This is a genomic window from Butyrivibrio hungatei, from assembly GCF_900101605.1.
GTDB classification, from domain to species: domain Bacteria; phylum Bacillota; class Clostridia; order Lachnospirales; family Lachnospiraceae; genus Butyrivibrio; species Butyrivibrio hungatei_B.
Genome location: NZ_FMUR01000011.1, coordinates 1 through 57,671, shown reverse-complemented (window position 1 = coordinate 57,671; position 57,671 = coordinate 1). Strand labels below are relative to the sequence as shown.

Genomic DNA, 57,671 nt, shown 5'->3' with positions numbered 1-57,671 from the left:
TCTTGTTCCCGGCGGAGCTATCAGCGGCGGTGCGTTTAAAAATAACAGTAATCTCCTCGGAAGACGTCGTGAGATGGATGAGATGGAGCTTAATGTCAATAAATACAAAGAGCAGATAGACAGACTTCAGTCTGAGATTGCCGAGGACAAGGAAAAGAGAAATGAACTACGGACTCTTTCCGAAGAACTCAGAACAGAGCTTCAGGGTAAGTTTATTGCTCAGAATACTGCAAGACTCAATGTTGAAAATGAGGAAGCAAGACAGGCAGAGCAAAAAGGAAATTACAGCGACCTTAAGGCTGAAAATGACGAGATAGAGGCAAAGGTTGTCGAGATAGAGGCAGAGAAAGAGGAAGCTCTTTCTGCACTTACGGAGTCTGAGAATACAGAGAAGACCTGCACCGAACAGGTCGAGAAGTTTAAGGCTGCGCTAGAAGAATTGCATGCTGTCGAAGAGCGTGAGAATGATGCCGTCTCAGTAAAAGAGATCGAATATGAGAAGAGTCATCAGAAGCAGGAATTCTATCAGCAGAATGTCGATCGTGTAAATGAAGATATCGAGACAGAAGAAAAAGCTCTTGCAGAGATCATTGAATCCATGAATGAGAATGCAAGACTTCTCGAGCAGAATAAGAAAGATATTGAAGAGATCAGACTGACAATCGAGGCATCGCTTGATGTTCAGTCGGATGCAACCAAGGAACTTGAGGAGAAGAAAGAGATCAAGAACAACCTCTCCGAAGCTCAGAAAGAGTTCTTTGGAAAGACGGAAGATCTGAATAAACAGATGTCCGATCTTGATAAAGAGGTTATAAGACTTACTTCCAAGAAGGAAAAGTGCGAAGAAGCGATTGAGGCACAGATAAATTACATGTGGAACGAGTATGAGATCACATTGACCGATGCGGCAGAGCTTCGCGATGAGGAAATGAATGATGTTCCTTCGATGAGAAGAGAGATACATTCACTTAAGGATGCAATTAGAAAACTTGGAGATGTCAATGTAAATGCAATTGAGGACTACAAGAACCTCATGGAGAGATATACATTTATGAAGACTCAGCACGATGACCTTATCGAGGCTGAGAGACAGCTCAAAGAGATCATCAATGACCTTGATGAGTCAATGAGAAAACAATTCATGGAGCAGTTTAAGCTCATAAATACCGAGTTTGATCAGGTATTCAAGGAAATGTTCGGCGGAGGAAAAGGAACGCTTGAACTTGCCGAGGATGAGGATATACTTGAAGCGGGAATCAAGATCAACGCTCAGCCGCCGGGAAAGAAACTTGTGAACATGATGCAGATGTCCGGTGGAGAGAAAGCGCTCACTGCGATTGCACTTCTTTTTGCAATCCAGAATCTCAAACCCTCGCCGTTTTGTCTTCTTGATGAGATCGAGGCGGCACTTGATGAAAACAACGTTGTACGTTTTGCAAAATATTTACATAAGCTTTCAAGTACACAGTTCATTGTAATTACGCACCGTCGTGGTACAATGGAAAGTGCCGACAGACTTTACGGTATTACGATGCAGGAAAAAGGCGTATCAACACTTGTAAGCGTAAATCTTATCGATAAGGAGCTCAGTAACTGATGGCTAAAGGTTTTTTTGCAAAATTACAGCAAGGCTTGTCCAAAACAAGAGAGAATATCGCTAAGGGTATAGACAATGTCTTTAGCGGATTTTCAAATATTGACGAAGAATTCTACGAGGAACTCGAAGAGACCCTTATCATGGGCGATATCGGTATCGATGCTACAAGCAAGATAATCGACAGGCTTCGTAAGCAGGTCAAAGAAAAGCATATCTCAGACCCTGCGGAGTGCAAGAAACTTCTTGTGGAAAATATCAGGGAACAGATGAATACCGCTGACGATGCGTATGATTTTGAAGATAAAAAGACGGTTATCTTTGTTATAGGCGTAAACGGTGTCGGAAAGACTACATCTGTCGGAAAGCTTGCGGCTATTTATAAGAATAAGGGCAAAAAAGTCCTTATAGCTGCCGCCGATACATACAGAGCGGCCGCAACGGAGCAATTAAAGGAGTGGGCTGACAGAGCCGGAACTCCGATCATTTGCGGAAAAGAAGGCGGAGATCCCGGAAGCGTCATTTATGATGCAGCATTCGCATTTAAGTCAAGGGACTGCGACATTCTGATAGTAGACACGGCGGGCAGACTTCATAACAAGAAGAATCTTATGGATGAGTTGTCCAAGATGAACAGGATCCTCGATAAGGAACTTGGTGATGTCTGCAGGGAGAATTTTATTGTTCTTGACGGAACAACGGGACAGAACGCTATAATGCAGGCAAGAGAATTCGGTGAGGCCGCAGATCTTACCGGTATTATACTTACCAAGCTTGATGGCACTGCAAAGGGAGGAATTGCTGTTGCTATAGTTTCAGAGCTCAATATTCCGGTTAAGTATATCGGTGTCGGTGAAGCTATAGACGACTTGGAAAGATTTGACTCCGATCAGTTTGTAGATGCATTATTTTCATAAATATTAAGTTGGGAGATAGAAGAAATGGCTGAAGAATCAAAAATGACACTTGAAAAATTTGAAGAAGCTTATGATGCTGTAAAGAAAGTTACACTTGAAACAAAGCTTATTTACAGCGATTACTGGAGCAACTGCACGGGTAACAAGGTTTATTTAAAGCCCGAGAACCTGCAGAGAACCGGAGCATATAAGGTTAGAGGCGCTTATTATAAGATTACGACTCTTTCCGATGAAGAGAGAAAGAAGGGGCTTATAACAGCTTCTGCCGGAAATCATGCGCAGGGAGTTGCATATGCTGCAAAATGCTATGGTGTAAAAGCTACCATCGTTATGCCAACTTCGACTCCACTTATCAAAGTTAACAGAACTAAGGCACTCGGTGCTGAAGTTGTACTTCATGGAAATGTTTATGACGAAGCTTATGAGCATGCTTGTAAGCTCGCGGAAGAGAACGGATATACAATGGTACATCCTTTTGACGATCTTGATGTTGCAACAGGTCAGGGAACCATTGCAATGGAGATAATCAAAGAGCTTCCGACCGTTGATTATATTCTTGTTCCGATCGGTGGAGGCGGACTTGCGACAGGTGTTTCAACACTTGCAAAGCTCCTTAATCCCAAGATTAAAGTAATCGGTGTTGAGCCTGCGGGAGCAAATTGTATGCAGGAATCAATAAAGGCAGGACACGTTGTTACACTTCCCGGTGTAAACACGATCGCCGACGGTACAGCTGTTAAGACACCGGGTGAAAAGATATTCCCGTATCTTACAAAGAATATTGATGATATAATCGCTGTTCCCGATGAAGATCTTGTTGTCTCTTTCCTTGATATGGTTGAGAATCACAAGATGGTTGTTGAGAATTCGGGACTTTTGTCAGTTGCCGCACTTAAGCAGCTTGATTGCAAGGATAAGAAGGTTGCCTGCGTTCTTTCGGGCGGAAACATGGACATCATCACAATGTCTTCAGTTGTACAGCAGGGACTTATCATGAGAGACAGAATCTTTACCGTTTCTGTACTTCTTCCCGATAAGCCGGGCGAACTCTCAAGAGTTTCAGGCATTATCGCCGAAGTTAACGGTAACGTTATCAAACTTGAGCACAACCAGTTTGTTTCAATCAACAGAAATGCTGCGGTTGAGCTTCGTATTACACTTGAAGCATTCGGAAGTGAGCACAAGGAGCAGATCCTTAACGCGCTCACAGAAAAAGGTTTCAAACCGAAAATTGTAAGGACAAATATTTAAAAAATGAGTAAAACAATTAGTGCAAAAAGAAGGTGCATTGAGTATCTGATAATAACCTTTGCGGCTTTGCTTTATGGATTGGGAACAAGTATGCTTATCGACCCAAACGATATAGCACCGGGAGGTCTTACGGGACTCGCCATTGTTCTTAACAGAGTAGTGGGAATCGGAACAGGTCTTTGGTTCTGGCTTATGAACATTCCGATTCTTATTCTCGCTATTTGGAAATTTGGGATGAGATTTACGATCTCAACTATCTATGCAATTTCGATGATTTCATTTTTTACCGATTTTTGCACGAAGTTTTTTTCGGATTATGTTATCCGTGATAAAATTCTTGGTATTACATTCGGAAGTGCTTTGACTGCCGTTGCTATAGGTCTTATCTTTAAATGTCATGCAACAAGCGGAGGCACGGATGTAATCATAAAGATTCTCAGACTTAAGTATCCGCATGTCAAGACGGGCGTTTTGTATATACTTACGGATATCGGAGTGCTCTTTGTGGCAGCTATAGTATTTAATGATGTTGCCGCTGCAATGTATTCTTTTCTTTCTGTAATGATCACATCCTTTATTCTGGATATTGTGCTTTACGGAAGAGACGGAGCGAAGCTTATCTATATCATTTCCGATAACCCGGATACCATAACGGCAAGACTTCTGGAAGAACTTGATATTGGTGCGACTCATGTTTTCGGACAGGGAGCGTATAGCGGAGAAAAGAAAAAAGTTATTATGTGTGCAGTTAAAAAAAGGCTTTCACCTATGGCGGAAGATATCGTCAGAGATGAAGATCCAAATGCATTCATGATCGTGACGAGTGCGAGCGAGATTTTCGGAGAAGGCTACAAGAGCTATTTTGATGAGAGAATGTAGAGAATATGAGTAATAACCTTCCGGATTCAAGAGAAAAAAAGGGAGCAAGCGGCGCCCGCAATACATTGTCTATTATTTTTATGAGTCTTGTCGCTATCATGACGCTTACTTTCAGTATCGTTCTTCTTATAAAGAACGCATCTCTTCAGAGAGAAACGGATGCTGTTAAAAGCGAACTTGATACCATGGACAAGGAGCATTTTTTTACAGAAGGCGAGATGGGAAGCCGTATCGAAGAAGCAAGGATTGAGGCTGCGGAGAATGCTGACAGAGCTCTTCGAGAGGATATCAAGAAAAGGCTCGAAGAAGGAGAAGGACCGAATTCTATTTTTAAGTCTCTTTTCCCCGATCAGCTTGTTGTCGCAAGAAACAACAGATATTATTTCTTTCCTATAAGCGATAAGATCGCGCGTCACGGTTTTAAATCAGATGACTTTGAGTTTGATGAAAAAGGTTTTCTCCGGTACAAGGGAGAAAATAAAGATTTCAAGTACAAGCAAGGTATTGACGTATCGAGGTTCCAGGGCAAGATTGACTGGGCCAAAGTAAAAAATGCCGGTATTGAATTTGCCATTATAAGGGCATGCTACAGAGGAATAACCGAAGGTCTTATAATTGACGATGAGACTTTTGAAGATAATATCAAGGGTGCAACCGAGAACGGAATCGACGTCGGAGTATATGTTTATTCGCAGGCGATCAATAAAGAAGAGGCGCTTGAAGAGGCCAATCATGTTATTGAGATGATCCAGCCTTATAAGATAACTTATCCGGTTGTCATAGATATCGAATCGGCAGATTCGGACAATGCCAGAACGCTTAATCTTTCGGCAAAAGAATATGAAGAGGTTGCGAATGTGTTCTGCAACAGGGTTGAAGAAGCGGGATATAAGTCAATGGTCTACGGCAATCTGTTGTCGTTTACTGTTCTTATGAACGCTGAGAATGTTGATAACAGAGATATATGGTTCGCGCAGTACAACTCATCGCTCTATTATCCGTACCACTTTAACATCTGGCAGTATACGGCATCGGGAAAAGTACCGGGAATTGAGAAGAACGTTGACCTTAACATTTGTATTACCGAGTATTGATGATGAAAAAGACAGACAGTATAACGGAATATGAGCAGAGAGGATACTTAGATAGCGATTTTAAGTATTTTCATATTTCCGATAAGGTAACTTCAGATATTGACTTTCACTATCATGATTTCTACAAGATCATCCTGATCCTGAAAGGCAATGTGAGATATTTGATCGAGGGACGAGAGTATGAACTCTTGCCCTTCGATTTTGTGCTTGTAAACAGGTTTGACATCCATAAGCCGGTCGTTGAGAGCAAGGACGACTATGACAGGATTATCTTATATCTTAAGCCGGAATTCCTTGAAAAGCTGGGCCTTCTTGATGCTTTTGTCAAGGCAAAAGAGCTTGAGAGTTATGTCGTCCGCTTTAATTCCGGAACCAGCGCCCATATCTACGATATGCTTCTTAAGGCACAGGAAGACATCAGGATAAAAGATACCGAGTATGCGGGCGAGCTGACTGCAAAGATTGATATCATACAGACGCTTATTGAATTTAATAAGGCGTGTATTTCCGAGGATTTCGGTTTTAGGCCCGAGGCCAGATTTAACAGGAAAGTCATCGAGATAATCGAGTATATAAATGAGAATCTGCAAAAAGATCTCTCGATAGATTCAATCGCAGATAAGTTTTATCTGAGCAAATATCATATGATGAGAATATTTAAGAGCGAGACGGGATATTCTGTTCATCGCTATATTTCCGAAAAGAGAATCCTTCTTGCAAGGAATCTCATCATGTCCGGAATCCCCTCCACAACAGCTTGCCTCGAGTGCGGCTTTAAGGACTATTCGTCCTTCAGCAGAGCTTTCAAAAACCAGCTCGGAATCCTGCCTTCAGAAGTGAAGATATAAGAAAATAATGCTTTTTACGGGTGTCAAGAAAAAATACTTGACACCTATTTTTGTTTGATATAATATAACATTTGTGCAACTGGTAGAGAAGAGGAATTCTATGGAAAAAATCGTAGAGCAGGGCTTGTTGTATGATTTTTACGGCGAGCTTCTTACCGATCATCAGAAAAGTATATATGAAGCTGCGGTTTATGAAGATATGTCTCTTACAGAGATAGCCGATGAGCACGGAATCAGCAAGCAGGGTGTGCACGATCTGATAAAGAGATGCACCAAGACATTGCAGAGTTATGAGAACAGACTTCACATGATAAAGAGGTTTGAAGCGATCAAGCAGGATGCTGAATTTCTAAAGGAACTTTCGGACAGAGCCGATGAGATATCAAGTGATGAACTTAAGAAGAATCTCAGGATCTTATCGGGGAAAATAATAGAGGAGCTTACGTAATTAATGGCTTTTGAAAGTCTTACAGATAAATTACAAAACGTATTTAAGAATTTAAGAGGCAAGGGGCGTCTTTCAGAAGATGATGTAAAGGCTGCGCTCAAGGAAGTCAAGATGGCTTTGCTCGAGGCGGATGTAAACTTTAAGGTTGTCAAACAGTTTGTTTCTTCCGTACAGGAAAGAGCTGTTGGTGAGGATGTCCTTAACGGACTCAATCCCGGACAGATGGTCATCAAGATAGTTAATGAAGAGATGACCGCACTTATGGGATCTGAGACAACAGAGCTTAAGCTTCTTCCGATCAATGAGATCACTGTTATCATGATGTGTGGTCTTCAGGGTGCAGGTAAGACAACGACTGCCGCAAAGATTGCAGGAAAGCTCAAGATGAAGGGCAGAAAGCCGCTTCTTGCAGCTTGTGATATATACAGACCTGCGGCTATAGATCAGCTTAAGATAAATGCTGAGAAACAGCAGGTGGATTTCTTTTCCATGGGTACGGACGTAAGTCCCGTGGAGATTGCCAAGTCAGCTATCGATCAGGCTAAAAAGAACGGCAATAATGTTGTTATTGTCGATACAGCCGGTCGTTTGCAGATAGATGAAGCGATGATGAAGGAGCTTTGCGATATCAAGGAAGCTATTGAAGTTCATCAGTCACTTCTCGTAGTTGATGCCATGACCGGTCAGGATGCGGTCAATGTTGCATCACAGTTCAATGAAAAAGTCGGAATCGACGGAATTATCTTGTCCAAGATGGACGGCGATTCACGAGGCGGTGCGGCACTTTCAACAAAGTCCGTTACCGGAAAGCCTATTTTGTACGTAGGTATGGGAGAAAAGCTCTCAGATCTTGAGCAGTTCTATCCCGACAGAATGGCAAGCCGAATTCTCGGTATGGGCGATGTGCTCAGTCTTATTGACAAAGCGGTTGAGGCAAATGCCGAGCGCGATGCCGAAAAAGACAAAGAGATGGCAGCCAAGATGAAGAAGGGCAAGATTGATTTCGAGATGTATCTTGAAAGCATGAAGCAGATGCGCAATATGGGCGGTCTTTCTTCAATAATGGGAATGCTCCCCGGAATGGGCAAGATCAGTGATGATCAGCTTCCCGATGAAAAGAAGCTTGCAAAGATGGAAGCTATCGTTCTTTCCATGACACCTGAGGAAAGAAAAAATCCCAAGCTTATGAATCCTCAGAGAAAATTCAGGATCGCCAAGGGCTCGGGAAATGATATAGCCGATGTAAACAGATTTATCAAACAGTTCGATCAGATGCAGAAGATGATGAAGCAGATGCCGGGGCTCATGGGAGGCAAGAAAGGCGGCTTCGGTAAGTTTGGCGGCCTTGGTGGTTTCGGCGGATTCGGCAAGAATAAATTCTTTTGATATGTCATGCAGCGAGCAGCTGTTTTATACATATAAAAAACAATAAATTTCATTATTTTACGGAGGAAGTTTAAAAATGGCAGTAAAGATCAGATTAAAGAGAATTGGTAAGAAGAAGGTTCCTTTCTACAGAATTATCGTTTCTGATTCAAAGTTCCCTGTACAGGGTAAGTTCATCGAGGAGATCGGAACATATGACCCTAATACAGATCCCAGCACAGTAAAGGTTAACGAGGAGCTTGCAAAGAAGTGGATCGCTAACGGTGCACAGCCTACAGAGTCTGTTGCAAAGTTGTTTAGACAGGCAGGAATTAGCAAGTAATCACACTTTAAACATGTAATTACTTATGCCGGAGGATAAACAATGAAAGAGTTAGTCGAAGTAATCGCAAAAGCGCTTGTTGACAATCCGAGTGAAGTTGTAGTCTCCGAGAAAAAAGACGGGCGCAATATTATGATCGAGCTTCATGTTGCACCTTCAGACATGGGCAAGGTAATTGGCAAACAGGGCCGTATAGCAAAGGCTATACGTTCTGTAGTTAAGGCGGCTTCAACCAGAGAAAACCTTAAGGTTGACGTTGAGATCGTCTAAGGCTGCCGGAAATATTGAGCCGAATAGGTAAAGCTTATTCGGCTCATTTTTATATCATGGGAAAGTAATTTCCTATTATTTTTTGGGACGAGTATGAATTTTCACATAATGACATTGTTTCCCGAGATGGTAACAGACGGCCTTTCATCAAGCATCATAGGAAGAGCCAAGGAAAAAGGCCTTATAAGCCTTAATGCTGTTAATATCAGGGATTATTCAAATGATACCAAACATCATAAAGTTGATGATTATACATATGGAGGCGGCGCCGGTATGCTTATGCAGGCACAGCCTATATATGATTGCTATATAGATATAAAAAACAAGATTGAAAAAGAAAACGGTAAGGCTCCGAGAGTTATCTATGTAACTCCGCAGGGGAAGGTCTTTAATCAGGAGATCGTGACAGAGCTTGCAAAGGAAGAAAATCTTGTATTCTTATGCGGACACTATGAGGGTGTCGATGAGAGAGTGCTTGAAGAAATAGTTACGGATTATATCTCTATCGGCGACTATGTTCTTACAGGCGGTGAACTTCCCGCAATGGTAATGATCGATGCGATATCGAGATTTGTTCCGGGAGTTCTCAATAATGATGAGTCTGCGATGACGGACAGTTTTAACAATAATCTTTTGGAGTATCCTCAGTATTCAAGACCTGAGGAGTGGATGGGCAAAAAAGTTCCGCCGATTCTTCTTTCCGGTGATCATAAGAAAGTTGATGAATGGAGACTTGAGCAGTCTATACTAAGAACAAAGGAAAGACGCCCCGATCTCTATGAAAAGTGGCTTTCTGAGAATCCGCCCGTTGAAAAGAAAAAGAAAAGGCGCAAAAAGAGTTCGGAAGCTCAGGTTATAGACGAAACAGTCAAAGATTCCGAGAATAATGGAGACAATATATGACAGACAGATTCCAGGTGGGAGTTATAGCTTCAACACACGGTCTTAACGGGGAAGTTAATGTTTTTCCGACGACCGAAGATCCAAACAGATTTAAAAAACTTAAGAAAGTAACACTTCATACAAACAGAGGTGAACAGCTTGAACTTGATGTGCAGAGCGCAAGATTTTTCAAGAAATTTGTCATTGTGAAGTTTAAGCAGTTTGACAATATAAACGACGTTGAGAAGTTTCGCGGATGCGAACTGACCATATCCAGAAAAGATGCAATAAAACTTGCTCCGGGAGAGTATTATGTTGCCGATCTGGTAGGGCTTGATATAGTCGATGAAGAAGGAAACAAACTCGGAGTTCTTTCCGATGTCATTCAGACGGGCGCCAATGATGTTTATGAAATGGAACCTGTTGACGGTACGGATAAGGTATATATTCCGGCAATAAAAGACTGTGTCAGAGAAATCGATGTGAAAAACGGAAGGATTATAATTCACGTAATGGAAGGGTTATTTTAACTATTTTATAGTTGATGACTTTTTTCAAATTATGAACTATAATTATTTTGTGATTTAATTTTTTATCTGACACTATATATTGTGTGAGGAATTTTTATGGTTGATTATACTGAAGGTGCAGGTTATCAATATCATACGCACGTCAAAAAAGGTGATGTCGGCAGGTATGTGATACTTACCGGCGACCCCGGAAGATGTGAATCTATTTCTAAACTTTTTGACAATCCAAAATTTATAGCATATAACAGAGAATATAATACATATACAGGCACACTGTGCGGAGAGAAGGTCACGGTGATGTCTCACGGTATCGGAGGCGCTTCAACAGCTATCGCTATTGAGGAGCTTTATAAGTGCGGTGCTGATACCTTTATCAGAATGGGGACTTCCGGCGGTATGCAGGAGGATGTTATAGGCGGAGACATTGTTATCGCAAACGGAGCAATAAGGGCAGAGGGAACGTCCAAAGAATATGCTCCAATAGAATATCCCGCTGTTGCTGATTTTGATGTTGTTTCTGCTTTGGTAAGCGGAGCTAAGAAGGCAGGAGCAAAGTATCATGTCGGTGTTGCCCAGTGCAAAGATTCTTTCTTTGGTCAGCACGAACCCGAGACGAAACCTGTAGGCCCGGAACTTCTGTATAAATGGGACGCCTGGATCAAGTGCGGTGCGCTTTGCTCTGAGATGGAGTCTTCAACATTGTTTATTGTGGGTAGTTACTTAAGAGCCAGAACGGGGGCGGTTCTTCTTGTTGTGGCTAATCAGGAAAGGGCTAAAAAAGGTCTTTCCAATCCCCAGGCTCACGATATGGAAATTGTTTATAAAACAACAATTGAGGCAATCAAGAGTCTTATTACTATGGATAAAACCCAATAAGGTTTTATATAAATTTTTTTCATTATAAACAATGGAGGATAATTATGAAAAAAAGAGTTTTTGCGGTACTTATGGCTGCAACAATGGTATTTTCTTTTGTAGGATGCGGTTCTAAGGCACCTGATGCCAGTGCAACAACCGAGACTTCATCTGCTGATGCTAAGGCTGACAATGCTGACGCTTCAGATGCAGGTGAGCCGGAAAGCGACATTAAAGTTGCAATGGTAACAGACTACGGCGACATCACAGATCAGTCATTCAATCAGTCAACATATGAAGCTTGTCAGGCTTTTTGTGACGAAAACAAACTTGGTTTCACATATTACAAGCCTGAAGGCGATTCAACAGCTGAGAGAGTAGCTCAGATCGATAAGGCAGTGGCTGACGGATATAATGTAATCGTTATGCCCGGTTATGCTTTTGCTGAAGCTATCGTAGAAACAGCTGAAATGTATCCCGATGTAAAATTTGTAGCTCTTGACGTATCTGAGTTTGACCTTGAAGGTGAGAGCTCAGACTTCAACAGCGAGACATATCCCAATGTATTTTCTGCTGTATACCAGGAAGAGCTTCCCGGATACATGGCAGGATATGCTGCAGTAAAGATGGGATTCACAAAGCTTGGATTCCTTGGTGGAATGGCAGTTCCCGCTGTTATTCGTTACGGCTACGGATTCGTTCAGGGTGCTGACGCTGCCGCTAAAGAAACAGGCGCAAGTGTTGAGCTCAACTATGCTTACGGTAACCAGTTCTATGGTGATGCTGATATCACAGCTGCTATGGATACATGGTATCAGGGCGGAACTGAAGTTGTATTTGCTTGCGGCGGCGGTATCTTTACTTCTGCTGGTGAGGCAGCTGCTAAGGCAAACGGCAAGGTTATCGGTGTTGACGTTGACCAGGCCGCAACAATCGACGGAAAGTTTGGCAAGGGCATGACTGTTACTTCAGCTATGAAGGGACTTAAGGCAACAGTTAATACACTTCTTACAGCAATTGTTGGCGGTAAGTGGGATGAATATGCCGGAAAGATCTCAAATCTTGGTCTTGTATCCGGAGATGATACTTCTCTTAACTATGTAGGACTTCCTGAGGAAACAACTTTATGGAATGACACATTTAAGAAAGAGGATTATCTCAAGCTCGTTGCTGATATGGCAAACGGAACAATAAAAGTTTCCAATGATACAAATGCTGAGAAGCCTTCTGCTGAGAACATCAAGATCAACTATCAGGGTAACATCAAGTAATTTTACTTATTACAGCTTATAAGCTGACAGGGACCGGCAGATTCATAGTCTTCCGGTCCTTTTTACCAATTTATGGTTTTATTTTACGAAGATTTAAAATTTAATGGAGGAGACAAAAGTGGCAGAAAACAGCGAATATGCTATTGAAATGCTTGGTATAACAAAACGTTTCCCGGGTATTATCGCTAATGACAACGTTACCATTCAGCTGAAAAAAGGCGAGATACATGCTCTTTTGGGTGAAAACGGAGCCGGTAAATCTACTCTTATGAGTGTGCTTTTTGGCTTGTATCAGGCTGAAGAAGGCGTGATTAAAAAGGACGGAAAGGAAGTGCAGATAAACAATCCCAATGATGCCAACGACCTTGGTATAGGAATGGTTCATCAGCATTTTAAGCTTGTGCAGTGCTTTTCGGTTCTTGATAATATTATTCTCGGTGTAGAGACGGTTAAGAATGGTTTTTTACAAAAGGATGTGGCGAGAAAGAAGATATTGGAGCTTTCTGAGAAGTACGGCCTTAAAGTCGATCCCGATGCCAAGATTGAGGATATTACTGTCGGTATGCAGCAGAGAACCGAGATTCTTAAGATGCTTTACAGAGATAATGAGATTCTTATCTTTGATGAGCCTACGGCGGTCCTTACTCCCGCAGAAATTGATGAGCTTATGCAGATTATGAAGAATCTTGCCAAAGAGGGCAAGTCCATTCTCTTTATTTCTCATAAGCTTGCTGAGATTATGTCTGTTGCAGACAGATGCAGCGTTTTGAGAAGGGGTAAGTATATCGGTACAGTTAATATTTCTGAGACCAATCAGGAAGAGCTTTCAAAAATGATGATCGGCCGTGATGTACAGCTTGTCGCAACAAAGGAAGACAAGACTCCGGGCGAAGTTATTCTTCATGTCGAAAATATGACGGTTCCTTCAAAGCTTCATAAGAATAATGCTGTTAAGGATGTCTCTTTTGACGTAAGAGAAGGTGAGATCGTATGCATCGCCGGAATTGACGGAAATGGTCAGACTGAGCTTGTTTACGGCCTTTCGGGACTTGAAAATATTACTTCGGGCAAGATTACACTTTCGGGAAAAGATATAACGCATGCTTCCATAAGAGAGCGTTCCACTAGCGGAATGAGTCATATTCCCGAGGATAGACACAAACACGGACTTGTGCTTGATTATTCGCTTGCATACAATCTTGTTCTTCAGAGATATTTTGAGCCTGAATTTAGCTCGAAGTTTGGATTCCTTAAAAAGAATGACATCAATAAATATGCGGATAAACTCATTGAGCAGTATGATATCCGTTCAAGCCAGGGCGCCGAAACGGTAACAAGAAGTATGTCCGGCGGAAATCAGCAGAAGGCTATTATTGCAAGAGAAATTGATAAAGATCCAAATCTTCTTATTGCAGTTCAGCCTACGAGAGGACTTGACGTAGGTGCCATAGAATATATTCACAGACAGCTTATTGCACGAAGAGATGAAGGTCATGCGGTTCTTCTTGTTTCGCTTGAACTTGAAGAAGTTATGAGTATTTCGGACAGAATACTTGTTATGTATGAAGGCGAGATAGTAGGAGAGTTTGATCCCAAGAAGACAACTCCCGAAGAACTCGGACTTTACATGGCAGGAGCCAAAAGAAAGGAGGTAGGTGCATAATGTCAGCAGAGATTAAGAAAACGGCCGAAAAAGAGAGCTTTTTGGCAAAGCCCGCCGTTCAGTCAATAATTGCATCACTTCTTTGTATAATTGTAGGACTTCTTATCGGTTATGTAGCACTTCTTTTTATAAATGCACAGGGTGCTACAGATGCCATTATAACAATTATAAAGAACTATTTTACTTATCCCACAAAGGCCGCTGCGCTTAAGTATTGCGGTAATACACTTGTAAAGGCGGCTCCGCTTCTTATGTGCGCTCTTTCAATCCAGTTCTGTTATCAGGCAGGTCTTTTCAATATCGGAGCGGCAGGACAGTACGTAGTCGGAGCTGGCGCATCACTTTTTTGTGCACTTAAGCTCGGACTTCCCTGGCATGCATGCCTTTTGGCGGCGCTTGTTGCGGGCGGAGTATACGGAGTTTTCGTAGGAGTTCTCAAGGCATATCTTAATGTTAATGAAGTTATTTCGGGTATCATGCTCAACTGGATCGGTCTTTATTCGGTCAACATGATGCTTAATTGTGTAAAGGAGACTGCGAGCCCTTATACGGTCTCACTTGAGAAAACAAATGCATCGGCAGTTTTACCGTCGCTTGGACTTGAGAAGCTCTTTTCTAATAACAAATACGTTACAATAGCGATTCCTCTTGCTGTTATCATTGCAATCCTTCTTAAGGTTATTCTTTCGATGACGGTCTTTGGTTATGAGATAAAAGCTACGGGAATTGCTAAGGATGCTGCAAAGTACAGCGGAATGAAAGAGAAGAGAAATGTTATTCTGACACTCTTTATCGGTGGTGCGCTTGCGGGAATAGGAGCAGCTTTCCTTTTCCTTACAGGATACGAGCAGTGGTCCGTAACACAGTCATCCGTTCCGGGAATGGGCTTTAACGGTATTGCGGCTACGTTCCTCGGCGGACTTGATCCCATCGGAACAATATTTGCTTCATATTTTATACAGCATATTACAAGTGGAGGATCATATCTTGATAAGAATGCATATCCTTCACAGATTTCTGACTTTATATCGGCGATCATAATCTATCTCTGCGGTTTTGTACTTTTCTTTAAGTTCTTCTTAAACAGCAGGATTGTAAATAAAAAAAATAATGCAGAAGGAGGTAACAAATAATGGTATTACTTCTTCAATATACACTTTTGTTTGCCTCGGTTTTGATACTCGTAGCTCTTGGCGGATGCTTTTCGGAGCATTCGGGTGTTATCAATCTCGGACTTGAAGGAATAATGGTTATGGGAGCTCTCGGAGGAGCGCTTACACTTAAGTATATAGATCCTTCACTTCCTAAGATTATCATCGTATTGGCAGTACTTTTGATCTCGGTATTATGCGGCGCGGTTTACTCGATGCTTCTTGCTTTTGCCTGCATCAACTTTAAGGCCGATCAGACACTTGTAGGAACGGCACTTAATCTGCTTGCAGCTGCAGCTGCAACTGTTATTGCAAAGTCTATCAATATTATTGAAGATCCCAATAACGTATCTTCGACCGTACAGTACGTCGAAGCAAAGAAAGCTCTTGTTGTAAGTATCGGAAAGTTCCAGTTTAACTGGTTTATGCTTATAGCTTTCTTGGCACTTGTTTGTGCATATATGGTACTTTATAAGACCAGATTCGGATTAAGGCTTATGGCCTGCGGTGAGCATCCTCAGGCTGCTGACAGCGTAGGTATTAACGTATATACCATGCGCTGGGCAGGTGTTCTTATTTCCGGTATGCTTGCCGGTGTGGGCGGAATTGTTTATATTACGGCCGGCGTAAGTGAGTGGAAGTTTGAGAACGGTGTTGCGGGATTTGGTTTCCTTGCTCTTGCCGTTATGATCTTCGGTCAGTGGAAACCCGTAAATATCGGACTTGCAGCTTTGTTGTTCGGATTCTTCAGAGCCCTTTCGAATGTATATTCGGGATTTGATTTCCTTGCAGCACTTAATATACCGGGCTCTGTTTACAATATGATGCCTTATATTATCTCACTTATCGTTCTTGCATTTACATCGGCCAATTCACGCGCGCCTAAGGCTGAGGGTATTCCTTACGATAAGGGGTCCAGATAACGGGAGTGGCTGCTTATGGATGAAAGTATTATAAAAGAGCTTATAACTACTGCGGCCTCGATGAGGAAAATCTCTTATACGCCTTATTCGGGATTTAACGTGGGAGCGGCGCTTCTTGCAAAGAACGGAAGCATATATACGGGCTGCAATATAGAAAATGCTTCGTACACGCCGACAGTCTGTGCGGAGAGAACGGCTTTCTTCAAGGCTGTAAGCGAAGGCGTCAAAGAGTTTGAGGCTATTGCGATCATTGGCGGAGCAGCAGACTCGGATGAACTTGAATATTGCTTTCCGTGCGGAGTTTGCAGGCAGGTTATGAGCGAGTTTTGCGACGATGATTTCAAGGTAATAATCGCGAAGTCGCCGGATGAGTATAAAGTTTATACTTTACCTCAGATTTTGCCCGAAAGATTCGGCCCAAAGGACATTTTGGGTTGACTTTTCAGACGGTTTCGTGTTATTATATTACGCGTTATGAAAATCAGACGGTCCTCTGTTACTGAAGTAATAAGTATTAAGAACGTCCATTTGATAGGAGAAAAGATATGAGTACAATTATCGAAGAGCTCGAGAAAGAGCAGCTGAACGCCAATGCGCCTCAGTTCAACACAGGTGATACTGTAAGAGTACACGCTAAGATCAAGGAAGGAAACCGTGAGAGAATTCAGGTTTTCGAGGGAACTGTTAAGAAGATCCAGGGTGGAAGCAACCGTACAACATTTACAGTAAGAAAAGAGTCTTACGGTGTTGGTGTCGAGAAGACATGGCCCCTTCACTCACCTATCGTTGAGAAGGTAGAGGTTGTTAGAAGAGGTAAGGTTAGAAGAGCTAAGCTTAACTACCTTAAGGGTCTTACAGGTAAGAAGGCTAAGGTTAAGGAACTTGTTACCAGATAATTGGTTAGAAAAGGCAGTTACTTTTAGTAATTGCCTTTTTTCTATCATAGGAAATATTTTCCTGTGTATATAATAGGGGATCGTGTATGTTTAAGTTTCGAAGAAAGCGAACACTTTCTTTTTATCAGAAAAAAAGAGTTATTACTCCCAAACTGTTAAAAGAGATTCTTTCCTGGATCATCATAACCTGTGTTGCAATCTTACTTGCATTCATAATCGTTTATTTTTACGGTACACGAATCGGAAACGTCGGTGATTCGATGGAAGAAACGATTGCAAACGGACAGGGAATACTTGTAAACAGAACCGCATATAAGGTTTTTAGACCAAAGAAAAATGATGTAATAGTTTTTTTGCCCAACGGAAATGTAAATTCGCATTACTATGTTAAGCGCGTTGTGGCTACTTCCGGAGACAGAGTTCAGATAATTGACGGAGAACTTTATGTGAATGGCGAACCTCGGAAAGATAATTATGATAAAATGGAAAATGGAGGCATTGCCAATAATGAGATCACGCTGGGAAGCGGGGAATATTTCGTCCTTGGTGATAACAGAAACGGCAGTGAGGATTCCAGAAGTCCGAATATCGGAATTGTAAAAGACAATATGATCGTTGGTAAAGCGTGGTACAAGCTAAGATTCGGTAACAGATCGGGCGGTTTTATCAACTGATCAAAAACAGATAAGAAAATGGTGAATATATGAATTATCAGTGGTACCCGGGGCATATGACAAAGGCGATAAGGATGATGCAGGAAAATATCAAACTTATCGATATCATCATAGAGCTGACTGATGCAAGAATACCTGCAGCAGGAAGAAACCCCGATATAGATGAACTTGGAAAAAACAAGTATAGACTTGTTATATTGAATAAAGCAGATCTTGCCGATCCTTCTGTTACAAAGAAGTGGCAGGAAGCCTTCAGTGACGGTAAGACTTTGGTAATGGAGATGAATTCCAAGACAGGTAACGAAGCCGCCAAGGTCAAGGATCTTGTTCAAAAAGCCTGTGCCGAGAAGATAGAGAGAGATAAAAAGCGCGGAATAGTCGGAAGACCTATCAGAGCGATGGTTGCCGGAATTCCCAACGTTGGTAAGTCGACTTTTATCAATAAACTTGCGGGAAGAGCGTCAGCAAAGACCGGAAACAAGCCCGGCGTTACAAAGGGAAAGCAGTGGATCTCTCTTGGAAAGAATATGCAGCTTCTCGATACACCGGGAATTTTGTGGCCTAAGTTTGAGGATGAGACCGTCGGTCTTCACCTTGCGCTTATCGGATCCATGAACGATGAGAATCTTGATGTGTGCGAGCTTGCATGCGAACTTATAAAGATCCTTGAAGTTAATTACAAGAATGCGATTCCCGAGAAGTACGGCATTACGGATGAACAGGTCGAAGAACTTGAGAATAGGCAGTATGCTACTCATTACAGTGCGATACTGTCTGCCATAGCGGAGAACAGAAAATGTTTCAAGCAGGGGGCGGAACCTGATATCGAAAGAGCGGCGGCAATGCTTCTTGATGATTTCAGAAACGGCAAGCTTGGCAGAATATCACTTGAAAGACCGCAGTAAAAACTAATATAAGGAGTGGGACCGGTGAAATGAAAAATGTATGTAAAGAGATACTGAGCACAGTTTTGTATCTTGCAGTTGTATTTGTGCTGACTTTTTTATTTATAACTTTTGTTGCGCAGAGAACGCGCGTGGTAGGACATTCAATGGAGCCTACGCTTCAGGATGCCGACAGTCTTATCATCGAAAAGGTTTCTTACAGATTCAGCGCACCAAAGAGATTTGATATAATTGTTTTTCCTTATGAGCATGGGAATCAGGATAAGGAATTCTTTGTAAAGAGAATAATAGGACTTCCGGGCGAGACAGTAAGGATTGACGAAGAAGGAAATATTTTCGTAAACGGTGAGAAGCTTGAAGAAAACTACGGCAATGAGGTTATAGAAGATCCCGGAGTTGCGATAAATGACGTTGTTCTCGGCGACGATGAATATTTTGTTATGGGTGATAACAGAAACAGAAGTATGGACAGCCGATTTGAAAATGTCGGAAATATCAGCAAGGATAAATTCCTTGGAAGAGTTGTTTTCAGGATATTCCCCTTTAATAAGCTCGGGGGAGTAAAGTGATGCAGTCTCTTAATGAAATTAAAAGTATTCTAAGTGAATCTCATACCGTCGATGCGCTTAAGAGTTTTATCACGACTTATGAAAGTGATGAGAGAGCCGGTGTCCGTAAACTCACAGATACGGCCGGAAAGCGCATTGATTCTATAGAAAAAGAACTTGCCAGACTCAAAGAAATGAGGAAGTTTGAAAACGAGAACAGGCAGTTCGGTCTTCTTTGCGGAATTGACGAAGTAGGAAGGGGCCCTTTGGCGGGACCCGTATATGCTGCGGCAGTAATCCTTCCGGAGGATGTTGATATTTTATATATTAATGATTCCAAGAAATTATCCGAAAAAAAGAGAGAAGAGTTATACTCTGAAATAATGGAAAAAGCTGTAGCGGTGGGTATAGGACATGTATCCGAAAAAAGGATAGATGAGATAAATATTTTGCAGGCGACTTATGAAGCGATGACTATGGCGGTTTCTGAGCTTTCCGTTAAACCCGGAGCTCTTTTGATCGATGCGGTGCATATTCCCCAGCTTGATGCGTACAAGCAGATTTCCATAATAAAGGGAGATGCAAAGAGCGCGTCGATCGCGGCGGCAAGTATTATTGCCAAGGTTACGAGAGACAGAGTTATGAAACAGTATGCGGAAGAATATCCCGAGTACGGTTTTGATTCCAATAAAGGATACGGAAGTAAAGATCATATCGAAGCAATAAAGAAATACGGCCCTTGTCCCATTCATCGCAGGTCTTTTATAGGGAATTTTATATGAGCGGTATTTTAAATGTATCACAATCAAATACTACAATTACCGTTGAGGGTGTTCAGACCAAAGTACAGGCTGCCGGAGGCAAACCTATTGAGCTTAAGGCAGGCGACAGTATTCAGGGAACGGTTGTGTCCGTAGCCGAGGAAAACGGCGAAAGATATGCCGATATCAGTCTGGGCGATAATGTAATACGCGCCAAACTCTCTGAGGAAATGGGACTTAGGCAGGGGCAGACGATAAGCTTTGCCGTTAAAGCATTGTCTAAAAACGGAGTTTCTTTAACACCTCTTTTTGAAAATACGGCAGTTTCTTTAAGTACGGAGAAAGCATTAAATGCTGCGGGCATAGCGATCACGCGTGACAGCGTCGCTATGGTTGAAAGCATGATGAAATCGGGGCTTCCGATAAATAAGGATGCGCTCCGTGATATGAACAATGTGGTTTCTTCTTTTCAGAATGCTTCTATTTCAACGCTTGTTGAGATGAAGAGTCTTGATATTCCAATCACTGAAAATAATATTTCACAGTACCAAAATTACAAGAATTATGAGCATCAGGTGATAAACGAGATGCAGGAGTTTGCGGATGAGCTTCCACAGGCTTTTAACGCGCTTGCATCGGAAGGTAAGATCGATCAGGCTCTTTCTCTTTACAAAGGGATCATAGATGAATTTGCTTCATCGGAAAATTTATCTTCTTTGCAGGGGGAAGAAAGTGGTGTTAATGTTACACCGAACATTGAAACCGGCAAAGAGATGTCGGGAGAACAGACAAGTGTTACCGCTAATTCATCTGTGGATAATGTAGATAAGTTTGTTGATAAATATGATAGGAGTGTCATTTCTTTAGATGTGGCAAGGGCTGACGAGTTTACAAAAAATTCTGAAAAAATGACTTTTGGGGACATTTCTAACGAAGATTTTGTAGAAAAACTTAACAGACTAAATATTTCGCCCAAGATCATTGAGAAGTATCAGGCATCTCTCTTAAACGAAAATACGGATGTTAAGTTTGACGGTAAAGAGTTGTTAAAGGAACTGTCAGTCATGCTTTCGGATGCGGAGAATATGTCCGGTGAAACCAAGGTTCTTTTTAAGGATCTTTTTTCACATAAAGAGTTTGGAAAATTATTAAAGAATGCCATATCGGATGACTGGCTTATTAAGCCGTTTGATGTTGAGAAGAAGGACAATGTGACGGCTCTTTATCAAAGGCTCGGAAGTCAGTTAAAGAGCATGTCCGATACGATCTCTAACACGCTCGGCGCCGAATCAAAGCTTGGAAGCACTGTTACGAATATGCAGAATAATCTCGATTTTATGAATCAGCTTAATCAGATCTTTCAGTATGTTCAGCTTCCGCTTCAGATGAGCGGTCAGGAAGCGCACGGAGATCTCTACGTCTACAGGAATAAGAATAGAAAGGTCAGTGAGGATGGTTCGGTCAGTGCGGTCCTTCATCTTGATATGGACAATCTGGGGCCTGTCGATGTGTTTGTCAAGATGAAGGAAAATAAGGTTTCGACAAACTTCTATGTAATGGATGACAGCGTCCTCGATCTTATCAATGACAATATACACATCCTTAATGAGAGACTCGAAAAGCGTGGTTATACGATGCAGGTAAAGATGATGCTTCATGATGACAAAGACGAGGGCGATATGGCTGTGGATGAGATGTTTGATGTAAATAAAATGTCTGTGATATCAACAGCTTCGTTTGATGCGAGGGCGTAATTATGGCTGATAAAGATGAAAACAAAAAAGTAAAAACCGCGGTTGCGCTCGGCTACGATCCAAACGAAGACGGAGCTCCCGTTGTTATTGCTTCGGGAAAAGGAGCGCTTGCCGAGAAGATCATTGAACAGGCGCAGGAAAACAAGATTCCGGTGCATGAGGACAGCAAGCTTGCGGATACACTTTCAAAGCTTGAGATAGGAGAAATGATCCCTCCCGAGCTATATGAAGTTGTTGCCGAGATTCTTGTCTTTGTGGATGCCATGGATAAAATTAAAGCAAAAGACAAGTCACGAAGATAAAAATAGGTTATGATGAATAAAAGGAATTTGGGGACTTTTTATGAAGATATCGCTGCGGGATATATAAATAACCACGGCGGGAAAGTCATAAAGAGGAATTTCAGAACAAGGCAGGGCGAGATTGATATTATCGCAAGAGACGGCGATTACCTGTGCTTTGTCGAAGTAAAATACAGAAACGGAGAAAGTTTTGGAAATCCACTTGATTCTGTAGGTTATAATAAACAGAAAACCATCTGTAAAGTTTCGGAAGTTTATATCCGCGTAAACGGAGACGACTTTGATGCACCGATCAGATATGATGTGATTGCGGTGCAGTCTTGCGAAGACGGGATGGTTAAGGTAAAGTGGCTTAAAAATGCTTTTGAATACGTTTTATGATATAGGAAATGAGGAAATTGATGATTAGATATATTGACATAAAGAGATGCGGCAACGAAAAAACAATGGAACTTAGGGAAAAGAAAGGTGTGCATTATCTTGTTTTTCCAAAGATCGAAGAACTTGGGATCGTAGACCACCTGTTCAGTACAAGACTCGGAGGAGTTTCAAAGGGATGTTTTTCGGAAATGAATCTGAGTTATACGCGCGGAGATGAAAAAGAAGCCGTTGATGAAAATTACAGAAGAATATCCGATGTCCTCGGACACGGGAGAAAACTTGACGATTTCGTTTGCACCTTTCAGACGCATACAACGAACGTGATGAAAGTTACGGAAGAAGACAGGGGAAAGGGGCCTGCCAAACTTCGTGATTATACGGATATAGACGGGCTTATAACAAATATTCCGGGAATTATACTTTCAACTTTTCATGCAGATTGCCCGCCGGTATTTTTTATCGATACCAAAAAGAAGGCAATAGGACTTTCACATTCCGGATGGAAGGGAACAAAAGGCGAGATAGCGGCAAGAACCATTGAAGCTATGACAAAGGAATACGGAACGGAACCCAAAGACCTTATTTGCGCCGTAGGACCGTCCATTTGCGGCGAATGTTATGAGATTGGCGAGGATGTTGCCGAAGAATTTTCTGAGAATTATACGCAGGAAGAGCTTGAAAGAGAGAAGATACTTGTTCCTTATCCAAACGGGAAGTACAGGCTCTATCTGTGGAATGCGATTAAATATACGCTTATTAAGAGCGGCGTAAGAGCTGATAATATTCTTATCACCGATATATGCACGAGATGTAATCCGGATCTTTTGTTCTCGCATAGGGTTCATAAAGACAACAGAGGTAATCTGTGTGCGTTTTTGTCACTGAAGGATGAAGTAAAATAATTTATTGTGAGGTTATCATGGAAAATATTTTAGTTTGTGATGATGATAAAGAAATAGTTGATGCCATTGAGATTTATCTTGAGCAGGAGGGATTTAGGGTTTACAAGGCATATGACGGAATAGAAGCTGTTGAAGTGATGAAAAAGGCTGAGATTCAGCTTGCCATTGTTGATATTATGATGCCCAGGATGGATGGTATACATTTTGTAAAAGAGCTCAGAAAATTCAGTACGGTTCCTGTTATTTTTCTTTCTGCAAAGAGCGAAGATTCAGATAAGATACTGGGACTCAACATTGGCGCCGATGATTATGTATCCAAGCCTTTCAATCCGCTTGAGCTTGTTGCGAGAGTTAAGTCCAATCTTAGAAGATATGTATCTCTCGGACGCATGGTGGAAAAAGAAAATGTATATTCATCGGGCGGACTCGTTATCGACGATAATTCCAAGGAGTGTTTTGTTTACGGCGAGAGCATAAGACTTACACCCATTGAATATAATATCCTTGCTTTTCTTGTAAAGAATAAGGGAAAAGTATATTCAATCAACCAGATCTATGAGCAGATATGGCATGATTCCGCGGTTCGCGTAGATAATACCATCGCGGTTCATATAAGACATATTCGTGAAAAGATTGAGATCAATCCAAAAGATCCCAAGTTCCTTAAAGTTGTATGGGGAGTAGGATATAAGGTTGAGGATGACGTTGTATGAGAAAGAAAAGCTTTAAACATAGCGCGGTCATGCGCCTGATACAGCATATAATGGCTGCGTTTGCCGTATTTATCATCATCTATTCCGTAGTCGGAACGAGCGTTGTGATTAACAGTGCGGGAAAAGATGTATCTTATAACCTCTATGAGTCCGATAAAAGCAGAACTTATGAGGAATCATATCTTTTTAACAATATTCTCGGAAACAATATGTCAAATGTGTTCAGACTCGTTGCGGAAAGAACACAGCTTGAGACAAACGGACAATATAACGGCAAAAAAGTAATTGATGTTACGGCATATGCCAGCAAGGGAAGCGTTTTGCCGGGAGACTATATAACGGCAAATTATTATCTTGCGGATCTCCTTAACTGGGGAAAAAGCGGATTTGAATACAAGCCGCTTAAATTTACGGATGAGGACAGCGCCAAATTCTTAAATCCTGCGACGACATATACGCATCTTAAGAACAATGTCGTTTCGGGCGGTATGAATTCATACCTTAGTTCACAGCTTGACGATAACAGTTTCCTTTTTACGATTTCGGGTAATTCTGCGCCTGAGGGCGGAACTTATAACATACTTACACAGAGATATAAGACTATTGACGGCAAGAATATCGAGAATATTGTTTCGACGTGGGAAGATTACAATCTCCTTGCTTCATATGTGGAGGAGTCCGCAAATAATCTTGCGCTTAATTTTTCGGAGTATGGGAAGCTTATCAATTATTACAGCTTTCAGAATTCCAATCTTAGATATTACATCACCAGAATGATAAACGGAAAAACCGAAGTTTATACAAATGTTGATGAGCTGAAGAGTGAAACCGTGGGTGTTGATGTACTTGAGAAGTTCAAGAATTACGGAAGATATATTTATTATTGTCCTTATGAATTTCTGTATGAGACCAACACGCTTATCAATGAAAATACGGTCAGATCTGTCATAAACACATACGGATACGCATATCCCGATCAGATCAAGGTTTATATCGGAATAGATACAAAGGAATATCCGGCATCCGATGATTTTACCAAAGGAAAGGCAAGCTTTTCCAAGTACATGCCGTATCGTGGCCAAATCTATGTTGTATGCGCATTGGCAATTCTTTCGTATCTCATCATCTTTACGGTTTATATTGTAAAGATTCCTGCAAGAGAGCAGCTTGACTTGGGCAAAAAGAGGATCCCGACCGAGATGCTGATACTGATCGGTACTCTTGTGATGTCGATTCCGTTTATTATAGTCTACTCCGTGATGTCGGCGTGGGATATTACTTTTGACAGGATTTTCAGGCATGAGCTATTCCCACTTTACGGTGTCTTTTCAACCGTTGTTATCGACATAGGACTTCTTGCGCTTGTATACGGCCTTGTGCAAAAAGGAAAAGACAGGATCTTGTGGGAAGACAGTTTTTTGAAAAAAGTTATCGAAATATTTAGGGATATGATCCTAAATACCACAGATAACGCAAGTGTGATCATAAGAACATGGATTCCTTATATTGTATTTATAGGTCTCAATGTCCTTCTTTTTCATATAGGAGTTCTGGGCATTGTAATAGCAGCATTTTTTGATGTTCTCGTAGGACTTTATTTGTACAGGCAAAATGCTGACAGGCAAGGAATAATACATGTGATCGAGAATATTAAAAAGGGCGATGTGAGTGCAAAGGTAGACATAACGGATCTTCATGCCGACAATGTAAATCTTGCGGAAGCCGTTAATTCCATAGGAGAAGGAATTAAGATCGCAGTAAATACCAGTATGAAGGATGAGAAGCTGAAGGCGGATCTTATTACAAATGTCTCGCATGATATCAAGACGCCGCTTACTTCGATCATAAATTACGTCGACCTTATCAAGCGCGAAAATATAGATAACAAGAAGGTAAAAGAGTATGTTGAGGTGCTTGAGACCAAGTCGCAAAAGCTTAAACAGCTCACGGAAGATCTTGTTGAAGCATCCAAGATAAGTTCGGGAAATATAAGTATTCAGCTTGGAAACATTGATTTCGTGGAATTTATAAACCAGACTATCGGTGAGTTTTATGAGAAGTTTGAAACAAGTTCTCTTACGCCGATATTTAAGCACGAAGACCAAAGCATGTGCATAAATGCGGATGCAAGGCACCTTTGGAGGGTTATTGAGAACCTTCTTAACAATGTTTGCAAATACGCTCTTTCCGGAACAAGAGTATATATGGATATGGTTTATATCACGGAGAACGGCAAGAATAAAAAAGTTGAGTTCTCGATCAAAAACATTTCGGAATCGGAGCTTGATATCGGTGCCGATGAATTGACCGAAAGATTTATAAGAGGAGACGAATCAAGAACAACCGAAGGAAGCGGACTCGGACTTTCCATTGCAAAAAATCTTACCATAGCGCAAGGCGGAGAGTTCGACATAAGGCTTGACGGCGATCTCTTTAAAGTAGTTATTTTATTTGATTGTGTGGAACAGTAATAAAAAATAACCTCCGATTTATCAGGTAAAACTGAAGGATCGGAGGTTTTTTGATTTATTCTTTTGGATATTCAATCAGTCGAACAATTCTCCCGGAGTTTTGCATCCTGAATTGTATTTGCCGACAATTTCACGAATTTTTTCTGTAGGCATATTTACGCTTTGCATTGTCGCATCGTGATTTAAGAAATCAATGATGGTTGCAAGGAATTTGCCCATATCTGCAATGAAGATATACGGTCTTTTTGTAATTTCTTCATCCATGTAGGTAAGGTTTGTTGTGATGACAGCATCGAAGTATTTCTTTTCATATCCTTCGTCGAACTTATCCATTCCGTTTGTGAAAAGCCCGAAGGTAGTGCAGATAAATACTCGCTTTGCACCCATGTTCTTAAGCTGCTTTGCTGTATCAATCATACTTGATCCGGATGAGATCATGTCATCAATGATGATAACGTCTCTTCCAGAAATATCCGAACCCAGGAATTCGTGTGCAACGATGGGATTGCTTCCGTTTACTACGTGGGCATAGTCACGTCTCTTATAGAACATACCGGTATCTGCGCCGATTACGTTTGCAAAATATACGGCTCTGTCAAGAGCTCCTTCATCAGGGCTGATAACGGTAAGGTGGTCTTTATCTACGATAAGATCGTCAATGTGTGAGAGCAGTGCTTTCATAAACTGATATGAAGCAAGGAAGTTATCGAAACCACCGAGAGGCTTTGAGTTTGAGATTCTCGGATCGTGAGCATCAAAAGTGATAAAGTTTGAAATGCCCATATCATACAGCTCTTTAAACATCTGAGCCGCATCGAGAGATTCCATGCCGTTTCTCTTATGCTGTCTTCCTTCATATAAGAAGGGCATGATAACATTGATTCTCTTTGCCTTACCTGTAAGGGCGCCGATTACTCTCTTAAGATCCTGATAGTGATCGTCGGGAGATTTGTGGTTTATGTAGTTATACATTTTATAGGTAATGCTGTAGTTACATACATCAGTAAGAATATATACGTCGTTTCCACGAACGCTTTCATTGATGGCAGCCTTCGCTTCGCCGCTTCCGAAACGGTTGAGACAGTAGTCAATCTTGTAACTGTCCTTAACGTAGCCGTGAAAGGCGGGATCGTTCTCAGGCATTTTATAAAGATTGTGGCGAAACTCCGAGATATAACGATCTACGCTGTCACCCAGCTCTTTTGCCGAGTCCATAACAATTAAATTAAGCGGAGCTACCGGAATAGAAGTTTCCAGTTTAGAAAAATCTGGCATATTTGTTCCTTTCTTCGGAATATGAAGTTTATATTTTATGAAGCATTTAACTTCCTATATTGTTTTATCATTATGATTACTGACAAGTCAAGGAATTTCATATATAATACATTATCGGAGGATTTCGTTACCGCACATGTGTAGGCGTAAGCGGTAACGCCGATCCTGCAGAATATGAGGTTATTTTTTGATGGTTTCAAAGAAGGGGCACCTTATCGGCAGAGTCGATGAGGGCAGTATTGCCGAAGAACTGAATATTGAGCCGGGCGACACACTGCTTAAGATTAACGATCAGGATATTCAGGATATATTTGATTATCAGTATCTTGTGCAGGATGAACATCTCGAAGTTCTTATCAGGAAAAGTGATGGTGAGGAGTGGATTCTTGACATCGACAAGGAGTTTGATGAGGATCTCGGAATAGAGTTTGACAACGGACTCATGGATAACTACAGGTCTTGTAGCAATAAGTGTATCTTTTGCTTTATAGACCAGATGCCGAAGGGCATGCGCGATACTTTGTACTTTAAAGATGATGATTCCAGACTTTCTTTTTTGCAGGGTAATTATGTCACACTGACCAATATGTCCGATGCGGATATCGACAGAATCCTGAAGTATCATCTTTCACCTATCAATGTTTCATTTCAGACGACCAATCCTGAACTCAGATGCAAAATGCTTGGAAACAGATTTGCCGGCGAGGCTCTTAAAAAGGTGGACAGACTATGTGCACCGGGAACGGGAATTGAGCTTAACGGCCAGATCGTTTTGTGCAAGGGAGTAAATGACGGAGTCGAACTTGAGAGATCGATCTCCGATCTTACCAAGTACATCCCGAATCTGCAGAGCGTATCGGTTGTTCCCGTTGGGCTTTCCAAATACAGGGACGGGCTGTATCCGCTTGAGCCTTTTGAGTACGAGGATGCGTGTGCTGTCATAGATCTGATAGAAAAATGGCAGAAAAAAGTGTATGATGAGCACGGCATTCATTTCATCCATGCAAGTGACGAATGGTATTTCCTTGCGGGAAGAGAGTTTCCCGAGGCCGAGCGCTATGACGGATATATTCAGTATGAGAACGGCGTAGGCATGATGAGACTTCTTCTGGATGAATACGGAGAGGCGCTTTACGCACTTACAACCGGCCATGCAGATGAGCTTAATTCCATAAAAAGAGAAATCTCACTTGCAACGGGAAGACTTGTTTATCCATGCATACAGCAGATTGCTGAAAGAGCGATGGGAGTTTGCCCCGGGCTTAAGGTTCACGTATATGAGATAGTCAATGAGTTTTTTGGCGAAAGGATCACTGTTTCGGGACTTCTTACCGGACAGGATATTATAAAGCAGCTTAAAGGCAGGAAACTTGGAACAACGCTTTACCTTCCCGAGAATCTGCTTAGAAGCGGCGAAGATTATCTCCTTGATGATGTTAAGATAGGAGATATAGAAAAAGAGCTTGATATAAAGATTGGAATATCAAAGTGCGACGGTCATGAACTTGCGGCAGTACTATTCGGTGTTCCGGTCGATAATACATATTAAAAAGGAAAATACATGAGCAGAAAAAATATAGTAGCGGTGGTCGGAAGACCAAATGTCGGAAAATCAACACTCTTTAATGCTCTTGCGGGAAGCAGGATTGCCATAGTGCAGGACACTCCCGGTGTTACAAGAGACAGAATTTACCAGGATGTAGAGTGGCTTAATCATAGCTTTACTCTTATCGATACAGGTGGTATCGAGCCTGATTCAAAGGATATTATTCTCTCACAGATGAGAGAACAGGCACAGATAGCCATAGATACTGCAGATGTTATTTTATTTATGGTTGATGTAAAGCAGGGACTTACCGATTCTGATTCCAAAGTGGCTGATATGCTGAGAAGGTCGGGAAAGCCTGTTGTTTTGTGTGTAAATAAGGTTGACAGTTACAGCAGGGATTCACTTGATGTATACGAGTTTTACAATCTCGGAATAGGTGAGCCTTTCCCGATTTCTGCTGTCAATAAACTTGGTATAGGCGATCTTCTCGAGGAAGTCGTAAGTCACTTCAGCAAAGATTCAACAAATGATGAGGAAGATGATACAACGAAGATTGCAATTATCGGTAAGCCCAACGTAGGTAAGTCATCTATTATCAATAAGCTTATCGGCGAGAACAGACTTATTGTCTCCGATATTGCGGGAACAACAAGAGATGCGATAGATACAGATGTGAAATATAACGGCAAGAAGTACACATTCATTGATACGGCCGGACTTCGCAGAAAGAGTAAGGTCAAGGACGAACTTGAGCATTACATGATCGTCAGAACAGTCGGAGCCGTTGAGAGAGCCGATGTAGCTATTCTTGTTATCAACGCCGAGGACGGTGTTACCGAACAGGATGCGAAGATCGCCGGAATAGCTCATGAGAGTGGAAAAGCTGTTATCATTGCTGTAAATAAATGGGATCTTATCGAAAAGGACAATCATTCGGTTAAGGAATTTACCAAGAATATCAGAAATACTCTGGCATTTATGAATTATGCGGAGATTATCTTTATTTCTGCGCAAACAGGCCAGAGACTTGTTAAACTCTATGAGATGATTGATATTGTAAGTGAGAATCACGCTCTAAGAGTTTCTACGGGTGTTCTCAACGAGATCATGACTCAGGCAGTTGTAATGCAGCAGCCACCGAGTGACAAAGGTAAGATATTAAAGCTTTACTACATCACTCAGGCTTCGGTTAAACCGCCGACTTTCGTTATCTTCGTAAATGACAAGAAGCTTATGCATTTTAGTTATACGAGATATATAGAGAATCAGATCAGAGAAGCATTCGGATTTAAGGGTACGCCCCTTAGATTTATTATAAGAGAGAGAAAAGAGGATAAGTAACATGGAAAGAGTAGTTTGTTTGATTGTGGGATATGTATTCGGCCTGTTTCAGACAGCAGTTTTATACGGGAAAATGAAGGGGGTTGACATCAGAAATGTCGGAAGTAAAAACGCCGGAACAACAAACACACTCAGAGTTATGGGAGCTAAGGCAGGACTTGTAGTTTTGCTCGGAGATATGTTCAAATGTATCTTTGCCATAATCCTTACTTATTTCCTTTTTGGCAGAAGCAATCCGGATCGCAGATATTTTTATATGATCTATACAGCTGCAGGTGCCGTACTTGGTCACGATTTCCCGTTCTTCCTTAAATTCAAGGGCGGAAAGGGAATCGCCTGCACAGCCGGATATATCATTTCCATGGGATGGAAGTTCGTTCTTGTAGGATTGATAGCTTTTTTTGGTCCTTTCAATGTCACACATTTTGTATCACTCAGCAGTCTTTGCCTTTATACATGCTTTTTGATCCAGTATGTGATCTTTGGACAGCTTGGATTTTTGGGCAACCTTCCGCAGAGCGAGCTCAATGAAATGTATGTTATAGTTGCGCTTCTTACCGCGCTTGCTTTTTATCAGCACAGAGGCAATATCAAGAAGCTTATTTCAGGTACAGAGAGAAAGACTTATATTTCAAAGAAGAATAAAGTCGACTGATCAGGAGGATAAATTTTTTGGGTATACAAGTTGGTGTAATTGGTGCAGGAAGCTGGGGTATCGCGCTTTCTTATGTATTGGCAGGTAACGGACACGATGTTACCGTCTGGTCCAGAAGCGATTCGTCAGTGGCGAAGCTTAGGGAATATCACGGAAACGAGGAGAAACTTCCCGGCGTAAAGCTTCCGGAATCGGTTAAATACACATCAAATATTGAAGAAGCCGTAAAGGATAAAGATATTATCGTTGTTGTTGTCCCTTCGGCTCATATGCGTGAAACAATAAGGCTTATGAAGCCTTTCATTAACGAGACTGAGGAGCACAGACAGATCATTGTTAATTGCAGTAAGGGAATCGAAGAAGATTCACTCATGGTTATGTCTGATGTTATTCTTGATGAAATTCCCGGATGCAATGTATGTGTTCTTTCCGGCCCTTCCCATGCTGAAGAAGTTGGAAAAGGTATGCCTACTACACTTGTAGTCGGTGCTTTTGAAAAAGAGATTGCGAAATATATACAGAATATATTCATGAATTCTTTTCTCAGAGTATATATCAGTCCCGATATGCTTGGAATCGAGATCGGTGCGGCACTTAAAAATGTCGTTGCGCTTGCTGCGGGAATTGCTGACGGCTATGGCTGTGGTGACAATGCGAAGGCTGCGCTTATCACAAGAGGAATTGCCGAAATCTCCAGACTTGGAATGGCAATGGGCGGTAAATTCGAGACTTTTGCAGGTCTTTCCGGAATCGGCGATCTTATCGTAACCTGTGCATCGATGCATTCACGTAACAGACGCGCCGGTATTCTTATCGGTCAGGGAAAAACATATAAAGAAGCCATGGATGAAGTAAACATGGTTGTTGAAGGCGTTTACAGCGCCAGAGCAGCACTTAAGCTTGCTGAAAAGTATGAAGTTGAGATGCCTATAATCACGGCGGTTAATGAGATATTATTTGACGGAAAATCTCTTCAGGAGGCTGTAAAAGACCTTATGATGAGAGATAAGAAGACAGAAAACAATATGCTGGAATGGTGAATGGCTTTTTGTTTAAAAAGTATTTGACATAATATCATTATGCTACTAAAATTTCATATTATACAAAAAAGGCAATGATCGGAATAAGTAGTGATTACAGGCTGACAACAGAGAATAGCCGGTTGGTGAGAGGCGTATGTTAAGAGTGATCGTGAATACCTCCGTGAGCTGCGAGGCGGAAATTATAGTAGGCTTCGACGGGACTGACCGTTATATCGGAAGAGTATCGTTTCGCTTTATGTGAGACCGTACTTGCTGAGGTATGTAGTGTGAGCTGCATGCGAATGAAGGTGGTAACACGATTATTTCGTCCTTCGCAATCAGAGATGTGATTGTGAAGGGCGTTTTTCTTTTGAGATACTTCGCAATCGGAAAATACAGGAGGGAAAAATGAAGATTTATGAAGAATTGCAGGCCAGAGGCCTCATTGCTCAGACTACTGACGAAGAGAAAATCAGAGATCTTGTAAACGAAGGAAAGGCAACTTTTTACATCGGCTTTGACTGTACGGCTGATTCACTTACAGCAGGTCACTTCATGGCGCTTACACTTATGAAGAGGCTTCAGATGGCAGGAAACAAGCCTATTGCCCTTATCGGCGGCGGTACAACAATGATCGGCGATCCTTCGGGAAGAACCGATATGCGTAAGATGCTTACAAGAGAAGATATCGATCACAATGCAGCCTGCTTCAAGAAACAGATGGAGAAATTCATTGAGTTTGGTGAAGGTAAGGCAATGATGGTAAATAACGCCGATTGGCTTCTTAACCTTAACTATGTTGAACTTCTTCGTGAGGTTGGTGCATGCTTTTCTGTAAACAACATGCTCAGAGCCGAGTGCTACAAGCAGCGTATGGAAAAGGGACTTTCATTCCTTGAGTTTAACTACATGATCATGCAGTCATACGATTTCTACTACATGTTCCAGAAGTACAACTGTAATCTCGAGTTTGGCGGAGACGATCAGTGGAGTAACATGCTTGGCGGAACAGAGCTTATCAGAAGAAAGCTCGGTGAAGATGCGCATGCTATGACAATTACTCTTCTTACAGACTCTCAGGGTAAGAAGATGGGTAAGACAGCAGGAAATGCCGTATGGCTCGATCCCAAGAAGACATCTCCTTACGATTTCTACCAGTATTGGAGAAATGTAGCTGATGCTGATGTAGATAAGTGCATAAAGATGCTTACATTTATTCCTATTGAAGAAATCCTTGAGATGGAAAAATGGGATCCTTCAAGAGTCAATGAGAAGAAGGAAATTCTTGCATTTGAGCTTACATCTCTTGTACATGGCAAGGAAGAAGCTCAGAAAGCTCAGGATGCTGCAAGGGCACTCTTTGCAGGCGGCGGAAATATGGATAATGTTCCGGCTGTTGCACTTAAAGAAGAGGACTTCAGAGACGGTGTTGTTGATATCCTTCAGGTTCTTGTATCTGCAGGCCTTTGCAATACAAGAAGCGAAGCAAGACGAGCAGTTGAGCAGGGCGGTGTAACTGTAGCAGATGCAAAGGTTACAGATGTAAAGACTACTTACAATAAAGATTTCTTTGCCGACGGAGTGATGGTAAAGAAAGGCAAGAAGTCATTTAAGAAAGTTACTGCATAATATAATTGAAGAGCTTGTGAAAAAAAGGAAAAATATTTTTCATAGGCTCTTTATTCTTGTATCAAGTAAATTACTTAAAAATTATACGAAAGAGGTACATATGAAGCCTTTAGTTATAACAATATTAGCCATTGTGCTTATGCTGACGGGATGTGGAAAGATTGATGAAGAGAAGGCAAATGTATCTGATGGTGCGTCTGTTGCAGATATATCTGTTGCGAATATGTCTATTGCTGATGATGCCGGTACGGAAGCTTCAGATAATGAAAATGAGGCAGCATCTTTTATCTCACACGAGCGTTTTCAGAAGGCAAAAGAGGATAAAAGCGGAAATTATACAGCTTTTTTGAATAATGAAAAGAAAGCAAAAGTTGATTGTGATGATTATGTATTCGAGAGTGAAGAAAAAAAGGAATACGATTTTGAGGAGTTGAAAGAGCTTGCATCGGATAGCACCAGTCTTCGTGAGAATCCATGTGATTCTGACTATAGATATATAGACTGTGGGTGTGACGGCGAAAAAGAATTGTTGATATGGGTAAGCAAAAGTGAGTATGGTTTTGGGTTTGTTTTAAAAGATGAAGGTGGCGAACTTTATATTCGATATGTTTCTGAATCCGGTGAGAAATTCTATGAAGAAATATGTGAAGACGGTTATGTCAGTGGCTTTGGAAAAGCCGGAGCATCTCTTGCCATATATGATTATGGCTATCTTGATAAAGATGCGAGATATCATCTTTTTTATACTTGTCAATATTATCTGGCGCTTGATTTGGTAATGGCAGGCATAGAGGATGAGGATGTGCTCAATAATAATCAACTTCTTGTTTATAGTTTTGGTACGTATGGTGATGCTAAGAGTGAAGACTCTATGTGTACAGATGAGGGCTTCGTTGATACATGGATAAAAAAATCGTTTATTGATGACGGTTATAAGTTCTATTCAAAAAAAGAACTCAAAGAACGTATGCTAAAAAGAGCAGATGAGATTGGTCTCAGTAAGCTAGATATAGATGAATGGAAAGAAGATATCAGCAGGGAGTTTGATGATGAAGAAAAATAAGTTGAAATAATATGTATAATTATTAATTAAAATGTATAAAAGCGTTAATTATAGGCTGTTGCGCAAACATTGCGCAACAGCCTATGTTTTTGCGTAAATATATTTATAATTTATACAATTTATTGTTGATTTAGGGTGAATGGTGTGATAACATGTTATTACTTTGTTGTTAAATAATTAAAATTATTGTAATAATAGAAATGAAGAAAGAGAGATTATATGTTATTGAAAGGGAGGAGTTTTTAAATGGCAAAGACAAGAGAGTGGTTATTTAATACGTCTACCGGTATGCCGGTCAGGATTACATTAAATAAAAACAGATTAGTGTCTGTTAACGGTAGTCCTGAAACTAAGGTGATGGCGCTTAAAGCACCTGAAAGCAATTTTGCTGAGAGAGTATTCGATATTCCTTTAGGCAATGGGGAAATTGCAAAGCTTTGTGTTAGAAATAAGCAGGTTCTTGTTTATAACGGAAGAAATGTTGAAACAGGTGAGGAATACAAAACAATCAAGTTACCGAATTGGATATATGTTTTTGTAGCATTATATGTAGTGAATTTCTTTTTGATCCTTGGTGGTGCTTTGGGAGGGGCAACATCAGCGATCGGTGCATATGCGTCAGCCAATATATCAGCTGATGACAAGAGACCTACTTTGACAAAAGTTCTTTTCTGTATAGGATTGTATGTTGTGATAACGGCAGTGTCTTTGCTTCTGGCTATTGCAGCCAGAGCTGCACTCAAACTCTGATTTATTGAAAACATACCGTATCGATGTTGACAAATCGATACGGTTATTTTATATTAAACATATGAACAGTTATTCATATGTTTATATGAAAGGAAAGTATATGGCTATAAACGATGTAGAACACTGCGAAGTACATATTGTTCACAAAGAGCTTGTGGACAGGATAGGCAATGAAATGCCTTCTGACGATGAGCTGTATGATCTGGCGGAGCTCTTTAAGGTGTTTGGAGATTCAACGAGGATCAAGATTCTTTTTGCTCTGTTCGAATCGGAGATGTGCGTATGTGATATAGCTGAGACGCTTAATATGACTCAGTCGGCAATATCGCATCAGCTCAAGATCCTTAAGCAGAGTAAGCTCGTCGGAAACAGGCGCGAAGGCAAATCAATCATTTATTATCTGGCTGATGACCATGTGAGAACAATTATCGATCAGGGAATAAACCATATAAGTGAGTGATTGTCGAATATAATAAAAAACAGAAATATGATGTATGTAAAGAAAGGGTATTTATTATGAAGAAGACATTTAAGTGTGAAGTTGATTGTGCAAACTGTGCTGCAAAGATGGAGGAAGCAGTTAAGAAAATCGAGGGCGTTGTAAATGCAAGAGTTAATTTTATGACTCAGAAGTTTGTCCTTGAGGCTGCCGATGATATTTTTGACGATGTTTTTGAGAAGGCAGTGAAGGCATGCAAGAAGGTTGAACCTGACTGCGAGATTGAAGGGGCTTAAGTTTCTCCCCGGAAAAAATGTGTATTATGGATTTTAGTTTTTCCTAAGAAAGATGTGGTGTTATGACCGGGAAACAAAAGAAAACCAGAAACAGAATACTTATTGTACTCGTAATATTTACAGTATTACTTGTCCTTGAAAAAACGGGACTTCTTGATAAACTTCCGCTTGTCGTGAAGTTTGCTATATTCCTTGTCCCTTATATTATGATCGGATATGACGTAATAAAGAAAGCTGTGATAAATATAAGGCACGGACAGGTCTTTGATGAGAATTTCCTTATGATGATCGCAACTTTCGGAGCATTTGGAATCGGTGAATATCCCGAAGCTGTTGCGGTAATGCTCTTTTATCAGATAGGAGAGTTGTTTCAGAGTTATGCTGTCGGCAAATCGCGTCAATCTATCACAGAAATGATGAGCATTGCACCTGAGATAGCCAATATTGTAGGTGAGAACGGCGAAGTTACGGAAGTCGATCCTGAGGAAGTAAGTATCGGTGATATCTTACTTGTCAGAGCGGGCGAGAAGATTCCTGTAGACGGAGTTGTCGTTGAAGGTGAATCCTTTATCGATACGGCGGCACTTACAGGCGAGTCTGTTCCGAGAAGAGTTGTCAAAGATTCCGATGTTATAAGCGGATGCGTAAACGGTGAGGGAATCTTGAAGATCAGAGCTGTCAAAGCTTACGAAGATTCAACCGTTTCAAGGATTTTGGAACTCGTGGAAAATGCAAGCGACAAGAAGTCACGCATGGAGAATTTTATTACAAGATTTGCGAAATACTATACTCCGGTTGTTACAATAGGAGCGCTTCTTCTTGCGGTGATCCCACCTGTTTTGGGACAGCTTTCTTTTGCTGACAGTATAAAGAGAGCCTGTATTTTCCTTATTGTGTCCTGTCCATGTGCACTCGTGATATCCGTTCCACTCGGATTTTTCGGCGGAATAGGAGCTTCTTCAAGGATTGGAGTCCTTGTAAAAGGAAGCAACTTCCTTGAAGCTGCTGCAGGTATTAAGACTGTTGTTTTTGACAAGACGGGTACGCTTACAAAAGGCGAATTCAGAGTTACAGATGTTGTTCCTTCCGAAAATTCAGGGATTTCAAGAGATGAACTTTTGGAGATGGCTGCAACGGGTGAAGCTTTTTCGAATCATCCGATAGCCAGATCGGTGTTTGCGGCTTTCCTTGAAGAAACGGGCAAAAAAGATGTGGACAGAAATGCCATAAGTGAAGCCGATACGAAAGAAATCTCAGGAAGAGGCATAGAGACCGTATATAACGGAATGAAGCTTTTTCTTGGAAACGCAAAGCTCATGAATGAGAACGGCATCAGCTCTTTTGCTGAAGCGGGATCTGCGTCGGGAACAATTGTATATGCGGGTTATAACGGAGAATATAAGGGATATATTGTCATATCCGATGTTATAAAAGACAGTGCCAAAAGAGCTATCGACGGAATCAGGAAAGTCGGTGTTTCAAAGACTGTCATGCTTACCGGAGACAGGAAGGATGTTGCGGAAGATGTTGGAAGAAATCTTGGCATAGATGAAGTAATATCGCAGCTTCTGCCTGCCGATAAGGTGGAACAGGTTGAAAAAATGCTTTCATCAGAGGATAATGATAGTAAGCTTGCGTTTGTAGGCGACGGAATTAACGACGCTCCCGTTCTTATGAGAGCGGATGTCGGAATAGCGATGGGTTCACTTGGAAGTGATGCGGCTATAGAGGCTGCAGATATCGTCATTATGGATGATGATATAAACAAGATACCTTCGGTTATCGGAATCGCCCGCAAGACTATCAGGATCGTGAAAGAAAATATTGTATTTGCGCTTTCTGTAAAGGTCATTATTTTGATCTTGGGTGCGCTTGGACTTACAACAATGTGGCTTGCTGTATTCGGCGATGTCGGAGTTGCAGTAATAGCTATATTAAACTCCATGAGAGCACTTAAAACAGATAAGATATAATATTTTTTATTCCATAAGATCCGTGCTCTGACGGAGGAAACAGAATAATGGCAAAAGCAGGACTTGACATAGGAGAGCTTCTTTTAAAGATTGCTACGGGTGAAACCGGAAAGATCAGCAAGGTTGATTATGTTGCACAAAAACCAAGATTTAACGCGGAAAGTGCAGATGATGAACAGACACTTGAAAGATGTTCGCCTGAATCGCAGGGTGTCAGTTCTGCTTTTTTTACGTCTCTTCTAAGGGAACTTGCCGGAAACAAAGAGTGTAAGATGCATAAATTCATGGCGCTCAGAAACGGAAAAGTTATTTGCGAGTGTGGATTTGCACCATATTCGATTGATTACTGGCATGTTTCATATTCCATGTGTAAGAGTATCGTTGCGATGGCAATCGGTATTCTCATAGATGAAGGAAAGTTGTCTATCGTTGATAAGCTCGATGATATTTTCGACGAGCAGATCGGCCTTCTTAAATTCCATAGAAAAACAATAACGGTAAAAAATCTTCTTGATATGACAAGCGGATCCGAATTTAACGAAGCTGGTGCGATAAGCGGAAACGACTGGGTTTCTTCTTTCCTCGAAGCGGGAACAAAATTTGAACCGGGTTCGCAGTTTGAATATAACAGCATGAATACCTATATGCTCTCTGCGATTGTTACGAAGGTTACGGGAAAGTCTTTGTTTGAATTTTGCAAAGAGCGAATATTTAATCCTATGGGGATTAAAAGAGTCTTCTGGGAGAGCTGCCCGAGGAAGATCACAAAAGGCGGCTGGGGACTTTTTATACGTACGGAAGATATGGCAAAACTCGGCCAACTCTATTTGAATAAAGGCAAGTGGAACGGCGTACAGATTGTTCCTCAGAAATGGGTGGAGGAATCAACTACTCCGCAGATCCTTACGGGAAGGACAGACAGCACGTACTACGGTTATCAGCTTTGGATAAACGGAGACAGACAGGGCTCTTATGCATTTAACGGAATGCTTGGCCAGAATGTTTTTATTTATCCCGACATAAATATGGTGGTAGTTACCAATGCGGGAAACAGCGATATCTTCCAGACTTCGATAATGGCTGTAAAGATCCGCGAGGCTGTGAAAAATCTTAAGATAGATGACGACGTTGCCCTGGAGGAAAATTTTTCGGATCAAGCGGTCCTTAAGGCTCTGTGCGCTTCAATAAGCGGAAAAACCGTAAATTATCCCGCAATCGTAGGAGGCGGATGGAAGAGAAGAACCGTAAAAGAGAGTAGCGGAAGGATCGGAAGAAGGACGCTTTCTTATAACTGCAAAAGAGGCAGTTTCAAGAGCTCTCTTAATTCTTTCAATATGAGAAACGAAGGCACTTTTGCATCAAGATGGCTTCAAAAGATAAACGGGAAAATTTATGATATGGAGAATAATAATGTCGGAATTTTTCCGATAATGATGCAGGTTGTGCACAATAACTTTACGGACGGAATTAAGAAGATCGGATTTAGGCTTGATGAAAAAGGATCTTTCTACATAGATATCTATGAAGGAAACATGCTCTATGAGCTTAAAAGCGGCTTTGGAGGAAAAAGATATATCACTAATATCAATATGCACGGAGAGATATATCAGGTAAGTCTTGAGTCATATTGCAGAACGGATGAATACAACAGGTTTGTGATAAGAAATGAGATCATATTTCTTGAAGAAGCCTGCAGCAGAACGATAAATATCTACTTTGACGACGATGCTTCCGACAGAGAGGACGGAAAAGGTACATTTATTTACCCGTCGGTTCCAAGGGGCATTGAGGTCAGATTTTTTGAAACGCCCGGCGACGATATGCTCATCGATGCGATGAAAAATGTATCTTCGGACGGATTTGGAGGACTTCAGGGCCTTATTTTCGGAAGAATAATAAAAGACGGTGTCAAAGGCCTTTTGGAAGATGCGATAAAGAATATGTTGGAGCCGAAAGTTCGAGGGGTATTGTCTACGCGGTAATTATGATAGAATAGTTGAGATTTAAGATGTTTTTATAATGAGTTTTATTCTTTGATTAAATAATTTTTTTGAATGAAAGGTGGCAAAATGGCTGATAAATTATATGAAAAACTTACAAAATGCGTTGATGCCGTAAGGAGCAAAACTGATTTTGTTCCCGATGTGGCACTTGTTCTCGGTTCGGGACTCGGAAACTATGCTGAGAATATCAAAGTCTGCGCAGAAATAGAATATAAGGATATCCCGGGATTCCCTGTTTCTACTGTTCCGGGACATGCCGGCAAGTTTATATTCGGATATGTCGGTGATACCAAAGTTGTATGTATGAAGGGAAGAGTTCATTTTTACGAGGGATATGACATAAGCGATGTCGTTCTTCCCGTCAGACTCATGGGACTTCTCGGCGCTAAGATTCTCTTTTTGACAAATGCGTCCGGAGGACTTGGAAAAGATTTTGCGGCAGGCGATCTGATGCTTATAACGGATCATATTTCATGCTTTGCGCCCAATCCGCTTATCGGTGCAAATATTGATGAACTTGGTCCCAGATTCCCTGATATGAGTGAAGTTTATAAAAAAGATCTTCAGAAGATCATAAAGGATACTGCAAAAGAAAACGGAATCACTCTGAAAGAGGGCGTATATTGCCAGCTTACAGGGCCTTCGTTTGAGTCACCCGCTGAAATACAGATGCTTGCAAAACTCGGAGTTTCGGCTGTCGGAATGAGCACGGTAAATGAAGCGATTGCCGCAAATCACATGGGACTTAAAATATGCGGTGTTTCATGTATCTGCAATCTTGCCGCGGGACTTTCCGAGAATCCTTTGTCTCATGAGGAAGTGCAGGAAGCGGCTGATAAAGCAGCTCCTTTGTTCACAAAGCTTGTTACGGAATCTATCAAAAAATTCAACAAAGGATGATGGCAGTATATGGATAATTCAGGACTTTTATATATGCTCGGAGTTCTTGCTGCTTTTGTGGTTGTCGCTTATGTGCTTGGTCTTAGGGATTCCGCAAATGCAAAAAAGAATCTGATTTTGAAACTTAAGAAAAATTGGGGCGATTCGCCAAAAAGAAAATATAAGGAAGATGATTTTGATCATATTTCCGGATATTATGACAATCATAGAGAGGGATTTCAGATTGATGATACGACCTGGAACGACCTTAATATGGACGGTGTTTTTACAAGGATGAACTATTGCCTCAGTGCTTCGGGTGAAGAGTATCTTTATTACATGTTAAGGACACCGAAGCAGACGGATGATTTTGAGAACGAAGAAAAAAAGATAAAGTTTTTTTCCGAAAATGATGATGCAAGGCTTAAGTATCAGTTGATCTTTGGAAAAATCGGAAGAGGAAACAGATATTCAATCTATGATTATCTTAAAGTCCTCAATGGCGTTGGGAATTTTAGCAATACAAAGCATTATCTTATGCTGGTTCTGCTTGTTGCAGCGATTGCTCTTTCTTTTGTGAGTTTTGGAATTGGTATATTTGCTCTTCTTATGGTTGTTGTTGCAAATGTGATCATGTATTTTTCGATTAAAGGAAAAATAGATCCTTATTTATCGACTTATTCATATATTCTAAAGGCTCTTGCTTCAACAAAACTCTTTAAGAGCACGGATTATCCCGAGCTTAGCGACGACCTTAAACTGCTTGAAGAGTCATATGATAAACTAAAAGGCTTTTCAAACGGCGCGGGCATTCTCATGAAACCGTCTGGTTCCGGTTCTCCCGAGGATATAATCATGGATTATGTTCGTATGATCACGCATATCGATCTTATCAAGTTCAATTTGATGTATCGTGAACTTATGGATAAAAAAGATGATCTTGATGCAATAATTACTGTGATAGGAAGAATCGAAGCATATATTTCAATAGCTTGTTACAGAGAGTCTGTAAAGGGACAGTATTGCATTCCCGTATTTGAAAAAGGCGGCATGAGTTTTGATAACGTGATACATCCGCTTATTGAAAATGCGGTTTCAAACAGTATTGAAACTAAGAAGGGAGTTCTTTTGACCGGATCGAATGCATCGGGTAAATCGACATTCCTTAAGACAATAGCCATTAATGTGCTTCTTGCACAGTCGATACATACGGCTCTTTCAACGAACTATAAAGCACCGCTCTTAAGAGTATATTCGTCGATGGCGTTAAAAGATGATATATACGGCGGTGACAGTTATTATATTGTTGAGATAAAGTCCATGAAGAGGATCATTGACGCGGCGAATGAAGATGGTAATCCTGTTCTTTGCTTTGTTGATGAAGTTCTTCGAGGAACAAATACGGTTGAAAGAATCGCAGCATCTACAGAGATACTCAAATTCCTTACGGATTCGGGAGTTAATTGTTTTGCCGCAACGCATGACATAGAGCTTACACAGCTTCTTAAGGACAGATATGACCTCTATCATTTTGAAGGTAATGTCTCCGATAATGATGTGCATTTTGATTATGTGCTTAAAAAAGGCCCTGCGACCAACAGAAACGCCATTAAGCTACTCGGCGTTCTCGGATATGACAGGAGTCTTGTCGACAATGCGCAGAATCTTGCGGAGAAATTTTTGAATACGGGAGTTTGGGAATAAATATGAAAGTTGAAATATATTCTGACGGTGCGGCAAGAGGAAATCCGGACGGTCCCGGAGGATACGGCACTGTACTTAGATATGTCGATTCAAAGGGAGAGGTTCATGAAAAAGAACTGAGCGCCGGATATGATAAGACAACCAACAATCGAATGGAGCTTATGGGCGCAATAGTCGGACTCGAATGCCTTAACAGACCTTGCGAAGTCGAGATGTTTTCCGACTCTCAATATGTCATCAAGGCGTTTAACGACAAGTGGATCGACGGCTGGATAAAGAGAGGCTGGAAGACTGCAGGAAAGCAACCTGTAAAAAATGTAGAACTTTGGAAAAGACTTCTTGAAGCGACAAAGGGACATTCCATAAAGTGGAACTGGGTCAAAGGCCATGCGGGGCATCCCGAGAACGAAAGGTGCGACGAGCTTGCGACAACTGCTGCCGATGACGCTCCCGACACATTATTACACGATGACGGCGGTGACCTCAGATGATCTATTATATTGCCGATTGCCATTTTTTCCACAGCGCACTTAATGAAAAGATGGATAAGCGCGGCTTTGCAAGCTGCGAAGAAATGAATGAATATATGATAAAAAAGTGGAATGACAAGGTTACGCGCGCCGATACCGTTGTTATTCTTGGGGATTTATCTTTTGGCACGGTTGAAGAGACCAATGAACTTATTCACAGGCTGAAAGGAAAGCTCTGTCTTATAACAGGGAATCATGATAAATATGTAAAATCTGCAAATTTTGATAAGGACAGATTTGAATGGATCGACAATTACAGAGTGATCACCGATTCTCAGAAAAAAGTTGTATGTTGTCATTATCCAATTCCTTTCTATGACGGACAGTACAGGCTTAAACACAGCGGAGAGCCAAAGACCTATATGTTATACGGACATGTTCATAATACAAGGGATGAAGTTCTCATGAAGAAAATAATCGAGATGATAGGCTCGACACCTTACGTGCCAATCGCAGCCGAACATGAGCGCACCATTCCATGCAATATGATAAACTGCTTCTGCATGCGCTCCGATTATGAGCCGCTGACACTCTCGGAGTGGATCAAACTGTCGGGGAATCAGTGAGTGTAAGTGATTGTAAATGTTTGTATAAGAAATAAAAGTACAAGTTATGAAACAAAGATTTAAAGTAACTATATTGGCATTGTTGATGGTCATTATCTGCGCCGGATGCCAAAAGAAAGATGATATATCGGAAAAAGCACCTGATGCCGCGTCTACAACAGAATCACCTTCAGATGTATCCGTATCGGATGAATCCGCGGTCGGTGATTCAGTGGCTGAAGACGATAATATAGAGATCAAGTCCGAAATATCGGAAGACAGGCGCTATCACAGTGCGACGGTTAACGGAGTAGATTATTCTCTTACAGTCGACCTGACAAAATGGGAAGGAAATACCAACCTGTTACAGATTGAAACCCTAGAGAGCTTGTTCTGGCAGGTCTATCCTAAGATGTATGAAAGATTTGGCACATATTCATCTGCACCTACAGATGTTGAACTCCTAATCGAAAATGAAGGCTACGAGATCGCCTGTGCATGGGAGAATAAAGTACATCTTCATGACATGTGGTTACATGATAATCCTGAAGACTTTGACTGCTACACCCATGAACTTGCCCACTTGATCCAAAACGGCTGGAGCGAAGATTATCTTGAATACGATTCCTACATAGAACGCTTCGCCGACTACTGCCGATACATCTATGCCTATGACGACGGCAAATACAACGACAAAGGCTGGACGTAATAAAAGGCTGCCACACTAACTGTGACAGCCTTTGTTGTGTCGCGAATAGCGATATATTTATTTGCCGAATACTGCTTCGTAATCTTTTACGAATTTCTCAATTCCCTGATCTGTGAGAGGGTGATGAGTCATCTGCTCGATTACCTTGTAAGGAACAGTAGCGATGTCTGCACCTGCAAGTGCGCAGTCTGTAACATGCATAGGATGACGAACACTTGCTGCGATGATCTCTGTCTCGATTCCGTGAATATTGAAGATCTCTGCAACTTCAGAGATGAGGTCTGTTCCGCGAACACTGATGTCATCAAGTCTTCCGAGGAAAGGACTTACAAATGCAGCGCCTGCTCTTGCTGCAAGAAGAGCCTGGTTAGCTGTGAAGATAAGAGTCACATTGACTTTGATGCCTTCGGCTGCAAGTGTGTGGCAAGCCTTAAGACCTTCAACGGTCATGGGAATCTTAACAACCATGTTCTTGTGTATTTTAGCAATCTCGCGACCTTCCTTGATCATACCTTCTGCATCAGTTGTTGTAGCCTTAACTTCGCCACTGATAGGTCCGTCAACGATAGATGCGATCTCAGCAACTACCTGTGTGAAATCACGTCCTTCTTTTGCGATAAGAGAAGGGTTTGTTGTAACTCCGCAAATTACGCCCATGTCGTTAGCTTTTCTGATCTCATCGACATTGGCTGTGTCCAAAAAGAATTTCATTTTTGCATATACTCCTTGTCTGTAACCTTATTGATAGTTATGGATAATCCCTAAGGATCTCCAAATAAAAATGATACCACTAGGATAGCACTATATTATTTTTTTTCAATATGAATTTCTTGTACATTTTACTTTGACTTTTTTGTACTATTTGATTGCCTTTAACGATTGAAAGTGTTAAAGTGAAGAAAGATTATTTACTTTAAGGAGAGAAGGTATGATTATTAAAGTGTTAATGTTACTTGTGTTCTTTTCTGTAATGATCTACATCGGTCTGATGTGCAGAAAGAACTCGACTGATGTAAGCGGATTTGTGCTTGGCGGTAGAGCAGTAGGCCCATGGGTTACGGCCTTTGCTTACGGAACATCCTATTTTTCCGCAGTTATTTTTGTGGGGTATGCGGGACAGTTTGGCTGGAAGTATGGCATATCCGCAACGTGGGTCGGAATCGGCAATGCGCTTATAGGTTCACTTCTTGCGTGGGCAATTCTCGGAAGAAGAACAAGAATTATGAGCCAGCACCTTGATTCCGCGACAATGCCGCAGTTCTTTGCCGCAAGATTCGGAGGAAGATCGCTTAAAATAGCAGCTTCCGTTATTACATTTATTTTCCTTATTCCTTATACAGCTTCATTGTATAACGGACTCTCAAGACTTTTTGGTATGGCATTTAAAATCGATTATTCTATCTGCGTTATTGTTATGGCGGTGCTTACCGGAATATACGTTATCGCAGGCGGTTACATGGCAACAGCGATAAATGATTTTATTCAGGGAATAATCATGCTTATAGGTATCTGTGCGGTTATTCTTTCTGTTCTTAATTCGCAGGGGGGATTTCTTGCAGCACTTGACGGACTTGCAAGGATATCTGATGAGAGCGTTTCGACAACGCCGGGTGTTTTCGCTTCATTTTTTGGACCTGATCCTCTTAATCTTCTCGGTGTTGTTATCCTTACATCACTCGGAACATGGGGACTTCCTCAGATGGTTCAGAAGTTTTATGCGATAAAAAGTGAGAAGTCAATCTCAAAAGGTACCATCGTTTCTACGTTTTTTGCTTTCATTGTAGCCGGAGGATGCTATTTCCTCGGCGGCTTCGGAAGACTTTTTTCCGATAAGATCGATATATCCGCAGACGGTTTTGACAGTATCGTTCCTACGATGCTCTCAGGGCTTCCGGATTTCCTTATTGCTGTTGTTGTCATTCTTGTTTTGTCTGCATCTATGTCAACGCTTTCATCGCTTGTACTTACAAGTAGTTCGACACTTACGCTTGACCTTTTAAAAGGGCATGTCATCAAGAATATGGATGAAAAGAAACAGCTCCTTATCATGAGAATACTGATCGTTGTGTTTGTTGGTATATCTGTTGTTATCGCAATCGTACAGTACAAGCAGAATGTGACTTTTATCGCGCAGCTTATGGGCGTTTCGTGGGGCGCTCTTGCGGGAGCTTTCCTTGCACCTTTCCTTTACGGTTTATACTTTAAGTTTATAACTAAGGCGGCTGTGTGGGTGAATTTCGTATTCTCAACAGTAGTCATGCTCGCAAATATGTTTGTAAGACCGAAGTTCCCGCAGCTTCTTCAGTCGCCCATAAATGCAGGAGCATTTTGTATGATAGCGGGACTTATTATTGTTCCAGTGATATCTCTTTTCACCAAGAAGCCTCCGAAGGACCTTGTGGACGGTGCGTTTGCATGCTACAACAAAGAAGTTCTCGTTCATCAGAGCACTTCACTTTCAGATGATTCCGAATAAGTGGTAAAATAATGTGAAAAAAGATTATTTTATGAGGTGAACATGGCAGAACATATTTTAAAGAATAGTTTTATTGCGATAAAAGTATCGGATCACGGAGCAGAGCTTAAGTCACTCGTTAAGGCAGATTCGGGAAAAGAGTTCATGTGGCAGGCGGATGCCAAGTACTGGGGGAGGACAGCACCTGTTCTTTTTCCTATTGTAGGTTCTGTATGGAACGGCGAGTATAAAGTTAACGGCGTTTCTTATAAGCTTTCACAGCACGGATTTGCAAGGGATATGGAGTTTTCTCTTGTAAAAGAAGCTGAGGATGAGCTTGTGTTTGAGCTTACCCAAAATGAAGAGACGCTTAAAAAATTTCCTTTTAAGTTTTTGTTGAAGATCGGATATAAGCTTGTCGGAAGCAAGGTGGTTGTTTCTTATACGGTCACTAATACGAATGATAAAGAGATGTATTTTTCAATCGGTGCGCATCCTGCTTTTAACTGCGATCTTAATAAGGATGAGCTCTTGTTTGAAAAAGACGGCGCTGCAGTTTCCGGTTCTCTTAAGTCAAATGTGATCGACATGTCCTGCGGATGCCTTTCCGATAAGCAGATTAACGTTGAGACAGCGGAAGGAATAGTTAAACTTACTCCAGGGCTCTTTGACGGGGATGCGCTTATATTCGAAGACAGGCAGGCTGATGCGGTTACACTTGTAAGTGCGGCTGATGGAGATAAGCTTCGTGTTACTTGTGATGTTCCGCTGTTTGGAGTATGGTCACCTGTTAAAAAGAATGCGCCTTTTGTCTGCATCGAGCCTTGGAACGGAAGGTGCGACAGAGTAGGCTTTGAAGGTGGCATTGAAGATAGAGAGTACGGCAATAAATTAGCGGCGGGAGAGAGCTTTGATACTTCATTTGAGATTGAGATCTTGTAATGAAGTGTCCTGGCAGATCATTTTATGATAATTGATTTTCATACACATACATTTCCTGATTCAATAGCTGCAAGGGCTGTTGACAGCCTCAGCAAAGAGGCGCATATCGTTCCGCATACTGACGGTACGGTTTCAGGTCTTTTGGATTCAATGGATAAGGGCGGCATAGATATGTCCGTCCTTTTGCCTGTTGCAACGGCGTCTTCTCAGGTGGAGAGTATCAATGACAAGGCTCTTAGAAATAATGAGAAGTACGGTGACAGGTTATGTTCTTTTGGATGTATTCATCCTGAGTATTCACGTTTTAAAGAGGAGCTTAGAAGGCTCAAAAATAACGGCATCAAGGGAATCAAGATTCATCCCGTTTATCAGAACAAGGATATTGATTCCAAGACTTTTCTTGATATCATTTATGCTGCATGCGAAAATGACCTTATCGTCATTACCCACGCAGGGCTTGATATCGGCTTTCCGGGCGTTGTCAGATGTTCGCCGAAGATGTGCAGAAATGTAATTAACACGATTGGTGAGTTTAAGTTTGTTCTCGCACACATGGGCGGATGGAGGAACTGGGATGAAGTTCCTTTGTATCTTGAGGATACAACGGCTTTTCTGGATACATCTTTTTCCTCCGGGAGAATTCAAGCGCTTTCTGATGGATATTGGGATGATAAGGATACAGGAATGCTTGATGCAGATGGATTTATGAAGCTTGTAAACGCTTTTGGTAGTGACAGGCTTTTGTTCGGAAGTGATTCACCTTGGTCAGATCAGAAAGAGGCTACCACGTTCATCAAGGGATTACCGATTGATGAGAATGATGCTACTAAGATTCTTAGCGGGAACGCATGTCAGCTGCTCGGGAGGTGAGCTATGATCATAAGAGATGCACAGAATAAAGATATTCCGCAGCTTCTTGAGCTGTTATCTGAGGTACTTGAGATTCATGCAAAAATTAAGCCTGATTATTTTGTATCCGGTCATACGAAGTATAGTGAAGCTGAGCTTGAGGCTATCCTTAAGGCTGAGGATCTGAAAGTATATGTTGCGGATGAGGATGGAAGAGTCCTTGGCTACGCATTCTGTATGCTGCAAGAGACTTTACACAAGCCTTTTGTTGTTTCTTTTAAATATATGTATATTGACGATCTTTGCGTTGATTCTGCGTGCAGAGGTAAAGGCATTGGCAAGAAGCTTTTTGCGCATGTTTGCAAGGAAGCAAATGCACTTGGCTGCAGGGATATTACCCTTAACGTCTGGGAAGGCAATGACAGCGCCAGAGCTTTCTATGAGAGTCTTGGAATGAAGGTGCAGAAGACTACAATGGAAATTACACTTTGATGTGGATGCACAGGGCTATTCAATCCCCAGCGGACATTCGACATTTGGGTAAGTCAAAGGGACGGTTCTAATGTCATGCCTTAATGCCTGTGACATTGGAACCGTCCCTTTGACTTTGCAAAGTGACAGATATATCGAATATAGATTTGACTGCGGACAAATCCTAATGGAAGATTTAAGAAGAATTGTTTTTCTAAAAGGATGAAGAAAGGATCGTATATGAAAAAAATAGGATTGGTAGGAGGCACCGGGCCTGAATCTACAATTATGTATTATAAAGAATTAAATTCCAGAATTGATAAGATCACAGATGGAAAGCATATGCCGGAGATCATTATTGAGAGCGTGGATTTCAGAAGAGCATGGGATTATGTTTCTTCGGGGGAATATTACCTTCTTAAGGAATATCTCTCCGAAAAAGTACATAGTCTGGAAAAAGCAGGCGCAGAAGTAATATCTTTGACGGCCGTGACGATGCATATTGTGTTTGAAGAATTGGTTAACGATACTGGTGTTTCGTTGATTAGTATTCCTAAAGCGGTCTGTAAAGAGGTAGAGAATAAAGGATATAAAAAGATACTTCTTCTTGGAACCATTTTTACAATGGAACAGGATTATATGAAAAATGATTTCAAGGACGCAGGTATAGAAGTAGTTATTCCTGATGAAAATGATCGGAATCTTGTGGCAAAACGCATTTTTGAGGAGTTGGAGCTGGGAATTGTTAAGGAAAGCACATTAAAAGAGTTTCAAAGCATAATAGATAAAATGCGGGATCAATATGGTATTGAAGCAGTCGTACTGGGGTGTACGGAACTTCCTCTTTTACTGAATTCGGAAAATTGTTCTGTTCCGTGCCTGGACAGCGTTGAAATACACATAAACGATTTGATCCATGAGGCTTTATAGGGGGATATATTCTTCCCAAACTTGCACTAAATGCAAGTCTAAAGTGGTAGCATTATTTGGCCACATTATTGCATGACTGGTATATCAGCTCTGCCAGGTCCCTGGTGGGGGTGTCAAAACCACTTTGTATCCAGACACGCAGTACATTAAGGCTTCCGTACATAATGAAAGTGAAGAGGTAGTCTGCATTTTTGTTATCCAGGATTTCAGGCACTGCAGCTTTTACATTATTTGCAATTGTTTCGATTATAGTTTTCTGAAAATCTTCGGAATCCGTCTGGCACAGCAGGATTCCGAAGGTTTCTTTATTTTTTAATAGGAAATTTCGCCTTGACGGCGAAATCTTGAATTAAAAGGCCCAGCAAGACCGGGCCACGCAAAGTAGAGGTAAGCTGGTATAATTACCAATCTACCTCATCAAAAAATTCATCATCTTCATGCATAAAGTAATCCATGTCGAGAAGGTCTTCATCATCCATCTCGCGGATTTCGTTCGCCGACATGCCTTCCGGCGGATTTTGGATGTATTTCTCTCTAAGCTTTGCAATTAGTTCTTTATCGACCATGACTGTTCCTCCTTGCATGATTTTATCATGTGCAGAAACATGGGGAAACACTGTTTGGTTTTGAAGATGGAGCTCTGCTTTTGGGACGGCATTTTCCCTTTGCCTCTTTGTATAAGTCTTCAAGAGAAATATGTTTATGATTAAAGTACAAATCAAGGAATTTCATGGTACTACTGCACTTTGAACATTTGATTGGATCATAGCCAAATGCTGAAAGAATACTTGAGCGCCATTGTAAGAAAGATTTGAAGAATGGCTGTTTGGTGGGGGGAATAAGACGGTAGAGCTTTTTATCTGATTCTCGATGTCGACCATACACGCCGTAGTAGCGTATCATCTTAAAGTCTTTTTCAGGTATGTGCTGGATAAGGCGTTTGATGAAGTCTATTGCAGGAAGTGTTTCGTTGACAAGGACTTCGTCCTCGTGCCTGTTGTAGTGGAAAGTAACAGTATCATGCGCTTTATCATAGGAATCAATTCTTGATAGACCGATTGCAGGGCGCCCAAGGTATCGACCTATATATTTAGCCACTTTGTTCTTGTCAGCGAGAGTGGGTTTTGCATATATATAGAATCCATCTTTTTGATTTTTGTATGAGAGAGCTTTTTCTTTTTTGAACAATGCTTTTTTCGCGGAGTCAGTAATAAGAGTTTCCATAAGATTAAGAAGAGCGGTTTGAAAAGCATGGCGCATGTATTGAAAACTGAAGTAATTGACTTTACGCCAAAATCCGGTGTCACCTACACCACCTTCAGATATAAGGCAGTGGATATGAGGATTCCATTCCAATGGACGTCCAAATGTGTGAAGAACCAGAATGTAACCGGGAGTGAAGTTCTGACTTTTGTTGGTTTTGTAGAACATCCGACGAATAACGCTGCTGGCGGCGTCAAAAAGACAGTTGAGAAGATCACGGTCTTCGAGAAAGTAATGGCGTAATTCTTTTGATATAGTAAAAACGCAGTGTCGGTGCTGGCAGTTTATGAGTTTGAAAGACATGGCCAGAGCACGTTTTTGCGAATACATGGAACCACAGGTAGGACAGAATCTTGAATGACAACGAAAGGGAATGAACTTGAGATTACCACAATCGGGGCAGCCATACATGGCGCCACCATAGGCAGGATCGCCACAATTGAGCATCTTATCGATGTTTTCCATTTCCGTTTTGCGGGGATGGAGAGTATATTGAATTTCTTCATAATGATCTCGGAACAGATCTTGCAGTATGTTTCGTTTCATAAAAATCATTATGAATGAATTGAGGCAAATCAGAACCACCGGCTTAGCCGGTGGTTTGTTCTGGCCCTATAAGGGCCTGTTGCCGGCACTGAGTCTAAAGACTCGCCGAATGGTTCGCCAGCCGCAACATCATTTTCCTACAGAGCCCCCTGGGCTCATTTTTATTTGTTTTGCTTTACCGGCTCACCCGTGAACGGGTCAATATACTCTTTTAGTGTCATTTGGTCGTACTCTAAATCCTCTTTTAACTGATTCTTTATGTACTCCTCGATTTTCTTTGCATTCTTACCTACAGTATCTACGTAATAGCCTCTGCACCAGAAATGTCTATTGCCATACTTATACTTGAGATTTGCATGCCTCTCAAATATCATAAGCGTACTTTTTCCTTTCAAGTACCCTACGAAACTTGAAACACTCATACTCGGTGGGATCCTTACCAGCATATGTATATGATCTGGGCATACTTCTGCCTCTATTATCTCTACACCTTTCCTCTTGCATAATGTACTGAGAATATTTGCAATGTCCTGCTTGATCCGACCATACGCAACCTTTCTCCTGAACTTAGGTGCAAATACTATGTGATACTTACACTCCCATCTAGTGTGTGATAAACTATTCATGTCCATTTTGGACTACCTCCTGTGCTTTACTTTGGTTGGCGAACCGTAGTAATTCTAGCACGGGAGGTTTTTTACTGTAAGCTGAAGCAGCTGTTGTCCCCCTGCATAGCAGGGGGTTTTATTAAAGATGCTACACAAAAACAACCCCAACCCCTCATGAGTGAGGGGCAGGGGAGTTGAAGTGCCATAGGCACTTTTTTATGTAGAGCATGTAACAAGCTTAGTGAAGCTTATCTGAACACTGTTCCAAAAATCTCTTCGCCAGTTCCGCATCAGGTGAGTTTTCCAGATAAATCCCATACACATCCCAAGTATAGGTATCAGTTATAGGAATTGCTTTAACGTCGGTATCATCTTTGAAAAACCTTGGAGCAATGCCGATTCCAATCCCATTTTTTACAAGACGGTAAATAGAATCCCCTTCGCCAACCTTTGCAACAATCTCGGGATTGAAATCATTCATGTGGCAGGCGTTTATGAAATCGTGATAAATGTGGTATTTCTCGTTCATGGAGATAAGAGGTTCATCTTTGATCTCCGTAATACTGATCTGCTGTTTGCCTCTGAGTCTGTGGACTTTGTGGACATACAGGACGATATCTACAGATTTGATGAGTTCTGACAAAAGCCCCGGAACCTGCGGCTTTCCTACAACGAGACCGCAGTTTATCTCGTCGTTCAGCACACGCTTCAGGACAGTTTTGTTTTCCTGTTCATCCCAGCTTGCAACAATTTCCGGATTCGATTTCATAAAAGAATGCACCGAAGGAATATCTACAGCTCGCAGTGTTCCGGCCGCAAATCCAATCCTGAAGCGCTTCTCCCTGTCATTCACAGCTCTTATCTCCGAGAACATTTCATTCATGCTTTTAATTATAGTCTTGGATTTTTCATAAAAAATCTTTCCGCTCTCCGTAGGTACAAAGCCGTCTTTAGTCCTTGAAAAAAGTTGAGTGCCGTATTCCTCTTCAAGGTTCTTTATGATCTTACTTAGTCCTTGCGGTGATAGAAAAAGTTTATTTGCAGCTACCTGCAGGTTACGCTCTTCATATATGATTTGAAAACATTTTAGATTTCTCGTGTTCATAAAAAAATAATAGCAAGGTGGGAAAAATATGCAATAGTCGCATTGGTGGAGAGTTTATTTTTATGTGATATACTTTAGTGAAAAGACACTTTTTTTATCAAAAGCGGTAATAAGGACGCAGTTTAAGCTTGTGGCCAAAGCCGCTAAAGGCTTAGGATGGGAAACTGCTTCGGCAATGCTTGATCATTCTCTTCAGAATAAACCGTCTAATCTGGCATTTTCCTCAGATTCAAAGTTTGCGAAGCAGATTGCGGAGTCTGATGAATGTGCTGCTATCGTGGAGGAATTTAAGGAACAGGTAGAAGGACTTGATATATCGGAAAAGAGCATAAAGAGCAGTACAACTTTAAACAGTACAACAGACTTGCACCTTTCCTATAATAAGGTCAGCTACGAAGTTGTAGGAAAAAAAGTTGATGGAAAATGGAATCTGAAAATAACATTTTATGATAGATACGATTTTGAAACACAGGCATGGGAGGACTCAATTACACTTAGTTCGATCGTTAAAATACTCAATAATTACGCTGCATATGCGCAGGAAGTAGGAGCGATTGTACCGTATGACATAAAGGTTACTGTGGAAAAATCTTTTTAATATGTTAATAAATGACATGGGGACGGTTCTAATGTCATGCCTTTAAAATGACATGGGGACGGTTCTAATGTCATGCCTTTGACTTTTGACTAAATACATAAATTACAACATGGAGGAGACATAATATGAGTTGGGAAGTGCAATTGATGGAGTGGCTACAGGCCAATATTCCGGGACCGCTTATTTTGCTTATTTCGCAGTTTTCTGCTTTTGGAGAGGAGTTTGCGCTTGTTGCGGTCATGGGCTTTGTTTATTGGTGCCATGATAAAGAATTTGGACGAAAAATAGGATTACTTGTATGTTCTTCACTAATTTTATTTCCTATGATAAAAAACATTGTTTTCAGGATTCGTCCCTATATGGAGCATAGCAGCATAAAATGCCTGCGCCCCGTAGAGCCTGATGCGGATCTTATGGATGTGGATGCGCAAGGGTATTCATTTCCAAGCGGTCATTCGGCCAATGCAGCAACAGTCTATCCCGGAATTGTTATTTTTGGAAAAAATAAGAACAGGCTCAAATTGGTGCTATCAATTATATTGATGCTGCTTGTAGGTTTTTCGAGAGTTGTAGTCGGATGTCATTATCCTACAGACGTGCTCTGCGGATGGACACTTGGTTTAGCTATGGTTTTTGTTATTTCTTTTTTGTATAAAAAGATAAAGAATCTAAATGTCATATTTGCGATGGTTGCAGTAATCGGAACTATCGGAGTCTTTTATTGCAAGACAAGCGATTTTTTTAGTGCATACGGTATACTTTTTGGTCTGTGGCTTTCAATACCTTTTGAGAAGAAATTCGTAAATTTTGAATCTACAAGAAATCCTGTTTCAAGCATTTTAAGACTTGTTGGCGGCGCGGTTGTGTTTTTTGCACTGGATGAGCTTTTAAAGATTCCTTTCGGCAAAGAGTTTCTAAATTCCGGAACAATGGCGGCGCATCTTGTAAGAAGCGGAAGATATATGTTAGCAATATTTGTTTCGCTTGCTGTATATCCCATATTATTTAAGTTTAGGATTTTCTCACTTGAGGTTCCTGAACGTAGGGAAGAAGTTGGCGATGGGATTTACTGAAATGACATTGGGACGGTTCTAATGTCATGTTTTCCTTTTAACTTGCGCTAAAGGTAATTTGGCATATCTATAAAAATAAGAAACATAATAATTCGAAAGAAGGTAGATTAATATTTTAATGAATTATAAAGGCAGAAAAAAGCTGGCACTTATATTTGTGGCATTAATGCTGGTAACGGCATGTGTAAAAACAGATTCTAAAGTATTTGAAAAACTGAGTGGATATTATTCAGCTACAAAAGCGTTGGAAATTTTACAAAAGGAATAATAAATACTCGGACGGTAGTTTTTTCTGTAAAGGAACTAAACAAAGTCAGAGGGACGGTTTATTGATTCTGTAGAGTTTTTGATTTAGTGAGGAATGTATGATTATCGATGATGAATCTTTCAAATCAAAAAATATAATTAATGAATGCAAGAGATCTGTTGAATCTGTAGAAAATAAAAAAATAGTTGTTTGCAAGCATTGTATAAAACGTTTTGATATTGAGGCTGATTTCGGGTATATGTGTGTTTGCCCGAATTGTCTTAAGGTATGCAATGATGATTTTTACGATGTTCCTTTTGATAGGTTCAATATATTTTGGGGAGAAAAAAGAATCGGCTTTGTTGAGAAAAAGATAAATTCTGTGGTGAAGAGCCATGTCGTTTACAACATTTATTATGTTGACAAAAGTCGCAGAATAGAGAATCCGAAGGATAATAATGAGATATACGAAATTTTAACTAACGATATTGTCTATGCTATTGACGAAGAGAAAAAAAGAATCATCAATGATAAAAATGCAATGATAAAAAAATTTGCTGATGAGTTTTCTAAGGGCAATAGTCAAATATGGCTGTTGGATAAAGGGAATATCAGCAGATATCATGATACTGTTACGCTTCATAAAAATAGTTTGGGAAAATGGGAAATATATGAGTCAAGATTATCTCCCGAGTTTTCATTTAGTCGTACTACTGAGATCTCAGAGCATTTTTATCTTGCGGACGATTTTAAGCGGTGGATAACAAGATTTGTTGACAGGTATTTTGATATATTCTATACCGGTATTTGGCCTCCAGAAGGTGGTTTGCCGAATATAGAGGATTTTGGTACTGCAGGTAAGCTGCGATAAAAGGTAAAGGAAAAATAATTTGTAAAATGACATTGGGACGGTTCTAATGTCATGTTTTCCTTTTAACTTGCGCTAAAGGTAAAAAGACAAAAGAACCGTCCCTCTGACTTCAAAGGAGCATAAAAAAGTGAATTATTTATCTAAGGATGAGGTTATTGAGTGCGGCATAGAGTTTGCAGGAGATGTATGTTTTTCTGGCGAATATGGAGAACAGGTATATACAAAAGAAAAAGAAGAAGGCGGTCAGCCAATTAATGGAGTGCTATATGAAAGATATGAAAATGGTAATATTTGCTATTATGAATATCATAAAGATGGAATATCCAATGGCCCAAGGGTAGAATTTTATAAAAGCGGTAAGATAAAAAGTTATTGCATTAAGAATGGGGGAACAATTGATGGGGAATATATTGAATGGTATGAAAACGGAGAAGTTAAATTAAGAAAAGATTGTAAATATGGAATAATATGGTCCTATGTCAATAAATAGTACAAATTAAAATGAGAGGTTTACCTGCTTATGCAGCAGGCGCAACCATAACCCTCTCATATAGTTCTTCGAATTCGTTAGGAGACATATAGTCACAGTGGCTGTGAATCCTAACGGTGTTATAAAAGGTTTCGATATACTCGAATACAAGCCTATATGCGTGCTTGTAGTTGATAATAGAAAAGCGGTTAAGCCATTCCCTTTTAATCAAGGAATGGAAGGATTCTATGCAGGCATTATCGTATGGATAACCGCTATGGGAATAGCTAC

62 protein-coding genes and 1 other annotated feature (1 of these 63 running past the window's edge) are annotated in these 57,671 nt (G+C 41.0%); of the genes, 54 read left to right on the top strand and 8 right to left on the bottom strand.

Features of this window, described 5'->3' with window-relative positions; all coding sequences use genetic code 11:
• The 29 genes from smc to BLP87_RS09680 all read left to right on the top strand — a co-directional run.
• Nucleotides 1-1,597, top strand: the 3' portion of a protein-coding gene (smc, locus tag BLP87_RS09820) for a chromosome segregation protein SMC (RefSeq protein WP_074462548.1). The gene continues 1,961 nt to the left of window position 1, outside the view; 1,597 of the gene's 3,558 nt are visible here — the last part of the coding sequence; its start codon lies beyond the left edge, outside the window; the stop codon is at nucleotides 1,595-1,597.
• The gene (ftsY, locus tag BLP87_RS09815; protein WP_074462547.1) at nucleotides 1,597-2,511 is read left to right on the top strand and encodes a signal recognition particle-docking protein FtsY; all 915 of its coding nucleotides are present in this window, start codon (nucleotides 1,597-1,599) and stop codon (nucleotides 2,509-2,511) included. The genes smc and ftsY overlap by 1 nt, the downstream gene beginning before the upstream one ends.
• 24 nt (nucleotides 2,512-2,535) lie before the next feature.
• On the top strand, nucleotides 2,536-3,762 hold the full coding sequence (ilvA, locus tag BLP87_RS09810; RefSeq protein ID WP_176756633.1) for a threonine ammonia-lyase: 1,227 nt from the start codon (nucleotides 2,536-2,538) through the stop codon (nucleotides 3,760-3,762).
• A 3-nt stretch (nucleotides 3,763-3,765) separates the two neighbouring features.
• Entirely contained in the window at nucleotides 3,766-4,641 is an 876-nt protein-coding gene (locus tag BLP87_RS09805; RefSeq protein ID WP_074462546.1) for a YitT family protein, read from the top strand.
• 5 nt (nucleotides 4,642-4,646) lie between these two features.
• Nucleotides 4,647-5,735 carry a glycoside hydrolase family 25 protein gene (locus tag BLP87_RS09800; protein WP_074462545.1) on the top strand — a complete coding sequence of 363 codons (1,089 nt, stop codon included), beginning with the start codon at nucleotides 4,647-4,649 and terminating at the stop codon, nucleotides 5,733-5,735.
• Nucleotides 5,735-6,583 carry an AraC family transcriptional regulator gene (locus tag BLP87_RS09795; RefSeq protein WP_083334558.1) on the top strand — a complete coding sequence of 283 codons (849 nt, stop codon included), beginning with the start codon at nucleotides 5,735-5,737 and terminating at the stop codon, nucleotides 6,581-6,583. Before BLP87_RS09800 ends, BLP87_RS09795 begins: the two co-directional genes overlap by 1 nt.
• Nucleotides 6,584-6,683: 100 nt before the next feature.
• A complete protein-coding gene (gene ylxM / locus BLP87_RS09790) occupies nucleotides 6,684-7,031 on the top strand; it encodes a YlxM family DNA-binding protein (RefSeq protein WP_083334557.1) in 348 nt (115 codons plus the stop codon).
• 3 nt (nucleotides 7,032-7,034) lie between these two features.
• On the top strand, nucleotides 7,035-8,417 hold the full coding sequence (ffh, locus tag BLP87_RS09785) for a signal recognition particle protein (protein ID WP_074462544.1): 1,383 nt from the start codon (nucleotides 7,035-7,037) through the stop codon (nucleotides 8,415-8,417).
• Nucleotides 8,418-8,493: 76 nt separating this feature from the next.
• Nucleotides 8,494-8,739 carry a 30S ribosomal protein S16 gene (gene rpsP, locus BLP87_RS09780; RefSeq protein WP_026512872.1) on the top strand — a complete coding sequence of 82 codons (246 nt, stop codon included), beginning with the start codon at nucleotides 8,494-8,496 and terminating at the stop codon, nucleotides 8,737-8,739.
• A 42-nt stretch (nucleotides 8,740-8,781) separates the two neighbouring features.
• Nucleotides 8,782-9,009: a KH domain-containing protein gene (locus tag BLP87_RS09775; protein WP_026512873.1), complete on the top strand. Its 228-nt coding sequence runs from the start codon at nucleotides 8,782-8,784 to the stop codon at nucleotides 9,007-9,009.
• A 93-nt stretch (nucleotides 9,010-9,102) separates the two neighbouring features.
• Nucleotides 9,103-9,912: a tRNA (guanosine(37)-N1)-methyltransferase TrmD gene (gene trmD / locus BLP87_RS09770; RefSeq protein ID WP_074462543.1), complete on the top strand. Its 810-nt coding sequence runs from the start codon at nucleotides 9,103-9,105 to the stop codon at nucleotides 9,910-9,912.
• Nucleotides 9,909-10,421, top strand: coding sequence for a ribosome maturation factor RimM (rimM, locus tag BLP87_RS09765; protein ID WP_074462542.1), 513 nt, complete (start codon nucleotides 9,909-9,911; stop codon nucleotides 10,419-10,421). Before trmD ends, rimM begins: the two co-directional genes overlap by 4 nt.
• A 96-nt stretch (nucleotides 10,422-10,517) precedes the next feature.
• Entirely contained in the window at nucleotides 10,518-11,297 is a 780-nt protein-coding gene (udp, locus tag BLP87_RS09760; protein WP_074462541.1) for a uridine phosphorylase, read from the top strand.
• Between the two features lie 44 nt (nucleotides 11,298-11,341).
• Nucleotides 11,342-12,547, top strand: a complete 1,206-nt coding sequence (locus BLP87_RS09755) for a BMP family lipoprotein (RefSeq protein WP_074462540.1) — start codon at nucleotides 11,342-11,344, stop codon at nucleotides 12,545-12,547.
• Between the two features lie 148 nt (nucleotides 12,548-12,695).
• Complete coding sequence (locus BLP87_RS09750; RefSeq protein WP_083334569.1) at nucleotides 12,696-14,210, top strand: ABC transporter ATP-binding protein; 1,515 nt, start codon at nucleotides 12,696-12,698, stop codon at nucleotides 14,208-14,210.
• A complete protein-coding gene (locus BLP87_RS09745) occupies nucleotides 14,210-15,343 on the top strand; it encodes an ABC transporter permease (protein WP_074462538.1) in 1,134 nt (377 codons plus the stop codon). The genes BLP87_RS09750 and BLP87_RS09745 overlap by 1 nt, the downstream gene beginning before the upstream one ends.
• Nucleotides 15,343-16,284 (top strand): ABC transporter permease, encoded by a 942-nt coding sequence (locus BLP87_RS09740; RefSeq protein WP_026654956.1) that lies wholly within the window; start codon nucleotides 15,343-15,345, stop codon nucleotides 16,282-16,284. The genes BLP87_RS09745 and BLP87_RS09740 overlap by 1 nt, the downstream gene beginning before the upstream one ends.
• Before the next feature lie 15 nt (nucleotides 16,285-16,299).
• Nucleotides 16,300-16,722 carry a cytidine deaminase gene (gene cdd / locus BLP87_RS09735; RefSeq protein ID WP_074462537.1) on the top strand — a complete coding sequence of 141 codons (423 nt, stop codon included), beginning with the start codon at nucleotides 16,300-16,302 and terminating at the stop codon, nucleotides 16,720-16,722.
• 107 nt (nucleotides 16,723-16,829) lie between these two features.
• Entirely contained in the window at nucleotides 16,830-17,180 is a 351-nt protein-coding gene (gene rplS, locus BLP87_RS09730) for a 50S ribosomal protein L19 (protein ID WP_074462536.1), read from the top strand.
• 86 nt (nucleotides 17,181-17,266) lie between these two features.
• On the top strand, nucleotides 17,267-17,854 hold the full coding sequence (gene lepB, locus BLP87_RS09725) for a signal peptidase I (RefSeq protein WP_074462535.1): 588 nt from the start codon (nucleotides 17,267-17,269) through the stop codon (nucleotides 17,852-17,854).
• Between the two features lie 29 nt (nucleotides 17,855-17,883).
• Complete coding sequence (gene ylqF, locus BLP87_RS09720; protein WP_074462534.1) at nucleotides 17,884-18,759, top strand: ribosome biogenesis GTPase YlqF; 876 nt, start codon at nucleotides 17,884-17,886, stop codon at nucleotides 18,757-18,759.
• Between the two features lie 29 nt (nucleotides 18,760-18,788).
• A complete protein-coding gene (gene lepB / locus BLP87_RS09715) occupies nucleotides 18,789-19,328 on the top strand; it encodes a signal peptidase I (protein ID WP_074462533.1) in 540 nt (179 codons plus the stop codon).
• Nucleotides 19,328-20,089 carry a ribonuclease HII gene (locus tag BLP87_RS09710; RefSeq protein WP_074462532.1) on the top strand — a complete coding sequence of 254 codons (762 nt, stop codon included), beginning with the start codon at nucleotides 19,328-19,330 and terminating at the stop codon, nucleotides 20,087-20,089. The genes lepB (BLP87_RS09715) and BLP87_RS09710 overlap by 1 nt, the downstream gene beginning before the upstream one ends.
• Nucleotides 20,086-21,822 (top strand): flagellar hook-length control protein FliK, encoded by a 1,737-nt coding sequence (locus tag BLP87_RS09705; protein ID WP_074462531.1) that lies wholly within the window; start codon nucleotides 20,086-20,088, stop codon nucleotides 21,820-21,822. The genes BLP87_RS09710 and BLP87_RS09705 overlap by 4 nt, the downstream gene beginning before the upstream one ends.
• Before the next feature lie 2 nt (nucleotides 21,823-21,824).
• On the top strand, nucleotides 21,825-22,124 hold the full coding sequence (locus BLP87_RS09700; protein WP_074462530.1) for an EscU/YscU/HrcU family type III secretion system export apparatus switch protein: 300 nt from the start codon (nucleotides 21,825-21,827) through the stop codon (nucleotides 22,122-22,124).
• Between the two features lie 9 nt (nucleotides 22,125-22,133).
• On the top strand, nucleotides 22,134-22,505 hold the full coding sequence (locus BLP87_RS09695) for a YraN family protein (RefSeq protein WP_083334556.1): 372 nt from the start codon (nucleotides 22,134-22,136) through the stop codon (nucleotides 22,503-22,505).
• A 20-nt stretch (nucleotides 22,506-22,525) separates the two neighbouring features.
• On the top strand, nucleotides 22,526-23,407 hold the full coding sequence (gene pgeF, locus BLP87_RS09690) for a peptidoglycan editing factor PgeF (protein WP_074462529.1): 882 nt from the start codon (nucleotides 22,526-22,528) through the stop codon (nucleotides 23,405-23,407).
• A gap of 17 nt (nucleotides 23,408-23,424) precedes the next feature.
• Nucleotides 23,425-24,120 carry a response regulator transcription factor gene (locus BLP87_RS09685; protein ID WP_083334555.1) on the top strand — a complete coding sequence of 232 codons (696 nt, stop codon included), beginning with the start codon at nucleotides 23,425-23,427 and terminating at the stop codon, nucleotides 24,118-24,120.
• Nucleotides 24,117-26,591 (top strand): sensor histidine kinase, encoded by a 2,475-nt coding sequence (locus BLP87_RS09680; protein WP_074462527.1) that lies wholly within the window; start codon nucleotides 24,117-24,119, stop codon nucleotides 26,589-26,591. Before BLP87_RS09685 ends, BLP87_RS09680 begins: the two co-directional genes overlap by 4 nt.
• A gap of 75 nt (nucleotides 26,592-26,666) precedes the next feature.
• On the opposite strand, the gene BLP87_RS09675 is transcribed toward BLP87_RS09680, so the two are convergent.
• Nucleotides 26,667-27,866 (bottom strand): ribose-phosphate pyrophosphokinase, encoded by a 1,200-nt coding sequence (locus tag BLP87_RS09675; RefSeq protein WP_074462526.1) that lies wholly within the window; start codon nucleotides 27,864-27,866, stop codon nucleotides 26,667-26,669.
• Between the two features lie 190 nt (nucleotides 27,867-28,056).
• Here BLP87_RS09675 and BLP87_RS09670 point away from each other — a divergent pair, with 190 nt between their 5' ends.
• The 16 genes from BLP87_RS09670 (at nucleotide 28,057) to BLP87_RS09595 (ending at nucleotide 44,953) form a co-directional block, all read left to right on the top strand.
• Nucleotides 28,057-29,415, top strand: a complete 1,359-nt coding sequence (locus tag BLP87_RS09670) for a DUF512 domain-containing protein (RefSeq protein WP_074462525.1) — start codon at nucleotides 28,057-28,059, stop codon at nucleotides 29,413-29,415.
• 12 nt (nucleotides 29,416-29,427) lie between these two features.
• Nucleotides 29,428-30,756, top strand: coding sequence for a ribosome biogenesis GTPase Der (gene der / locus BLP87_RS09665; RefSeq protein WP_074462524.1), 1,329 nt, complete (start codon nucleotides 29,428-29,430; stop codon nucleotides 30,754-30,756).
• A 1-nt stretch (nucleotide 30,757) separates the two neighbouring features.
• Complete coding sequence (gene plsY / locus BLP87_RS09660; protein ID WP_026512893.1) at nucleotides 30,758-31,411, top strand: glycerol-3-phosphate 1-O-acyltransferase PlsY; 654 nt, start codon at nucleotides 30,758-30,760, stop codon at nucleotides 31,409-31,411.
• 17 nt (nucleotides 31,412-31,428) lie between these two features.
• Nucleotides 31,429-32,451, top strand: a complete 1,023-nt coding sequence (locus BLP87_RS09655; protein ID WP_143002126.1) for an NAD(P)H-dependent glycerol-3-phosphate dehydrogenase — start codon at nucleotides 31,429-31,431, stop codon at nucleotides 32,449-32,451.
• A gap of 65 nt (nucleotides 32,452-32,516) precedes the next feature.
• Nucleotides 32,517-32,769, top strand: a binding site (T-box leader).
• A gap of 72 nt (nucleotides 32,770-32,841) precedes the next feature.
• Nucleotides 32,842-34,062, top strand: coding sequence for a tyrosine--tRNA ligase (gene tyrS / locus BLP87_RS09650; RefSeq protein ID WP_026666730.1), 1,221 nt, complete (start codon nucleotides 32,842-32,844; stop codon nucleotides 34,060-34,062).
• 100 nt (nucleotides 34,063-34,162) lie between these two features.
• On the top strand, nucleotides 34,163-35,125 hold the full coding sequence (locus tag BLP87_RS09645) for a hypothetical protein (protein ID WP_074462523.1): 963 nt from the start codon (nucleotides 34,163-34,165) through the stop codon (nucleotides 35,123-35,125).
• Between the two features lie 246 nt (nucleotides 35,126-35,371).
• Entirely contained in the window at nucleotides 35,372-35,875 is a 504-nt protein-coding gene (locus BLP87_RS09640) for a hypothetical protein (RefSeq protein WP_074462522.1), read from the top strand.
• A 100-nt stretch (nucleotides 35,876-35,975) separates the two neighbouring features.
• A complete protein-coding gene (locus BLP87_RS09635) occupies nucleotides 35,976-36,335 on the top strand; it encodes an ArsR/SmtB family transcription factor (protein WP_074462521.1) in 360 nt (119 codons plus the stop codon).
• Between the two features lie 56 nt (nucleotides 36,336-36,391).
• Complete coding sequence (locus tag BLP87_RS09630; RefSeq protein ID WP_074462621.1) at nucleotides 36,392-36,610, top strand: cation transporter; 219 nt, start codon at nucleotides 36,392-36,394, stop codon at nucleotides 36,608-36,610.
• Nucleotides 36,611-36,672: 62 nt separating this feature from the next.
• Complete coding sequence (locus tag BLP87_RS09625) at nucleotides 36,673-38,583, top strand: heavy metal translocating P-type ATPase (protein ID WP_074462520.1); 1,911 nt, start codon at nucleotides 36,673-36,675, stop codon at nucleotides 38,581-38,583.
• Nucleotides 38,584-38,630: 47 nt separating this feature from the next.
• Complete coding sequence (locus BLP87_RS09620; RefSeq protein ID WP_074462519.1) at nucleotides 38,631-40,565, top strand: serine hydrolase domain-containing protein; 1,935 nt, start codon at nucleotides 38,631-38,633, stop codon at nucleotides 40,563-40,565.
• Nucleotides 40,566-40,652: 87 nt separating this feature from the next.
• Nucleotides 40,653-41,486, top strand: a complete 834-nt coding sequence (locus BLP87_RS09615) for a purine-nucleoside phosphorylase (protein ID WP_074462518.1) — start codon at nucleotides 40,653-40,655, stop codon at nucleotides 41,484-41,486.
• A gap of 9 nt (nucleotides 41,487-41,495) precedes the next feature.
• Nucleotides 41,496-43,169, top strand: a complete 1,674-nt coding sequence (locus tag BLP87_RS09610) for a MutS-related protein (protein ID WP_074462517.1) — start codon at nucleotides 41,496-41,498, stop codon at nucleotides 43,167-43,169.
• A 2-nt stretch (nucleotides 43,170-43,171) separates the two neighbouring features.
• Nucleotides 43,172-43,660, top strand: coding sequence for a ribonuclease HI (gene rnhA, locus BLP87_RS09605; protein WP_074462516.1), 489 nt, complete (start codon nucleotides 43,172-43,174; stop codon nucleotides 43,658-43,660).
• Nucleotides 43,657-44,265 (top strand): metallophosphoesterase family protein, encoded by a 609-nt coding sequence (locus BLP87_RS09600; protein WP_074462515.1) that lies wholly within the window; start codon nucleotides 43,657-43,659, stop codon nucleotides 44,263-44,265. Before rnhA ends, BLP87_RS09600 begins: the two co-directional genes overlap by 4 nt.
• Before the next feature lie 46 nt (nucleotides 44,266-44,311).
• Nucleotides 44,312-44,953 carry a hypothetical protein gene (locus BLP87_RS09595; protein WP_143002125.1) on the top strand — a complete coding sequence of 214 codons (642 nt, stop codon included), beginning with the start codon at nucleotides 44,312-44,314 and terminating at the stop codon, nucleotides 44,951-44,953.
• Nucleotides 44,954-45,010: 57 nt separating this feature from the next.
• Here BLP87_RS09595 and fsa read toward each other — a convergent pair whose 3' ends face one another.
• Nucleotides 45,011-45,664, bottom strand: coding sequence for a fructose-6-phosphate aldolase (gene fsa, locus BLP87_RS09590; RefSeq protein WP_026654927.1), 654 nt, complete (start codon nucleotides 45,662-45,664; stop codon nucleotides 45,011-45,013).
• Nucleotides 45,665-45,881: 217 nt separating this feature from the next.
• On the opposite strand from fsa, the gene BLP87_RS09585 reads away from it, so the two are divergent.
• From BLP87_RS09585 to BLP87_RS09565, 5 genes are all read left to right on the top strand, one after another.
• A complete protein-coding gene (locus tag BLP87_RS09585; RefSeq protein WP_074462513.1) occupies nucleotides 45,882-47,429 on the top strand; it encodes a sodium:solute symporter family protein in 1,548 nt (515 codons plus the stop codon).
• 42 nt (nucleotides 47,430-47,471) lie between these two features.
• Complete coding sequence (locus BLP87_RS09580) at nucleotides 47,472-48,350, top strand: aldose 1-epimerase family protein (protein WP_074462512.1); 879 nt, start codon at nucleotides 47,472-47,474, stop codon at nucleotides 48,348-48,350.
• Nucleotides 48,351-48,374: 24 nt separating this feature from the next.
• Complete coding sequence (locus BLP87_RS09575) at nucleotides 48,375-49,220, top strand: amidohydrolase family protein (protein WP_074462511.1); 846 nt, start codon at nucleotides 48,375-48,377, stop codon at nucleotides 49,218-49,220.
• A 3-nt stretch (nucleotides 49,221-49,223) separates the two neighbouring features.
• Nucleotides 49,224-49,691, top strand: a complete 468-nt coding sequence (locus BLP87_RS09570; protein ID WP_074462510.1) for a GNAT family N-acetyltransferase — start codon at nucleotides 49,224-49,226, stop codon at nucleotides 49,689-49,691.
• A 219-nt stretch (nucleotides 49,692-49,910) separates the two neighbouring features.
• On the top strand, nucleotides 49,911-50,600 hold the full coding sequence (locus BLP87_RS09565; RefSeq protein WP_026513357.1) for an aspartate/glutamate racemase family protein: 690 nt from the start codon (nucleotides 49,911-49,913) through the stop codon (nucleotides 50,598-50,600).
• Nucleotides 50,601-50,652: 52 nt separating this feature from the next.
• Here the strand turns inward: BLP87_RS09565 and BLP87_RS16590 are convergent, their stop codons facing one another.
• The 5 genes from BLP87_RS16590 to BLP87_RS09545 form a co-directional block, all read right to left on the bottom strand.
• Nucleotides 50,653-50,943, bottom strand: a complete 291-nt coding sequence (locus BLP87_RS16590; RefSeq protein ID WP_083334554.1) for a TetR-like C-terminal domain-containing protein — start codon at nucleotides 50,941-50,943, stop codon at nucleotides 50,653-50,655.
• Between the two features lie 58 nt (nucleotides 50,944-51,001).
• Nucleotides 51,002-51,166, bottom strand: coding sequence for a hypothetical protein (locus BLP87_RS16045; protein ID WP_176756632.1), 165 nt, complete (start codon nucleotides 51,164-51,166; stop codon nucleotides 51,002-51,004).
• A gap of 25 nt (nucleotides 51,167-51,191) precedes the next feature.
• Nucleotides 51,192-52,409 (bottom strand): IS91 family transposase, encoded by a 1,218-nt coding sequence (locus tag BLP87_RS09555; RefSeq protein WP_074462620.1) that lies wholly within the window; start codon nucleotides 52,407-52,409, stop codon nucleotides 51,192-51,194.
• Nucleotides 52,410-52,570: 161 nt separating this feature from the next.
• The gene (gene tnpA, locus BLP87_RS09550) at nucleotides 52,571-53,041 is read right to left on the bottom strand and encodes an IS200/IS605 family transposase (RefSeq protein ID WP_074462509.1); all 471 of its coding nucleotides are present in this window, start codon (nucleotides 53,039-53,041) and stop codon (nucleotides 52,571-52,573) included.
• 214 nt (nucleotides 53,042-53,255) lie between these two features.
• A complete protein-coding gene (locus tag BLP87_RS09545; RefSeq protein ID WP_074462508.1) occupies nucleotides 53,256-54,122 on the bottom strand; it encodes a LysR family transcriptional regulator in 867 nt (288 codons plus the stop codon).
• 64 nt (nucleotides 54,123-54,186) lie between these two features.
• Between BLP87_RS09545 and BLP87_RS09540 the strand changes: the two genes are divergently transcribed.
• From BLP87_RS09540 to BLP87_RS09525, 4 genes are all read left to right on the top strand, one after another.
• On the top strand, nucleotides 54,187-54,720 hold the full coding sequence (locus BLP87_RS09540; RefSeq protein ID WP_074462507.1) for a hypothetical protein: 534 nt from the start codon (nucleotides 54,187-54,189) through the stop codon (nucleotides 54,718-54,720).
• A gap of 125 nt (nucleotides 54,721-54,845) precedes the next feature.
• Nucleotides 54,846-55,793, top strand: a complete 948-nt coding sequence (locus tag BLP87_RS09535) for a phosphatase PAP2 family protein (RefSeq protein WP_083334553.1) — start codon at nucleotides 54,846-54,848, stop codon at nucleotides 55,791-55,793.
• A 365-nt stretch (nucleotides 55,794-56,158) separates the two neighbouring features.
• Nucleotides 56,159-56,911 carry a hypothetical protein gene (locus BLP87_RS09530; protein WP_074462505.1) on the top strand — a complete coding sequence of 251 codons (753 nt, stop codon included), beginning with the start codon at nucleotides 56,159-56,161 and terminating at the stop codon, nucleotides 56,909-56,911.
• Nucleotides 56,912-57,038: 127 nt separating this feature from the next.
• Nucleotides 57,039-57,401, top strand: coding sequence for a toxin-antitoxin system YwqK family antitoxin (locus BLP87_RS09525; protein WP_074462504.1), 363 nt, complete (start codon nucleotides 57,039-57,041; stop codon nucleotides 57,399-57,401).
• Nucleotides 57,402-57,429: 28 nt separating this feature from the next.
• Here the strand turns inward: BLP87_RS09525 and BLP87_RS16545 are convergent.
• Nucleotides 57,430-57,671 (bottom strand): integrase core domain-containing protein (locus BLP87_RS16545; protein ID WP_143002124.1); only part of this gene is annotated, 242 nt, incomplete at its 5' end.

Coding starts and splice junctions, on each gene's coding strand:
- ftsY (WP_074462547.1), top strand. CDS start 1,597: ATGGCTAAAGGTTTTTTTGCAAAATTACAGCAAGGCTTGTCCAAAACA.
- ilvA (WP_176756633.1), top strand. CDS start 2,536: ATGGCTGAAGAATCAAAAATGACACTTGAAAAATTTGAAGAAGCTTAT.
- BLP87_RS09805 (WP_074462546.1), top strand. CDS start 3,766: ATGAGTAAAACAATTAGTGCAAAAAGAAGGTGCATTGAGTATCTGATA.
- BLP87_RS09800 (WP_074462545.1), top strand. CDS start 4,647: ATGAGTAATAACCTTCCGGATTCAAGAGAAAAAAAGGGAGCAAGCGGC.
- BLP87_RS09795 (WP_083334558.1), top strand. CDS start 5,735: ATGATGAAAAAGACAGACAGTATAACGGAATATGAGCAGAGAGGATAC.
- ylxM (WP_083334557.1), top strand. CDS start 6,684: ATGGAAAAAATCGTAGAGCAGGGCTTGTTGTATGATTTTTACGGCGAG.
- ffh (WP_074462544.1), top strand. CDS start 7,035: ATGGCTTTTGAAAGTCTTACAGATAAATTACAAAACGTATTTAAGAAT.
- rpsP (WP_026512872.1), top strand. CDS start 8,494: ATGGCAGTAAAGATCAGATTAAAGAGAATTGGTAAGAAGAAGGTTCCT.
- BLP87_RS09775 (WP_026512873.1), top strand. CDS start 8,782: ATGAAAGAGTTAGTCGAAGTAATCGCAAAAGCGCTTGTTGACAATCCG.
- trmD (WP_074462543.1), top strand. CDS start 9,103: ATGAATTTTCACATAATGACATTGTTTCCCGAGATGGTAACAGACGGC.
- rimM (WP_074462542.1), top strand. CDS start 9,909: ATGACAGACAGATTCCAGGTGGGAGTTATAGCTTCAACACACGGTCTT.
- udp (WP_074462541.1), top strand. CDS start 10,518: ATGGTTGATTATACTGAAGGTGCAGGTTATCAATATCATACGCACGTC.
- BLP87_RS09755 (WP_074462540.1), top strand. CDS start 11,342: ATGAAAAAAAGAGTTTTTGCGGTACTTATGGCTGCAACAATGGTATTT.
- BLP87_RS09750 (WP_083334569.1), top strand. CDS start 12,696: ATGCTTGGTATAACAAAACGTTTCCCGGGTATTATCGCTAATGACAAC.
- BLP87_RS09745 (WP_074462538.1), top strand. CDS start 14,210: ATGTCAGCAGAGATTAAGAAAACGGCCGAAAAAGAGAGCTTTTTGGCA.
- BLP87_RS09740 (WP_026654956.1), top strand. CDS start 15,343: ATGGTATTACTTCTTCAATATACACTTTTGTTTGCCTCGGTTTTGATA.
- cdd (WP_074462537.1), top strand. CDS start 16,300: ATGGATGAAAGTATTATAAAAGAGCTTATAACTACTGCGGCCTCGATG.
- rplS (WP_074462536.1), top strand. CDS start 16,830: ATGAGTACAATTATCGAAGAGCTCGAGAAAGAGCAGCTGAACGCCAAT.
- lepB (WP_074462535.1), top strand. CDS start 17,267: ATGTTTAAGTTTCGAAGAAAGCGAACACTTTCTTTTTATCAGAAAAAA.
- ylqF (WP_074462534.1), top strand. CDS start 17,884: ATGAATTATCAGTGGTACCCGGGGCATATGACAAAGGCGATAAGGATG.
- lepB (WP_074462533.1), top strand. CDS start 18,789: ATGAAAAATGTATGTAAAGAGATACTGAGCACAGTTTTGTATCTTGCA.
- BLP87_RS09710 (WP_074462532.1), top strand. CDS start 19,328: ATGCAGTCTCTTAATGAAATTAAAAGTATTCTAAGTGAATCTCATACC.
- BLP87_RS09705 (WP_074462531.1), top strand. CDS start 20,086: ATGAGCGGTATTTTAAATGTATCACAATCAAATACTACAATTACCGTT.
- BLP87_RS09700 (WP_074462530.1), top strand. CDS start 21,825: ATGGCTGATAAAGATGAAAACAAAAAAGTAAAAACCGCGGTTGCGCTC.
- BLP87_RS09695 (WP_083334556.1), top strand. CDS start 22,134: ATGATGAATAAAAGGAATTTGGGGACTTTTTATGAAGATATCGCTGCG.
- pgeF (WP_074462529.1), top strand. CDS start 22,526: ATGATTAGATATATTGACATAAAGAGATGCGGCAACGAAAAAACAATG.
- BLP87_RS09685 (WP_083334555.1), top strand. CDS start 23,425: ATGGAAAATATTTTAGTTTGTGATGATGATAAAGAAATAGTTGATGCC.
- BLP87_RS09680 (WP_074462527.1), top strand. CDS start 24,117: ATGAGAAAGAAAAGCTTTAAACATAGCGCGGTCATGCGCCTGATACAG.
- BLP87_RS09675 (WP_074462526.1), bottom strand. CDS start 27,866: ATGCCAGATTTTTCTAAACTGGAAACTTCTATTCCGGTAGCTCCGCTT.
- BLP87_RS09670 (WP_074462525.1), top strand. CDS start 28,057: ATGGTTTCAAAGAAGGGGCACCTTATCGGCAGAGTCGATGAGGGCAGT.
- der (WP_074462524.1), top strand. CDS start 29,428: ATGAGCAGAAAAAATATAGTAGCGGTGGTCGGAAGACCAAATGTCGGA.
- plsY (WP_026512893.1), top strand. CDS start 30,758: ATGGAAAGAGTAGTTTGTTTGATTGTGGGATATGTATTCGGCCTGTTT.
- tyrS (WP_026666730.1), top strand. CDS start 32,842: ATGAAGATTTATGAAGAATTGCAGGCCAGAGGCCTCATTGCTCAGACT.
- BLP87_RS09645 (WP_074462523.1), top strand. CDS start 34,163: ATGAAGCCTTTAGTTATAACAATATTAGCCATTGTGCTTATGCTGACG.
- BLP87_RS09640 (WP_074462522.1), top strand. CDS start 35,372: ATGGCAAAGACAAGAGAGTGGTTATTTAATACGTCTACCGGTATGCCG.
- BLP87_RS09635 (WP_074462521.1), top strand. CDS start 35,976: ATGGCTATAAACGATGTAGAACACTGCGAAGTACATATTGTTCACAAA.
- BLP87_RS09630 (WP_074462621.1), top strand. CDS start 36,392: ATGAAGAAGACATTTAAGTGTGAAGTTGATTGTGCAAACTGTGCTGCA.
- BLP87_RS09625 (WP_074462520.1), top strand. CDS start 36,673: ATGACCGGGAAACAAAAGAAAACCAGAAACAGAATACTTATTGTACTC.
- BLP87_RS09620 (WP_074462519.1), top strand. CDS start 38,631: ATGGCAAAAGCAGGACTTGACATAGGAGAGCTTCTTTTAAAGATTGCT.
- BLP87_RS09615 (WP_074462518.1), top strand. CDS start 40,653: ATGGCTGATAAATTATATGAAAAACTTACAAAATGCGTTGATGCCGTA.
- BLP87_RS09610 (WP_074462517.1), top strand. CDS start 41,496: ATGGATAATTCAGGACTTTTATATATGCTCGGAGTTCTTGCTGCTTTT.
- rnhA (WP_074462516.1), top strand. CDS start 43,172: ATGAAAGTTGAAATATATTCTGACGGTGCGGCAAGAGGAAATCCGGAC.
- BLP87_RS09600 (WP_074462515.1), top strand. CDS start 43,657: ATGATCTATTATATTGCCGATTGCCATTTTTTCCACAGCGCACTTAAT.
- BLP87_RS09595 (WP_143002125.1), top strand. CDS start 44,312: ATGAAACAAAGATTTAAAGTAACTATATTGGCATTGTTGATGGTCATT.
- fsa (WP_026654927.1), bottom strand. CDS start 45,664: ATGAAATTCTTTTTGGACACAGCCAATGTCGATGAGATCAGAAAAGCT.
- BLP87_RS09585 (WP_074462513.1), top strand. CDS start 45,882: ATGATTATTAAAGTGTTAATGTTACTTGTGTTCTTTTCTGTAATGATC.
- BLP87_RS09580 (WP_074462512.1), top strand. CDS start 47,472: ATGGCAGAACATATTTTAAAGAATAGTTTTATTGCGATAAAAGTATCG.
- BLP87_RS09575 (WP_074462511.1), top strand. CDS start 48,375: ATGATAATTGATTTTCATACACATACATTTCCTGATTCAATAGCTGCA.
- BLP87_RS09570 (WP_074462510.1), top strand. CDS start 49,224: ATGATCATAAGAGATGCACAGAATAAAGATATTCCGCAGCTTCTTGAG.
- BLP87_RS09565 (WP_026513357.1), top strand. CDS start 49,911: ATGAAAAAAATAGGATTGGTAGGAGGCACCGGGCCTGAATCTACAATT.
- BLP87_RS16045 (WP_176756632.1), bottom strand. CDS start 51,166: ATGGTCGATAAAGAACTAATTGCAAAGCTTAGAGAGAAATACATCCAA.
- BLP87_RS09555 (WP_074462620.1), bottom strand. CDS start 52,409: ATGAAACGAAACATACTGCAAGATCTGTTCCGAGATCATTATGAAGAA.
- tnpA (WP_074462509.1), bottom strand. CDS start 53,041: ATGGACATGAATAGTTTATCACACACTAGATGGGAGTGTAAGTATCAC.
- BLP87_RS09545 (WP_074462508.1), bottom strand. CDS start 54,122: ATGAACACGAGAAATCTAAAATGTTTTCAAATCATATATGAAGAGCGT.
- BLP87_RS09535 (WP_083334553.1), top strand. CDS start 54,846: ATGAGTTGGGAAGTGCAATTGATGGAGTGGCTACAGGCCAATATTCCG.
- BLP87_RS09530 (WP_074462505.1), top strand. CDS start 56,159: ATGATTATCGATGATGAATCTTTCAAATCAAAAAATATAATTAATGAA.